We start from the raw sequence: 57,671 nt of genomic DNA on the forward strand, positions 1-57,671 counted from the left end.
GACACAGATCACACAAATAGGGAGTATAAGAGTGAAAACAATTAGGATGCCATTAGAGAAAAAAATTTTAGCCAACCACACGTGCCAACATTCAAAGTATGTGCAAAATGCACAATCAATGTGATTAGCACAAAGGCCGATAGCGGTCGTGGTAGAACTTTGATTTCTCTTGAAATTGTTTATGACTTAAAGATGAGCGTAAAAAGAGGGGGCAATTGATTGAAATGGCAATTAAGGAGTGCTTATGGCCATTTTGTGATGATTTTTGGACATAAAAAAAGCGCATCGCCTTAAACAGGAGATACGCTTTTTTTCGTGTTGGTCTATGCTATAGCGCGTTTAAATAAACGTAGCTCTTTGCATAGAAACAGAAGCATTGAAAGCTTGAAAAATAAGCTTTCTAAGACAATTAAGACTGCTTCTGAGCACCGAGCATACCGAAGCGCTTCTTGAATGCCTCAACACGGCCGCCAGTATCAACGATCTTCTGCTTGCCGGTGAAGAATGGGTGGCATAAAGAGCAGACTTCGATGTCGATGTCGTGACCAGCGGTTGAACGAACCTGGAACTTATTGCCGCATGAGCAACGTACGTTTACTAACTCGTACTGTGGGTGAATATTCTTTTGCATTTGGACCTCAGTGCATGTCGCCATTCAGCCGCCTACAAATCATTGCGCCGAACACCACATGCGGTATTAAAAAAGAGCGCCTTATCATACAGAACAATTTACCAAAACTCAAGATCTCTTTTTAGTTTCTTACAATGTCTGATCTTTACCAAAATAAAACCGCATATTTAAGCCATTTACCCACAACCTAGTGTAGGCGTGCACCTTAAAATCTTGCAACGATCTTTATAAAACAATTTCACAATTTGAAGATATGCCTTAGTTAGTTGCTAGCCATCTTGCTAAAACCGCTTATATATCGCATAGCAACTTTCACTTGCACCACTTTGTTATCTAGCTAGACTCGTGTGATAGCATGATGACCTGACATCGGCTCAATAATTAATGTTGTTGGCATAGCAGGCACAGATGATAGACTCGACAAACAAGCAGCTAGACTTACAAATTAACAGCGTTACAGACGCTGAGCATGAGCGTGTCTCATCATCAGGTAGTGACCATAAGCATGCTAAAGCATCGTATGCCTCATCTGGTAGTGACCATGTGCATGCTAAAGCCTCGCATGCCTCATCATCAGGTAGTGCCCATGAGCATGCTAAAGCGTCGTATGCCTCATCTGATGCCGATGACTTTATGAGTGAAGAAGGATGTACGCTGCATTTAAGAACCGACAAGGTTATATGTAGTTCTTGTGAAAGTGCTAAGCATAGCGCTCCGAACTTACAGATGAGTGAGGCTCATGGCTCTAAAGGCGCTAGTAAGCATCTTAGAGAGAGTAATACGAGCGATCTTATTAGTCCTGAGTCCTTTTGCGACATCCTCAAGCCGCAGCCTTTTAGTGATCTACTTAATTCAAATGATCTATCATTAGGAGCATCATTTGCACCTATTCAAGATAATAGTGGAGTTATCTCCACAAAAGGCACGGTTCCTGAAGCTCTCAGCGCCCCTGATGTGTATATTCCGCTGACAGGCTCTGACTTTACATCACATATCCATCAGAACCACTGTCAAGAAGAACTTCCTTTAAATCCTGCACTTGGATTGCTCTTTGAAGATGAAGATAGCGTTTTACAAAGCCCTGATAAGAGTTCCTTAAGTCAGCTAGGTAAGACCTGTGCATTGCAGCAAATTGATGAAGAGGCAGCAGCGCAAGGATTTACCGTCGTTCAAGTAGCCGTAAATCGCGCCTTATACCAAACCTATGACTATAAGGTTAAGGGCAAATGCGATCAAAGCTATATCGGCCGCCGCGTAAAGATTAGCTTTGGTGTACGTTCTACTAAGCTCAAAGAAGTCGCTATTATTACTGGCATTGGTGCTTCTTCTATCTACTCGATTAAAAAGATCAAAGAGGCTCAAGTCTTAGATGATCAGCCGTGGATAGACGAGGCCGTCTTTAAGACATTAAAGTTTGCCTCTTCGTACTATCACTATCCTATTGGACAGACACTGCAGCTAGGCTTGCCGAAGATGATGCGCGAGGGCTCTCCTGCTACGTATAAGGAGATCCCAGGTTTTATCAACATGGTAAAACCTGGCAAGCTTGATGAGGCACTAGGCAAGCTACGCTCTAAAGGTCAAAAAGAGCTGCTGCTAGCACTGCAGTCAGGCCCGCGTAAACGACGTGAGCTGCGCGAACAAGGCTTTTCTTTGCAGCAAGAAAACGTGTTGATTCGCTTGGGTTTAGCAAAGAAGGTTGATCTTGCACAAGATCTGCCTCCTTTTGATCTCACTGGCGCATCAGCATGTGATGAGATCCTTGCAAATAAACCTTTTGAACTTAATGACGAGCAAGCATCGGTTCTAAAAGCCATCAACGAAAAAGATGGCTATGGTGTCTTTTTACTTAGTGGCGTCACTGGTTCTGGTAAGACTGAAGTTTATCTGCAGGCAATCGAGCACACCTTAAAACAAGGCAAAAAGGCGATGGTGTTGGTACCAGAAATCGCGCTTACACCTCAAACTTTTAAGCGCTTCTATGCTCGCTTTAAAGTGCCTATTGCTACCATGCACTCGACCTTGTCTGATCGCGAGCGTATGGATGCTTTCTTAGATATGGCATGTAATCGCGCCGCTATTCTTATCGGTACTCGTTCAGCCCTCTTTTCATCGATACCAGATCTAGGACTTATCGTCATCGATGAAGAGCATGACAGTTCCTTTAAGCAAAATGACGGTCTACGCTACCATGCACGATCACTTGCGGTGTATCGTGCGCATCTGTCTAATTGCAAGGTCATACTTGGTTCTGCTACACCGTCTTTAGAATCGGTATTCAACACTCAAATCGGACGTTATCGCCGTCTTGATCTCTTTAACCGCGCCAGGAACTCAAAGGTTCCAGATATTGTGGTAGTAGATCTCAAAACCGAAGAGCTCAACGACTCAGTAAGATCGGGAATTGGTTCAGTCTTAGAAAATGCCATTGGCGTAACCACAGCCAAGCACAATCAAGCTTTACTCTTCTTAAATCGTCGCGGCTTTTCTAATGCTTTAATCTGCCATACCTGCTGTAAGGTCATCACCTGTCCGCATTGCGATAATCAGCTTACGGTACATCGTAATATCGGCTCAATGAGATGCCATATTTGCGATTACTCAGCTCCAATCTTAAAAGACTGTCCATACTGCGGCGGAAAAGACACCTTACTTGAGATCGGTATTGGTACTGAGCAAGTAGAGAGCTACCTCAAAGAGCGCTTCCCAGATGTTGGTATTGAGCGTATTGATCGTGATGTCATAACCAGTAAAGAGAAGCTCGATCAGAGCTTAAAGCGCATACTCAATCATGAAAGTGAAATCATGATCGGCACACAGATGCTCGCTAAAGGCCATGACTTCCCAGATGTAACTACTGTAGGCATCATTGATGTGGACTCTGGTCTATTCTGCGATGACTTTAGAGGCCTTGAGTACACTGCTCAGTTAATTACTCAAGTAGCAGGACGCGCAGGACGTGCCGATAAAAGGGGTATTGTCTATATACAAACTAGATTCCCAGAACACCAATTGCTCACTCGCTTAACTACTGGTGACTTTAAGTACATCGGTCTTGCCTGTGAGCTTTTGGATATACGTCGTGAGATGTGCCTACCACCATTTACCTTTCAGGCAACGGTGATGACAAATTCCACAGATCGTAATAAAGCCTTTGATAGGCTTAAGGGTATTTTCCAAATCATTGGCAATAATAACCCGCTGCTGCAAAAGGTCTCGATGAGTCCAATCTTGCCCGACAAGATTGAAAAGCGCTTTAACCGCTACCACTTCCACATCACCATCACCGCCTTTACCCGCGATGATTTAAGTAAGCTCTTAGATGCTATTACCGATGCTTACTCTACCTTTAAAAACAATGGTGATCTGCGCTTTGCTATCGATGTAGACCCAATCAACAACTACTAAAGATACGATGGCTCTTTATAAAGCTTACTTACTTTCGCAGGTCCTACTTGCTTTCATGACGCTTACTTACTTTCGCGAAACTTACTTGCTTCCATAACGCTTACTTGTAGCGTTCAAAGGAGCTTAGTTTCTTGGAGTGAAACTTTAGTTAAATGCGTTTTGCGCACCGCTAGAGGCGCAATATCAACTAGCGGCGCATAGTTTAGACAAGCTCTTGAGGGGGGTAAGCTTAGATGCTCTTGTCTTGAGAGTCTTTACCTAGTTCGTCTACCTGCTCTTGAGTGGCTGCATAGGCTGCCGAGGTATCGTTACTGTTGCTTGTTTTAGTCGCAGAGGCTGTGTCTGCCTTATAGTCTAGGCCTTTAGAGGCCTCCCATAAGAAGACGTACTTTAAGAATGTATAAATAAAGGCACTTTGTGCTGCAATGTAGCCAGCACGACCATCCATAAAGCCGAGCTTTACAAAGTAAAGCTTAATAAAGCTAAAGATTGGGCTGAAGATGATCTTCATTAATGATGGCTTCTTGCCTTTAACAATATAACTTTGAGCTGACATCTTGGCGTAACGTACGGTACGTAAGAAGTGATCATTCACATCACGATATGAATAATGAATGATGTAGCCAGGTAAACGCTTCACCTTTGAGTCAGTATTCAATGACTCATGGACTAACTCACCTTCCCAACGTGGATTAGAATCACGACGGACTAAACGGAGGCGATAGTTAGGCTGCCAAGCATGCTTAAGTAACTTGCCTAAGTAGAAGGTAAGACGATTCATCTCATAAGCGTCGTGGCTATCCTCTTTGATAACCTTAACAATGGCATCCTTAAGCTCATCATTGAGCACTTCGTCAGCATCTAAAAATAAGATCCAGTCTTGAGTGCATTTAGGAATCAAAGAGTTCTTTTGCTTTACAAAGCCTTTAAACTCTTCTGTGTAAACCTTAGCACCAAAAGACTTAGCCACATCAATAGTTTTATCTGTAGACACGGAATTGATCACGATGATCTCAGAGGCGATGTCTTGAATCTTAGCTAAGGTTGGAGGCAATCTATCGGCCTCATTATGGGCGATCAGTGCTACTGTAAGACTGAGCTTTTCGTAGTGCTTGTCACCACTTGACTGTTCAGAACTTGTCTTTATAACTTCATCTACACTCTTAGACATTTTTTCTTGCTTATGACTTGCTTGATAGAGCGCTACTTCTTTGGAGCTATAAAACTGCTCTAATGATGTATTAATGATCTCAAGAGCCATGCTCTCTTCAAGCTCCTGCAACTCCTTAGTCTCTGCATGGAGCTTATTGCGATCAAAGGTTACAGGATGCTCATTAGTATCGCCGTATAAAGCCCAACGAGTATGAGAATTAGAGATACGACTTGAGTAAAAACAGATAACAGGTTTTCTGTAGTTTCCTGCAAATTGTGTAATACCGGTAGAAGGACCAATAAAGCAAGCTGATAAGTCAGTAAGCGCTGCAGCTACCATGAGTGAGTGCTCATTGATGCAGACATGTAAGTGCTCACGCAGCTTTTCAGGCACAGCAGCAATGACGCGCTCAATACGTTCTTGCTGGCTTTTAATGCCCATCACCACGATCTCAGGCACCAGTACAGAGTCATTATGTTGAGCACAAGTGACACAAGAGTGCGCATTTAAATCTTGCTGAGAGTCAGCTTTAAGATCATTGCTTTTACTTGCTTTAGTAGCATATGAAGATAGGATGCCGGTGATTACTTGTGAGTAGTGAGCCTCAGAAAGATTAGAGCCTGAACCACCAGTAAATGGGTTAATCAGGATGAATGGCTTATCAGCGATATTTAAGGAAGCAATGAGCTCTTTAGCCTTAGCGCCATCCTCATCAGTGTAGGCAATACGATCAAAGTGAATACCAACCTTGTCAAAAAGCTCAGGATCAAGGTGCTTTATAAGATCAAGATTATATTCAGCCTCACTCTTGATGCACTCAGAGCGCTTTTGTCTAAAACCTCGATTGTAATGAATGAATGACCATAACTTTGAATGTGGGCCAATGCGTACCTTTGCACCTGACTTTGAGGCAATACTAGAGATATGGTTGTTAGAGACTAAGGCTATAAACACATCAGGGTTAAATGAGCGCAGCTTGCTAATTAAAGAGGCATCATCTTTGTAATCATCAATGCTAATAACCTCATCGATGCATTTGACGTGCATGGCTACAGCACGATTAGCATTACTAACAAGAGCAATGATTCTAGCTGATGGGTACATGGCTTTAGCTGTAGCGTATGACGGAATAGACACGACAAAATCGCCGATCTTATCGGTTCGAGAAATGATGATGTTATTGATACTTGCCATATCTACCTCAAAAGCTTACGTCTACACACTCTCATCTTTGGCTTTGCAAAACCATGCTTGAAGCCACGTAGGTCTCTAATATTTCTAGTTTAACATGCCTATTAGCCCCTTGTTTTAAGTAAGGGTCTTTGCACTTGTACTGACGCAAAACGCTAGTGGTTCGACGAGTGCGTCACTAATTGTATATGCTACTGAAAATAGACATGAGCACCATGCGATTAGCTGTTAGCCTTCATCTCTGAGGTTTTTGCTTGCGCTGCTGCAGCGACAGATACAACCGCTGCGGCGGCGACTGCTGCTGCAGCTGCAATTGCAATTGCAAAGCTCATTGTGCTCAATACATTATTGTTGGCAATTGCGCCCTCATGAGAGCATCTCAAGCGACTCAACAAGGGTCGAACTTAAAGGTCATAAGGCGTCAACTATAGAGCATCACCCGCATTCTTACGCGATCTGTCTTTTACAAATGACCTGTTGAGCCTAGCGTCTATGCTATAATAGAAAATTCTGTGGACGCACTTAGAACTGTCCCTTGCAAGGCGCTTTTTTCTAAGCACCTGTAACGAACTAGACGGCATATCTATGCGTTCCATATCGTTTTTTAGCAAGCTGCTACATAGAGCACTTAAGTAAATCTTAAGATGCCCACTTAGCGTTAGTAACTAGCGCTTTAAAGTGTTTAGTAGCTCAGAGCTTATCTTTAAGAGCAATTGGTCGGGTCAATTTCGAAAATATGAAGAATCTCGTTGCCTCATTCGTACTTGCAAGTCTTAACAAGTTAAAAGCTGACTTTGATATCCCAGATGATATTCAAAGCAAGATCCGCATTGATCGCACCAAGGATAAGGCTCATGGTGACTTTGCCACCAACATCGCCATGATGCTTGCTAAGCCACTTGGCAAGAATCCACGTGAATTAGCTCAGCTCATTGTTGACGCTCTGCCTAACGATGAGCGTATTGCTAAGACAGAGATCGCAGGTCCTGGCTTTATCAATTTCTTCATTAACGCCAACCACACCGCATCTGCACTGCAGGCCATGCTCTTAGATGAGCGCTCTGGTGTGCCTTTAACTACTGAGCCACAAAACATTGTGGTTGACTACTCAGCTCCTAACGTAGCTAAGGAAATGGCTGTACACCACATCCGTTCTACCGTAATTGGTGATGCTGTGGTACGTGTACTTGAGTACTTAGGCCATAACGTTACCCGTGCTAACCACGTTGGTGACTGGGGTACTCAGTTTGGTATGCTCATCGCCTATCTCGAAAAGTGTGAAAACGAAAATGGCGCTGGCATGGATCTGAGCGACTTTGAGGCTTTCTATCGTGAGGCTAAGCGTCTTTACGATGAGGACGAAGAATTTGCAGTTAAGGCTCGTTCTTATGTAGTTCGTCTGCAAGGTGGCGATGAGTACTGCTATAGCATGTGGCAGAAGCTCGTTAAGATGACCATGGATCAAAATCAGGCTATCTATGATCGTCTGAACGTCACTCTCTCAGAAAAAGACACCATGGGAGAGAGCCTGTATAACGACATGCTGCCTGTTGTAGTTGATGATCTGTTAAAGCGTGGTATCGCTGTTGAGGATCAGGGCGCGGTTGTAGTCTATTTAGACGAGTTTAAGAACAAGGATGGCGACGTACTTGGCAACATTATTCGTAAGAGCGATGGTGGATACCTGTACACCACCACTGATATTGCCTGCGTAAAGTACCGTGTAGAGAAGTTCAAGGCTAACCGCCTCATGTACTTTATTGACTCACGTCAGCATCAGCACTTAGAAGCTGCATGGCAAATCTGTCGTATTGCTGGCTACCTGCCTGAGAATGTCTCTATTGAGCACGATGCATTTGGCATGATGCTCGGTAAGGATGGCAAGCCATTTAAGACTCGTTCTGGCGGTACTGTAAAGCTTAAGGATTTATTAGACGAGGCTGAAAAGCGCGTTGATGCTATGCTCACTGAGCGTGGCAGTGAGTACGATCCACAAGAGCGTAAGCAGATTTTACATGACATCGCAATTGGTGCTGTAAAGTATGCCGATCTGTCTAAGAATCGTCTTACTGACTACATCTTTGACTGGGATCAGATGCTCGCTTTTGAAGGCAATACTGCTCCTTACTTACAGTATGCATACAGCCGTATTCAGTCCATCTTCCGTAAGACTGACAGCGTTCCAGGCACCATTGTGATTAATCACGAGGCTGAAGAGGCTTTAGCTAACAAGCTGCTCTCCTTTGCTGATGCTGTTAACTCAGTTGCAGCTAAAGCTATGCCGCACCTGTTATGTACTTATCTGTTTGAACTGTCTGGCACCTTCATGCGTTTCTATGAAGCATGCCCAGTATTAAAGCAGGGTACGGATGAAGAAACTAAGGTCTCCCGTTTAGCTCTGTGTGCTTTAACTGCCAAGGTGCTCAAGCAAGGTTTAAATCTGCTTGGCATCAATGTCATGGAAAAGATGTAAAGCTTTTTATAGCTTATAAAAGCCATAACTACTGTTTTTAACTAACTATGCTGCCATGAAATTGCATGGCAGTTTAGCCTTAACTAGCTTTTTGCTAAGTTTCAGCTACTAAGCTTTTAGTAGCCTTAACAACATGTTTTGACAGCCATTTAAAGGTAATCGTTGTGAAGTTTAATCTAGGTGAAAAGGGCGGTTTGTCCAATCTGCCTCCGCAAAAGAAGCGTGTTTTAGCTATTGGCGGCATCGCTTTTATAGTTTTACTCTTTGTAAGCTTCCTGTTGTCACTTACTGAGGATGATGGCTCAAATCAAACTCAAGAAGTAGTTAGCCAAGAGGCCAATCAGCCTTTAGAGCAAGGTAGTTCAGGCGACCTGCAATTACCAAGCTCACAGCGTTATGACTTTGAAAATAACGTCGCTACTAATGGCGGTGGTATTGAAGATCTGTTAAACGACGCCCCTCAGACCGATGATGGTCCTATCGGCGTTGATAAGAGCCCATTTGAAAATCAGCCAAATACTCAAAGTCCATCTCAAGGACTTGGTCCTCTACCAATGCCAACTGAAGAGGAAGAAGCATTAGGTGGGCAGCAAGCTCAAGAGCAAGCCCCTGAGGCTCCTCAAGCAGCTCCTGCTTCAACTAAAGCAGTACTCTATTGCGATAGTTACACCAATGCTGCTGATGCAGAAAGCCAAAAGGCTGTCCTCGCTTTCCAGGGCGTAGCCGCTCAGGTAGTTAAGAATCAAGATGGCACTTTAGGCTTGAAGCTTGGCCCATTCCCATCAGCAGAGCGTGCTCGTGAGGCATTCTCTTTCTTAGCTGATAAGGGTCTCTTACAACAATGCGGCCTCATTCAAGAATAAAGAGCGCTTAGAGCATTGAGCTGCTGTTAAGTGGCCATGCTTTGGGGGCTCAAAAACCCATTTTTGATACAGTTTTACAAACTCAAACTAGTTTTATTTGCCAAGGCTTACTTGAACAAAATAGCCATACAGGCAAGGGCACATAGATAGATTACGCTTATCTCAAGATGCCCACATGGTCGAGATCTGATAGCAATCATCTAATCGACTATGGGTAATGAACTAGAAAAACTAATATCGAGTGTAGGATAAGGTTTTACTATGACAACCATCGTTTCTGTTCGTCGCAATGGCACAGTTGCCGTAGGTGGTGACGGTCAGGTTACTATGGGCCAGTCTTCTATCTTAAAAGACAATGCCCGCAAGGTACGTCGCCTGTACAAAGGCCGTGTAATCACTGGTTTTGCAGGCTCAACTGCCGATGCATTTACTCTTTTAGATCTGTTTGAAAAGAAGCTTGAAGCCCACCAAGGTATTTTGGAGAGAGCTTGTGTTGCTTTAGTTAAAGACTGGCGTACTGATAAGATGCTCCGTAAGCTGGAGGCCATTATCATTGCTGCAGATAAGGATCACTCATTCTTAATCTCTGGCACTGGTGACGTAGTACGTATGGATGATGACATCCTCGCTACTGGCTCAGGTGGTAACTTTGCGCTCTCTGCTGCACGCGCCTTAGTCCGCAACACCGACTTAAGCGCTGAAGATATTGTTAAGAAGTCCTTAGAGATCGCCGGTGAGATTTGTGTATTCACCAATCAAAACCACATCATCGAGACTATTAGCTGCGATGAAAAGGATGAGTCCAACGCAACCAAAGATGCTCCAGAGACCAAGGAGCAGGGCAGCTGCCAGAGCTTTTAGGAGATAGCGCATGTCTGAATTAACCCCACGCGAGATTGTAAGTGAGTTAGATCGCCACATCGTTGGCCAAGCTGCTGCGAAGCGTTCTGTAGCCATTGCTCTGAGAAATCGTTGGCGTCGTATGCAGTTAGACCCAAAGATTCGTCAGGAAATCTATCCAAAGAATATTCTGATGATAGGCCCTACCGGTGTTGGTAAGACTGAAATCGCACGTCGCTTAGCCACTCTTGCTAAGGCTCCTTTCATTAAGGTTGAAGCCACCAAGTACACTGAGGTTGGCTATGTTGGTAAAGAAGTAGACTCCATTATCCGCGAGCTTGCTGAAGTATCCATGAAGCTCGTTAAAGAAGAGGCTGCTAAAAAGAATAATGCCCGTGCAGAAGAGGCCGCTGAGGAGCGCATCTTAGATGCACTGCTGCCATCCCCATCAGCAACTGAAGAGGAAAAGCGTAACAACGCTACACGTCAGAACTTCCGCAAAATGCTGCGTGAGGGCAAGCTTGATGATCGCGAGATCGAAATCCGCATTGCTGATAAGTCAGGCTCTCCTTTACAGATCTTAACTCCAGGCAATGGTGCCATGGAGGATATGAACAATCAGCTTCAGTCACTGTTTGATTCATTATCTCCAAACCGCACCATCAACCGTAAGATGAAGATCAAGGACGCTTTTAAAGAGCTGACTCAAGAAGAGGCCGAGAAGATGACCTCTACTGAAGATCTGCGTAATGAAGCAGTTAAGCAGTGTGAGAATCACGGCATTGTCTTCATCGACGAAATCGATAAGATCTGTGGTGGTGATGGCAGTAGCTCTCGCGGTGAGGTTTCTCGTCAGGGCGTACAGCGTGATCTGCTGCCTCTTATCGAAGGCTGCCAGGTCAACACCAAGTACGGCATGATTAAGACCGATCACATCCTCTTTATCGCCTCTGGTGCTTTCCAGATCGCCAAGCCATCTGATCTCATCCCAGAGCTGCAGGGTCGTCTACCAATCCGTGTTGAACTGCAGGCATTAACTGCTGATGATTTTGTACGCATCTTAACCGAGCCTCATGCTTCATTAACCAAGCAATACGAGTACTTAATGGCAACTGAAGGTGTAAAGATCACCTTTACCGATGATGCTATTAAGCGCATTGCTGAGGATGCCTACACTGTCAACGAAAAGACTGAGAATATCGGTGCCCGTCGTCTGCATACTCTGATGGAGAAGATCTTAGATCAGGTTTCATTTGAGGCCCCAGATAATCCTGGCACTACCGTGGTTATCGATGCAGCCTATGTAGATGAGCACTTAAGCGATATTGTTCAGGATGAGGATCTCTCACGCTATATTCTCTAAGCAACTGAGCTCTTATATTTACTTGGCACATGTGTAGTGAAAGTAGCGACAGATGCTGTCCTTAGCATCTAGGACTATATCTTTATGAAAAGAATCGCTTATACATGTGCCTTAAGATCAAGATCAGAGCACTCATAAAAGTTACTTTTTCTTAAGAAAAAGAGTGCTAAGATCTCGACAGGGCATCTATACGTACATATTTTCCAAGGTTCATTTATGGCAAATCGTGAACAGCTGAGTCTCAGAGAACTTGAGCTCTTACAGGAGCTCAATGAAATTGCCGCAAAGACTGATACTTTGAGCAGCAATATGGACGAGAAGTTCAGCTCCCTTGATAGAAAAGACGTTGAAATCGCTGCACTCAAGCGCAAACTTGAAGAGTACAAACGTGAAAACGAGCACTTGTGCGAACTCATTCAAACCTGGCGTTCAAGAATGGACAACGTGCTTAAGACTTTAGGTCAGATTAACAACTAAATCTGCACGATAAAAACGCGCCTTGGCGCGTTTTTTGTTTGCATAAGTCGATATTGCGAAAGAAACATTAAGACACAAAGTTAATGTCAAACTTTCGTACTACAGCTTCACGGCGTCCTTGCAAAGACGCCCCTTATATACAACCTGAATTACAAAGATTAAAAAGCTGCAGCTCTAATCAAGGTAGCGCATGCTTAAGCCTTATTTACCTTGCTTTCAAGTGCCGCTTGAAGCTCATCATCACACTAGCAATGTAGTTAAACTTGGCACCAAGCTCTTTGTATATACGGGTTTAGGATTAAAACATGGCCCACATTACAACAGTACATAAGATAGCTCAGGCACTTCCTAGATTTGAGGCATTGAAACTCAGCTTATGTACCATGGCGCTTGTTTTTAGCTGTAGTAGCTATGCTCAAGAAGAGACTAAACCTCAACAGGCAAGCTCAAGTATTAACTCTGTTGCCGATGTAGCAGAAGCAAAGAAAACCTCATCTTTGTCAAATACCAACACCACTGCTAGTGGTGCCGAAAACCTTCGTAATGCCATTGATAAAAAGACCACTGCTATTGATAAGTCTGGTGCCTACGTCAATGCATCTGCTCTTAAGACCAATGCAGACAAGGTAAGCCCAAGCTCTGAGCAAGTGGGCAGCAATGTCAAAGAGAAAGCTAAGGTCTACCGTGATCCATATGGTAATAGACTTAAGGCTCCTCCTCGTAAGCAAAGCTTTGAGCAAAGATCACAAGAAGAGGCGCGTACTGCTGAAAAGATCGCGCAGTCAAATCTCAATCGCCCAACTAGCTCCTTAAGTAAGGTTGCAACAAGTACTGCAGCTACTGTGGCAAGTACGCAGGCTCTAGCAAGTAACGATAGCAAGGTTGTAGCAATTAAAGAGACTCCTCTTAAAAGTGCGGTAGTTTTCTTTACTAAGCCAGAAAAGAGCTCAACCCATAATGTTGACGCTATGAGCGGTGCCTCTACAGTTAAAGTGGAGCAGAACATCCTTGGTATTACTGAGTATGAGGCAAGTCTCATTGCTAAGTACACTAAGGCAGATATGTATCGCATCGAGAGAGATCACCCATACTCATCTAAGCACTCAGAACTTATTATGCAAAGTTCTGACGAGATGGACTCTGGCCTCCCTCCTCAAAGCAAGATCACTCCAAATTTTGATCCATCTTCATATGATGTCATCTTTGTAGGCTTCCCACTGTGGTGGTCTGATATGCCTATGCCGCTGTACTCTTTCTTTGAAGACCATGATCTTTCAGGCAAGATTGTGATCCCATTTTGTACCTACGGCAACAAGTCAAGAAATAAGGTATTTACCAAGATCTCCAAGCTTGAGGCCAATGCCAATGTACCTATCAAGGCAGGTCTTAAGTCATATCGCGCTGACATTGCCAAAGACGGTGAGCGTATCGTCAAAGAGTGGTTAATTAAGCTCGACAATAACAGCTTTAAAGGTTTATTGCCAAAGGACTCTGAGGCAAAACAACAAAGTGCTCCTCAAGAGGGCCAAAATACTGATAGCACTACTTTAAGCAAAGATCCTCAAGATGCAGGCACAAACAATACTCAAGCTCGTGCCAATAGCTTTGCCCCTGGCAAAACTCCATCAGTTAAGCCAGCACCATAGCACCATCGTTATCTAAGCTTAGAGCGTATATAGCCTATACCCTAAAACGTCGTGCTCAAAATTACTCTTGTAATAGTGCGATCTATAAAGATAACGCACACATATCCTTATAGACCACAAGAGTAAAAAATGATCACCTTGCGCACCTTAAATTTGACGTAGTTGATCAAATTAATCGCATAGACATTGGGATGGCTAAGACGGCATTGTTTGTGCACTTTCATGATTTTGTAATATCTAGTATGCTTGCTAAACGTGCTTTTGACACTATGTCCCCATAGTCTCAAGCCCATTTAGTTACAGCACTAACAAGCGCCTAAACTGATTCATCACTGCTTAATCTTATGCCTAAGTCACCTTCAGCCAAAAAACTTCTAACAGCCACTGGTTTGCTGTGCGCCATCTTTGCCGTCAGCACTCCATTCTGGCTGTTTACTAGTGAGCAATCCGTGTCCGTCGTTAACAAGAACAAAGTCTCAACAAAAGACGCGGCTACAAAGGTCGACTCATCCACCCCATCTAAGGACAGTGGTAGCAACAACTCCTCAGACAAGGTCTCAAAATCTGATACTAAGGCCAAGAACAAAGACTCAGATTCAGATAAAGCCAACAAAGCAGATACTAAGGCCAACGCCAAAGATTCAGATAAGGCCAATACAGCAGATACCAAGGCACAAGACGTAGACTCAGATAAGGCCAACAAAGCAGATACTCAGGCCAAAGACCAAGATTCAGATAAGGCCAACACAGCAGATACCAAGGCACAAGGCAAAGACTCAGATAAGGCCAACACAGCTGATACTAAGACACAAGACAAAGACTCAGACTCAGATAAGGCCAACACAGTAGATACTAAGGCCAAAGATTCAGATAAGACCAACATAGCAGATACTAAGGCCAAGGCCAAAGACTCAAACAAGGCACAAGACAAAGCATCAGATAAGGTCAACGATTCAGATACTAATAACAAAGAGTCTGATAAGGTAAAGGCTGCTGAGTCTAAGACAGATGGCAAGGATGCTCAGGGCAAGACAAGCAATAAAGAATCTGCAGCGATTAATGAGGCTAAGAGCAAGTCCTCAGGTGAGGATAAGTTTGCCACTGCTGCTGTAGAAAAGGATGAGTTATCTGAAAGTGTGCTTTCAGAAGGTCAGAGCATTGCGCAAAAGCCACAGAGCCTTGCAGATAAAGTACGCGACATTACTAAGAGTCGTACTGCTGAGGATAAAGCAGCCTATGAAAGAGCAATAAAGGAAAGAGAGCAGCAAGTTGATGATGCCATTGCCTCCATCTCTGGCAACTATAAAATCTACTTGCCAAATATGTTTAGCGAAAAGGCTGTTGTTATCTACTTCTCAGCTCCGGTTAGCTCCACCAAGATCAATTTAAGAAAGGATGCTGATCTTAGCAAGCTTAAGATTGACTCGCTTAGTGGTGCTACACAAGTTAAGTACCAAGATCAGGATACTTTCCAAGATGTATCAGAGCCAGCGATGGATTACATTGCCAATACGCTCAGCAAAGAAAGTGGTGCCCAGCTCTTTAAGGTAGCTACTGTCACTACCTATCCAGACAACGTATCTAAGCTCTACTCTATGTCTTTTGATGAGCTCAGCAATAGCGAGTATCCAGAGCTTACTGACGATGTCCTTTTAAACATTGATGAGTACTCAGTTATATATCTTTGCTACCCTAATTGGTGGGGTAACATGCCAGGTGCAATTTACAGCTTCTTAGCCAAATACGACCTGTCAGATAAGATCATTGTTCCAGTGTGCTTATACGAAAAAGATAAGTTTTCAGGCACTACAGACACCATCGCAACCATCGAGCCTAATGCTAGTGTCTATAGCAAGGGCTTACTCATCTCTAAAGAAGAGTGCAAGAACGAAAGCAACATGCGCAGTAAGATACGCACCTTCTTAACCGAGCTTTCTAAAGAGTTTGAGTAGCAAAACTGCGTGCAAACAAGATAGTTGTACCGCATAGTAATTGATAAGCCTAGATAGTTGTACCGCATAGTAATTGATCAGCCTAGATAATTGCGCTGCAAAGCAAAAAGGCCGTTACTGTTTGATTGAGACAGACAGTAACGGCCTTTTTTCATAGGCTCAGAGCAACTCTGAGCTACTAATAGCTTGAATCTAACAGATTACTCTATGGTAAAACCTGGGCATTTTCAGGCTTTGTTGCGTCCACTTGAGTGACGTTTGAGCCCTTAGCTTTATCCTGTGAAGCAGCACCTTGGGATGGATCTGCTGCTTGGGATGGAGCTGCAACTTGATTAGATGACTCTGTAGCCTCATTTGTCAGGGCGCTGCCATTGTCTTGAGATGCTGTGCTCTTATCTACAGTGCTGTCATCTTCTGACACGATCTCTAAGGCGCTTTTTGCTTTACGCATGGTAAAGTTGCGCTCTTTACACTCCTCTTCAGTAAGACGAGGACGTAGCAACGCAAATAAAATAGCACCTACTAGGACACCGCTGAGAATCGATAGCATATAAAGCATGCTATTAACTGCGATTGGGAAGAGGAACACGCCACCATGAGGAGCGCAAATACCGCAGCGGAAGTACATGCTTAAGGCACCTGCAACGGCAGATCCGCAAATACAAGCAATACGTAATCTTTGAGATGAAGCTAAATAAGGGATTACACCTTCGGTAATAAAGAGCATACCCTTGAATATAGCTCGGTAAGCGCCATCGTACTCTTGTTTATTGAAGCTATGACGACCAATGAAGCGAGCAGCAACACCTGCAGCCATTGGTGGCACCATACCGCCTGCCATAACTGCACCCATCACTAATGAGCCAGGGCCGGTTTCTGGTAAACAATCAGCAAGTAAGAGCACACCACTAGCGTAGGCAATCTTATTGAATGGACCTCCCATATCTGCTGACATCATGGCCGCAAGGATTGCACCTATTGCAACCAACACTATCGTATCAGCCTCAAGGAGCAGATCATTTATAAGGTTGTCTATCAGTGCCGCTGGGATATTGGTTATAAACTGAGCAATTAAGGTCGTGAATACAGCGCCCGCTAATGGATAGACCAGCAAGGCGAACATAGCATCATGGCCTTTTAAGAAGCGTTGGGCTATTCGCGCCACCACAAAGGCCACGCCTCCACCCACAAAGCCATTTAACAGCGCTCCTATCACGCCAGCGCCGGCCATATCGGCCATAACACCACCAGTAAATCCTGCTACTAGAGCCATACGTCCTGCCATAGAGAAGGCAATAAAGGCACTAAGTACAGGAAAGAGCAAGGTACCGATACTGTAACTAATTGAGTCTAAAAATAGACCTAAGCTGCTGGTCTTAACCAACTCTAAGCGAGCCACAGCTGACAAGATACCTGCAGTAGCTGCCAGTGGCAGAATATAGGTTAAACCGCTCATCAGATGGCGGTAGAGCTTCATTGGCAGGTTATAAGACTCATGAGATGATGAGCCTGCCTTATACACCGGGCAATTTGGATCGAGCGCTTGTTTAAGTAGCATCTCAGGTCGATGCACGCCATCGATAACACCAGAACGCACCATGCGCTTGCCAAGGAAGCGATCAATATCCACAGCACGATCTGCTGCCACAATAACGGCCTTGGCTGAAGCGATATCCTCTGGCAAGAGGCTATTGCGATTACCTGCGGCGCCATCAGCTTCAACCTTGATGGAAATGCCCATCTCTTTAGCTTTATGCTCTAAAGATTCGGCCGCCATATAAGTATGTGACAAACCAGCAGGGCATGCAGTTACTGCAACAATATCGTACTTGACCTTGTTCTCTTGGTGCTCTGCTTGCTCTTCGTTTTGGCTTTGCTCTTCTTCTTTCTTATCCTCAACAGACTCTGCCTTATCGATGATATCTAAAAACTCATCAGGTGTTTTTGCCTCAAGCACATGATGACGAAAGCCCTCATCCATAAGCAGAGTAGATAATCTAGCTAAAACATCGATATGGGCATCTGATGCCTGATGAGGGGAGGCGATCATGAAGATGAGATGTACTGGCTCGCCATCTACAGAATCAAAGTCGACACCATCAGGGACGACCATGGCAGCTAGTCCAGTGCGAATTACGGCATCGCTCTTAGCATGAGGAATAGCAATGCCCTCACCAAGACCTGTTGAGCTGCTACGCTCGCGATCAAAAACTGCTTCACAAAAGCGGTTGATATCACTAATACAGCCAGTTTCGGCCATGATCTCAACTAGCTTAGAAATAGCAGCTTCCTTACTTACCGGATTGGCATCTAAACATACAGAATGCCTATCCAAAAGATCGCGAATCCGCATACATCTACCTTTCAATTACTTTCCAAAAAGCAAAGACGCAAACAACTCATTTAGAGACGGATAATGCGTCACCTACAGACTATATACCTGTTAGCTGCCAACGGTTGTAAGTATCTACAAGTACTAGCCTAAACGTCTTGATCCTAGGCTAATAACTTATTGATAGAGTCTATTCTATCATCATGTGTCAAGGCATTACTGATAAGAGATTAGTATGTAGTGCTACTAGATGGGCAAAATGCTCATCTAGAGGCTATCTGACATAACTAAGTCTCTAGTGAGCACATAAAGCAAAGGGGGCTGCCTCACATAACTAAGTCTCTAGTGAGCACATAAAGCAAAGGGGGCTGCCTCATATCTCTAAACTATGAAGAGATAATGGCAGCCCCCTGTGCTTATGAAGCTTGATTAACGCTTGTGCTTAATGCACAAGCGCTAATCAGAACTAAATAGCTATGCTTTAACAGCTGCTGAGGTGCTATCTGCATGCTGTTCATCAGTATCACTTTTAACAGATGCACTTTCTTTGTTCTTATCTGCATCTGAGTTGTAGTAGCCACGAGGCACCTGACAGAACTGGCTATCAATAAAGGTAATATCCTTAAATGTTGCTGCCTGATCAGGCTCCATATGCAGAGTTATGTCAGCATCCTCAAAGAAGCGGCGGATATTGTGCTCAGCCTCATCAGCAATATCATGAGCTCTCTGGAAGCTCATAGTTCTGTCGAGCACGATATGGCACTGAATATAGATCTGAGGACCTGCCTTACGGGTACGCAAATCATGGAATGAATCAATACCCTCAACGGATAAAATCGCACGGATGATCTTGGAGTGATCTTCTACACTTAAAGACTTATCGAGAAGAGTACCAATTGCAGTATGTCCAATGTGGTAGGAGCTGTGCATGATGTATAAGCCTAAAAGAATAGTGACTACACCATCAGCCCAGTCATAACCCATCTTAGATAAGACTAAGGATAAGATAACACTGAGGTTTAAACCCACATCGGATAAATAGTGGAAGCGATCGGCCTCAATTGCCTCACTCTTAGTCACCTTGCAAACATAGCCTTGGAACATAGTCAGCATAATCGTGACGACAATGGAGGCTATCGACACGTAGATAGCAATATCGATATAACCAATCTTCACAGGATTAATGGTTCTATCAAAGCCATTGAAGATCAGCAATAGCGCCGAACCACCGATGAAGGCAGCTTGTGACAAGGATGCTAAAGCCTCTGCCTTATAGTGACCAAAGCGGTGCTTGTCATCAGCTGGTGAGAGTGCATAACGCAGAGCCAACAGATTGATAAAGGAGGCACTCAAATCGATAAGCGAGTCAGTGAGAGAAGCTAAGATGGAGCTTGAACCTGAGACTAACCATACGCCAAACTTCATCACAATAAGGATGATAGCTGTAGCTACGGATGCGACACCGGCTAAAATCACTAAGCGCTTGTATGTACCCTTGATCTCTTTAGGCTCTTCTTTTTCTTTCTCAGCGCCACAGCATGAGCCTGATACTTGATTTTCATTATCAGACAAATGAATAGGACAGTCAGGACTATCAGTACCTGGGCAGCCTACTGGACGCTCAAAATCCTGATGATTCATGCACAGCTTCATTTGCTCTGGAGTACAGCAGCACTCATGAGTATGTGTACCATCTGGAGACGCTGTTCTTAGAATAACGACGCGGTTTTTATCTCGCTGTAATGAATCGCTACTAGTATTAGTATCCTTAACACTTGCATCGGCTGCATTGTTCGAGACCGCCTCTGGTGCTGAGGCTTTACTAGCATCTGCAGGAGCTACACTTTGTATAGCGCCTACAGTCTCTTTAGTATCATTGAGCATAGTTTAAGTTGTCTCTGAGTATTTGGTTTAGTTCTTATTGGTAAACCACATTTGGTCTAATACCATATTCACAAGACAGCATAACAACAACTAACATCTTGCTGCCTTATCCCATGTCTAACTAGGCATGAGCACATCCCATGCTCTTTAACAAAGCTACTCCCTTAAAAGCATGAACGCTCATCTTCTAGGATTAGCCACATATACCGATAAGCATATGATGTGTTAACAAAAAAAGCGCCGTAGCGCTCTTAAAGTTCTATCTCCTTATTATAAGCCGATTTTGCACTCTCATCATGCTATGAGACAAACTAAACAAGCTACCTTGCTCGCTATAGACTCATGGCTTATTAAAGCGCAACCATAACACTATCCTTTACGTATATTCTTGAATTTTAAGCCCCACAAAAATTCAGCTTCTAGACTCTGTTAAGGGATTGTCCAATTGCGTTGCCTTTGCGCACTTGCTGTTAATTGCCCATGACAGGTCGGATTTGCACAAACTAGCTTTGGATTAGATGAAATCTTATTGGGCAAGGGCATGAAAAAAGTGTGAGGCGTGACTAAAAAGCAGCTGAAAGTTACTATAGCTAAATGTTTAGGGCTAACTTTTGCCACCATACATAGTAGAGTAGTTAATATGCCACTGCTGTCTATTGCCTTTAAGGCTACGTACTGACAGTCATGGGCCTTTATAACACTTGTTGGTTTTAACCATCAGTGTCTAGCTGTGAGCATAAGGATGATGAAAGAAAAGGTTTTTGGTACAAATCACGCTAAGAACTATCATCAATTGCACACAATATATGGTTAGTTTGGCGTGATGATATATCACGACTTAGCAATTATCTTTAAAGTAACCAACGAGTTACGGGGGCTGTTATGGTCAATCGCTTTTTGCGTGCACTGTTTTACTGGCCGATTCGTATCACTGCTACATGTGAACCAATCCCTTTTGAGCCGTTAAAGCACATTAAAATCGATCCTAACAAGCAAATTGTCTACATCATGGTGTCATCCTCTGTAGGCAACATGCTGACCGTGGAGCGCCTGACTAAGCAATTAGGCTGGCCATCCCCATTTGAAGATATTGTGATTGGTCAAAAGAAACTGCCTCGCACTGCCTATTTGCGTGACCCTACTTTCTTTGGCTCCACAGGACGAGCCCGAGACATTAGCGGCACTATCTTTCAATGGTTTGCAGCCTCGCGTGAGATTAATGAAGACTTGCAGATCATTCCTATTTCTGTGCTTTGGTCACGAGACCCTAGTATTGAAGGTGAGGCTATTCGAGGCATTGACTTAGCTACCCCTGTGTGGCGTAAGTTTTTAACTCTTACCTTTGCAGGTCGCGATAACTGCACCATCATCTCTGAGCCTTGTTCAGCTTTTTATTTAGAAGAACGCCTCAAGAGTGTGGGCGACTATATCCTGCGCAAGATTATTCTAAACCGTCTTGTAGCTCTACACTTTTTACGTAAAGCCCGTACCATCGTAGGCAGACCATTTCCAAATCGCTCGCGACTTTTGCATGAACTTGTCCAAAGACAAGGCACGCAAAGTGCGATTGCTGAGGCGATGGAGAAAGATGGCAAGAGCAAAGAGGAGCTTGAAAAGAAAGCTTACGAGATCTTCGATATCATGGTCGCAGACACTCGTTATCCGCTGCTGCGCTTTTTCAACACCATCATTTCCCTCATATGGAAGCGCATTTACCATGGTCAGAGCATTGTAGGCGCGAATAAAGTTCGTAACCTTGTGCAAAACGGCTATGAGATCATCTACATTCCATGTCACCGCTCGCACATGGACTACATCTTATTGCTCTTTGCTATTTTCCATGAGGGCCTGCCTATCCCTCAGGTAGCATCTGGCGATAACTTAAACTTCTTCCCAGTAGGACAAATCATCCGTCGTTGTGGCTCATACTTCATTCGCCGCAAAATGAAGGGTGATACTTTCTACACTGCCTTATTCCGTGAGTACTTATCAGTACTCTTTGAGCGCGGCTATGCTACCGAGTTCTTTATCGAGGGCGGTCGTTCTCGTACGGGACGCACCCTGCCACCAAGAACTGGCATGGTGTCCATGACCGTACAAGCTCAGCTACGTGGTATTGAACGTCCTATTGCCTTCATCCCAACTTATCTTGGTTATGAGCACGTAATGGAGGTCGGCTCATACATGCATGAGCTTGAGGGTGCGGCCAAGAAGAAAGAGAGCATCAAAGGCCTGTTCGGCATCTTTAAGCGTTTACGCTATTACGGCCGTGGCTATGTAACCTTTGGCGAGCCTGTGATTGTGCCTCGTTTCCTCAATAAGCATGTACCAAACTGGCATGACTATATTGATCCTACTGGCAATTCACGTCCTGAGTGGCTTTACGACACCGTAAATCAGCTCTCACACGAGATCATTATCAAGCTCAATGACTCAGCTTCAGTAAATGCTATTAACCTGTGCGCCTTAGCTATCATTGGTGATGCAGACCATACTCTCAGTATAAATATGCTAAAACGCTGTCTGAAGCTTTACTTGCTAGTTCTCTCTTGCGATGAGCGTCGTAAGGGTCTCATGCCTTCAGGCAGTCTCGACACTATCATTGCTCAGGCTTTAGAGCTTAAGAAATTCCGCGTCTATGACGTCGGTGAGGATATGAAGTTTGTACGCCCAAGTCGTGGTCAGACTCTGCAGCTTACTTACTTCCAGAACAATATTCTGCACTTAGTAGCACTACCTGCTCTCATTGCAAGCGTCATTATTCGTAACGGTCATATCAGCCGTGCCAATGTAATCTCACACACCCGCTCATTGTTCTACTTCTTAAAGCACGAGCTGTTTACTCCAATTACTGAAGACGAACTCGACAGCTTCATTAACAAATACATCAATGTCTTTGTTAAGGGTGGTTACATCCTTGATCTTGACCATAACATGCTCGCACTGTCTGGTGATGGCTATGAGGAGCTCTTAATTCTTTCTAACTCCATTCGCTTAAACCTCGTACGCTATCTAATCGCTGTAACCTTGCTACGCCAAATCAACGACGGCACTTTAACTAAGAATGACTTTGTTACTGCTTGTGTCGATCTGTGTAAGGAAGTGCCATCGGAGGTCACTAATAACTCTCCTGAGTTTGCTGACCCCATCATGTTTAACATCATGTGTGATACCTTTGTGCGTCACAGTTACTTTAGCTACTGTGAAAATGGCACCATCATCCCAGAGCATAATAAGATCGTAAAACTAGCCCAGGCTGCTGAGCCGCTGCTCGCTGCCAAGTTAGTACGCCATCTTAAAACTGAGATTGAGAACATCAAGTCACACAATGTGCTAGGCCGCGAAGCTGCCAAAGCTGCGCAAGCTGAGGCTGATGCTAAACGCACCCCTGATACAGAGGCTGTATCTGCTACAGCTGATGAGAGACCTATCATAAGTAACGATTCAGCAAAGACAGAAAATAAGACTCATGGTGCAGCTATCTCTGAGGACAAAATTGAGAGCAGTGCGGCTGCTTGTGAGGATAAGATGCAGTCAGTATCTGAGTTTCTTGATGATAATGACGCCAAATCCTAGGATTTAACGCCATTATTTTCTTTCCTAAGATGGTGCAGTTTTAGTTCTTATCTTAGTTGTGTGAAATGCATAGATGCGCATTGCCTTATGATCTGATAGCATTACAGTGCGTTATTATATTGATGAGGTCTGTTTGTATTAGGCCCATTTTATCTTGCACTATTTAACCTTAGCTTAGGCAAATTCATCATCTGCCCAAACTAAGAACGGATCTTGCAAGAGAATTGATAATTGGCGTAAATATCACAATATTTTGACGCCATATACTCTTCTTTTAAGTTAGAAGAAGACAAGTTTTCTGCTGAAACTGCGCTTTCAGCCACTTCAGATGATCAAGGCATAAATGCCTTGGTATCATTAGAGAAGTTAATCCTGCTTCATGCAGGGCAAGCCTGCCTTTAGTTGGGCAGCTGCCGCTCAGTATCACACGGCAGCTGAACGCTGCCTGCTTGATGCTGTTGTAATTCAGGAACAATTTGCAATGAACCACAAGTTTTTGCTCGCTGCCGCTACTGGCATGCTGCTGTTAGGCTCATCAGTTACAGCTATCGCCGCAGACGATCCACGCTCACATCAACCAATCGATATCAATGCTGAGGCTCAAGACCCTGCTCAGGCTTTAGCTGATGCGATTGCCCCAGAGATTGGTTACTACGACATTACTCCTGACTTTACTACTAACTTAGCTAGCAATGGCTCTGGCCGTATGCACTACTTACGTGTACACGTAAACGTCATGGTTAAGGACGCTAACGATCTTCCTCTGCTCACCGAGCACGATGCTTTAATCCGTGACGCAATCTTAACTATCATCGGTGCTAAAGAGTACAACGCTATTGCTACTGCAGCTGGTCGTGAGGCATTAAGAGCTGAGTGCCGTGCCCGCGTTGCTGATATTTTAGCTAACAAGAAGGGTGGCCCTGTTATTCAGGATCTGCTCTTTACTAACTACATCTATCAGTAGTTTTAATTAAGATCTTGTACCTTGATACAAGATCTTTTCATATCAACACGATATGGACTTTATATGCCGACAGGCATAAAAAAAGCGCCTGCTCTATGAGCATTGGCGCTTTTTTAATGACTGCCACATACTGCATGCATGCGGCAGCTAAAAGGCTTTGGCAAGCTTTAGCCTTGACCTTAAGCTCTAAGCTTCTTTCAAGCGAAGCTTGCCTTTGAGATCAATCAGACCTGCAAGCAGACCTACCACTAAGCCGCCTACATGAGCAAAGTTGGCCATACCGCTTAAGAAGAAGCCAAAGCCAATAAAGATAACGCTCACGAGCAGCAGACCGTTTGGAATACGTAAGCCCTCTGGGATGTCCTCTCGTCTTGAGAGAATACCCATATAGCCAATCACGCCGTAAACCACACCTGACATACCGCCGTAGACATGCATGCCGTCTTGGAAGAGCAGCTGCACCGCATTAGAAAATACGGCCATGGCAAGCACTAAGCCTAAAAGCTTAAATGTGCCTAAAAAACGCTCGATATTGCGGGCAAAAGCCTCAAACATCACGAGGTTAAAGGCGATATGCAAGATACCAAAGTGGAGGAAAATTGGGCTGATAACTCTCCATACCTCGCCACCTTCAGTAATCTGAGCTAATGAAGTCCAGCTTAGAGTGCCTAACAGATAAGGCTCTAAATTAGACAGCAGCATCACAAGATAAATGGCAATACAGATGATCTCAATTACAGAAGTGAGAGTAAAAGGATTCCAGGCATAATTGCCCATCATAAAGCCAAGGGTACCTTGTCCTTGTGTACGCTCACGCTTAACGGTACGACCACTAGCCCATGCAGCCTTATTGTATTCTTTGGCAAAGGGGCTATTCATGAAGTGCAAGAGCTCAATTTTTACTTTGGAGACATCTGACTCATCACGCACATAGATAGCGTAACTTGAACCAAAGCCAGGCTTAGCCACAGCTTTGATACCCTTGGAGTTCAGATAGTCAGCAAAAGTTAAAGCCTGAGCTCTGTCTTTAATTAAGCCAGCCTCGTATGGGAAATTAATGTCGTCTATCTCTTTGAATTCAGCCATTTCATGTACTCTGCTACGCCTTCAGCTACAGTCTTGAACTGCACATCACAACCTGAAGCACGTAAGTTAGTCAGGTCAGCCTGAGTAAAGCTCTGATAGTGGCCCTTTAAGTGCTCTGGGAATGGAATAAACTCCACCTCACCGTGGCCATGATGCTCAATTACTGCTTTAGCTATGTTTAAGAAAGGCTCGGCACGACCAGTACCACAGTTATAGATGCCTGATGGACCTTGGTGCTCAAAGAACCATAAGTTAACCTTAGCCACATCCTCAACATAGACGAAGTCACGGGTATGACCACCATTTTCATAGCCATCAGTACCCTCAAAGAGCTTAGGATTTTCGCCACGTAACATCTGATTGTTCAGATGGAATGCAACAGAGGCCATAGCGCCCTTATGACCCTCACGTGGACCATAAACATTGAAGTATCTAAAGCCAACTACCTGAGACTTTAATGAGGACATTCTCTCTCTTAAGTACTCATCAAATAAGAACTTAGAGTAGCCATATACGTTCAGTGGGCCCTCGTACTCACGACCCTCTTTAAAATCGGTCTTGTCGCCGTAAGTAGCTGCAGAAGAGGCATATAAGAATGGAATACGATGGGCAGTGGCAAACTCAAAGAGCTCGACAGTGTATTCGTAGTTATTCTTCATTACATACTTGCCGTCCCACTCAGTAGTAGCAGAGCATGCACCCTCATGGAAGATGGCATCGATATTGGCACAACCGTACTTCTTGTCAAAAGCCTCTTCATTAGTAAAGAGCTTAAAGAAGTCTTCCTTGTCCATGTAGTCAGCAATATTCAGATCAACGAGGTTCACAAACTTGTGACCATCCTTGAGGTTATCTACTACCAGAATGTCACGACGACCGCGATCATTTAGCAATTTGACAATATTGCTACCGATAAAGCCGGCACCACCAGTTACGATGATCATATCAAGCTCCTGTTAAGCCTTGCTGATAAGCCTTGCGGTCAACCAATGAGTTGCTACTTACGCTAAGACTATTTGATCGAAAAAATCTACTAAAAAGCCACACACCATATAAGATTATGAAATTAGGCATAAGCTTCACTAGCATCATACTATTGTCGTTGATCTAAAAAGCACTATGCAAGCCATTTGTATCTCATATTGGATCAATGTTCTCACAAATGGACAAACTTATGAAAAATAAACGGCGTTTGTCATAAGCGCCCGCACCTGATTTACATCAGTAAAGCACAACAGCAAAGGCCTAGCTGCACTGAAAGTTATGGCTATGACCATCAAGGCCATCTATACAGTGAACTTTCTCAAAACTACATTGTCCTGATAGGACACCTTGAACAAATGCTGCTAAACTAAGTGGATTGCTGTTATATATTGTGATGTGCAATTTGTTAGTAGTAAGTCTCTTCATTGTAATTGCTAAAACTTAGGCAAATCATTGAAGATCTTATCTGTTGTGGCATTGTGGTTTTGACTTTAGATTGGATTACTCATGGCTAAGAGCATTTTAGTCGTATCTCCTGCTTGGCTTGGTGACATCATCATGTCGCAAAGTCTTCTTAAAACATTAAAAAGACAGGATCCAGACTGTCAGATCACTATGTATGCTCCTGCCTATGCGCATGTGATTATTGAGCGCATGAAAGAGGTCGACAGCATTATCACTAATCCTTTTGCTCACGGTAGTCTTGATCTTGCAGGACGCTATAGCGAGGGCAAAAAGCTTAAAGCTATGGGCTTTGATAAGGCCTATGTGTTACCCAACTCGCTAAAATCAGCACTAGTACCATTCTTTGCAGGTATTAAAGAGCGTATTGGCCTAAAAGGAGAGTCCCGCTATCTCTTATTAAATAAGATGATTAAGGACAAAACTTCATATCAGCGTATGAGTGCACGTTATGTAGCTCTTACTTATATTGATGATAAGAATGTGGTCGATGATAAGAGCCTACCTGCGTTTGACTACCCATCCCTTGAGGTTAAAAAGCCAAGTGATGAGCTTCTTGAGCGCCTAAACTTAAGTTTAGACAGACCATTATTGGTCTTAGGCTGCGGTGCTAACTATGGACCTGCTAAGCTCTGGCCAGCGGAGTACTTTGCCAAAGTTAGTGCTCACTTTATCGGCAAAGGCTATTGTGTTGTCGCCCCTGGGTCACAAAAAGATAAGCCAACTACCGAGCTCATTGCTAAGCACCTTAAAGAGATTAACGAAACTTACCTTGATAATTACAAAGACATCTGTGGCATGACCTCCCTTACTGAGGTCTTAGATGTAATTGGCGCATCATCTGCAGCAGTATGTAATGACTCTGGTCTGATGCATACTGTAGCAGCGGCCAATGTGCCACAAGTATGTATCTTTGGCTCCACGTCCACAGGCTATACCCCGCCGCTCTCTGAAATAGCAGCGTGTGTAGAGTCAACTCAGCCATGTCATCCATGTTTTAAGCGTACTTGTAAGTTCGATACCTACGCGTGCCTTAAAGAACTCACACCTGACATGGTCATAACTAAACTTGAAGAAGTTATTGCCAAGAGCAATACCATAGCTTGCAAAAGCACAAGCTAAGAAATTAAACCAAACAAACAGCAACCAACTGCCCCTTCTAAACACTTGAAGGTGTAAGTCAACGTAGTTTGCCCTATGTCTATTAGATCTCGACTTTTCTTATTCTTTTACTATGTGGCAACCACCTTAGTGGTGCTACCAGGTCTGCTGTTTCTTGTGTGGAAGAAACGTAAAGATCCTGGCTATGGCTCACGTGTATTTGAGCTTTTAGGCTTGTATAAGACCGGGCTACGTAACTGTATTTGGTTTCATACAGTGAGTGTGGGCGAGGCTATCGCTGCTCGACCTTTAATCACCGCTTTTGTTAAACGCCACCCTAAGCTGCCTATCTTAGTTACCACCACCACAACCACAGGTGCTAAAGAGATTTTAAAGATTGATGGCATTACTCACGTGTACGCGCCGCTTGATTGTCCTTTATGTGTGTGGTTGTTTTATAAGAACTTTAGGCCAAAGAATCTCTTTATTATGGAGACTGAGCTGTGGCCAAGCATGCTCAGCTTTTCAAAGCTATTCAAAACTAAAGTCAGTGTCTTTAATGCCCGTATGCCAGAAAAGACCTGCCGTAAGTATGAAAAGCACAAGGTGATCACTCGCGATATCATCGCCAATCGCCTAAGCAAAGTGATTTGCCAAACCAAGGACGATGCTGAGCGCTTTAGACGTATTGGAGTAAGCGACGATAGGATTATTACCGCAGGCTCGCTTAAGTATGATTTAACGCCTAATGAGCCTCTCTTTAGACGTGCACGAGCCATTCATAATCTTAAGCCTGATCTGCAGTATGTAGGCGCGATCTCGACTCACGAGGGTGAAGAGTCCATGATTATTGAGACCTTCTACTCTCTACAGTCAAAATTCCCTAATCTGCGCTTAGTGCTTGTACCACGCCATCAGTCTGGCGTATCACGCGCTGAGAACTTTTTAGATGATATCAGTGGTTCCTATGCTTTAAGAACTCACCTTAACTCTGATCTAAGCGATTTTAGCCATGACATTCTCATCGGCAATACCATGGGTGAGATTGAGTTTTATTTAGGCATGTGCGATATCGTTGTAATGGGCGGTAGCTTTATTGATATTGGTGGCCATAACCCACTAGAGCCAGCCTATTTCTCCTTGCCAATTATTACTGGCCCATACTATTACAACTTCACCGAGCAGTTTGAAAATCTCATTGAGCATGGCGCTGCCTTTGTAGCTAACGACCATCGTCGTCTATATAACATCTGCAAGATGTTCTTAAATGACCCTGATCTAATGTTAAAGAGCGGTATGACCGCCTTTGATATTCAGCAGCAAGGTCGCGGTGCCGTGAACAAGACCCTCGATGCCATCGAAGAGTGCCTACGCTCATAAGCGCCTAGTTTACTTAGGCCATTAATGGATCTATAGTTTGCGCCCAACAAAAAGCCCAGCATTAAGCTGGGCTTTTTGTTAGCGGTGTACGCAAAATCTTGTTACTGCTTAGCTCTGACTTATTTGTCAGCCTTTACAGTACGCAGGAACTCTACGTAGTTACGTGCGCTCTCTGCTACCTCAGTCATATCGAGGTTACCATTAACTGGCTTTGCATTGTAGAACACATAAGTGCCGGCATACTCAGCACCACAGTACTTAAATGAGTTGATGTAGGAGTTTAAGTACTCTTCTACGCTCACACCAGGAACACCACCCTGCTCGTATACGTCAGCACTAGCACCTGCAGTTACAGCAAATGCAAACTTACGACCCTGCAGATGACGACCGCCAGCAAATGCCCAACCAGGGGTTAATACTGAGTCGACCCACTGCTTTAACATTGGAGGGCTGTTAAACCAGAACATTGGGAACTGAAAAACAATGCTGCCATTGTTATCAATAATTGAATGCTCTAAAACATGATCGATGGAGCTTCTAGGGTAGGAGCTTTGCAGGTTGTGAAGTACAAACTCTTCAGGGTACTTACGTACTTCGTCAACCCAACGACGGTTAACCACTGACTGATCGTAAAATGGGTGATCAACAATAATTAAAGTTTTCATTGGTAATACGCCGTGAAAATGACTTAAGTCATAGGCAACGGCTTACTCCTTTCTAGGTTCGGGAACAGCGCCTCTAAAACCAGAGGTGCTAAAGTTTTCGGTGGCTGCCGTTTAATGCACAGCAGTAGTAAAACTGCCAGAACATCTTGCTTAGAGCAAAGCTTAATGCGCACACTGCAACTTAATTAGCAACTTACTCAGCACAGAGCCAATTTCATGACCAATTTAAGCTGTGGCCAAATCTGTCTTCCAACGGTCACCACAAGTACATCAACATGATGCACTGCTAATCACTTTGCTACTCATAAGCATTAGTCTTATCTATGGATAGTGTAAAAGTATCTTTACTCTTAGCTACACAAGAGTCACTAACACCTTACGATTAGCTATCTGTACTAAAAAATGTACTGTGACAATGATATTGATGATTGTAGCGTTTTTTGGTTTTCCGATCAAAGAAAACCGCACTAAAAGGCCCTAGATTACGCCTTAATTGGGCATTTTAATCAATTAATGGCACTAAAAGTAACAATCTTATAGAAGATAAGCGCTCACAAAGACACAAACCATTGGCCCCAATAGCATCACAGATGCATCTAAACGTATGCTCTTGATAGCGAAAAACACGTTTAACTTAGACTTAGGCATGCCCCAACATACAAACTGCTTACCTTTGCCTTAGTCAACCGACATGGGCGCATGATGGCTTTGCCTTAGTCAATCGCATGGGCGCATGATGGCTTTTACTTAGTCAACACGTGACTCGTCATCGCTACTTAAAGACTCATTTGCCTGAGCATCTTCATCGGTGCGCTCAGCACATTTGCGAATCAAAGTCATGATGAGATCGACATCTAATGACTCGAGGTTTTTGTGCTCTTTTTCCTTATTAAAGGAGCGCTCTAATCTTGAGAGCATACTCCGTTCATCTGACTTAGACAGATTTGCACGAATCTCGCACTTATCAAAGTCGATTAAGAAGCACTGATCCTCATTATCAATGAGAATATTGCGAATATTCAGATCAGTGTGCATCAAGCCTGCATCAAAGAAGCGGCGTAACATCATACCGATCTTACGCATCTGACCTTGAGTAAGTTCACCTTGCTCTAAGATCTCAGCAATATTCTTGGTATTAGGAATCTGCTCAACGACAATGTCGTTCTTAATCCAAATTGACCCCACCTGTTCACGGGCAATTAAAGGACGAGGCACTGGCAGTCCTAAGCGGTAGAGCTTGGCGGTAAGTTCAAACTCTAAGCGTGCACGCATGGCGTTTTTATCCATACGGAAAAAGCCATCGGTCATAAACTTGCCAATAAAACCGCCACGGAAGTAATGACGCATGCACAATGAGAAGCTTTGCTCAGCATCATCAATTGTGACATCTGGTACAGCCATATAAGACTCAAGACCACGCTCTTTACGAGCCTTGTCACGAGCTCGCTCCATCTCAATTTCAAAATCACGTGCTGGGCCAAAGAGTTTTGCCGCCTTCACATAATCTAAGGTGTACAAAATGGTCTGGCCTCTACCACCCTTGCTTGAGATGTTATAGCCATTAGTATCGATAAACTCTTGGCTAAAGTAGCGATTTAATGCTTCAAATGTAGTGCTCGCGTTATAGCCACTCTTTGGATCAACTAAGAAATTGATCTCGCCTTCATCACGTCGATTGAAGCTTAAAGTGCGTGATAAATGACTCTCATCATAAAGATATCTATCCATGATTTGCTGCTCCAAAATCTAGTTGATGATTAGCTCGCCAGAGTCACCGCTTCCGGCATCAATAATTACCCCCGTCTTAGCATCTTGATCTTGCTTAGATGCTGGTGCATAAGACGAATTTACAATAGGCTCATCGGCCCTCACCACACTAACAGTTCCTCTAGATGAATCATTGTTCTTTGGACTTTGTGTGGCAACAACATTTGTTGTAGAAGTTACTATCTTCTCATTTGCTGCAGATTCTTTGCCATCTGAGTTAATTTGAGATGAAGATTGTCTCTTATCAGCTATCTCTAGCTTGCTCTCAGATGCACTCTTTTTTAGATTAGCTTTGCTTCGAATATCATCAGCTAAAGTAGGCAGCGCTTTAATAAGAGCGCTCTCACTTAGCTTAAGCTGCTTAACTAAAGGCTTGTCACTTTCAACAGCCTTAGAGCTTTCATCTTTAGCCTCACCACCTGCTGCAGCTTCAGTTGCGGTCTTGCTATTAGCAGCAGTCTTCTCCTCAGTTTCAGCCTTACTATCAGTATCCTTGGTGGCCTTATCGCGGCCTTCTGCCTGGGCCTTAGCCTCTGACTCCTTGGCTGCGGCTATGGCTTTTGCTGCTGACTCCTTAGCAGCGGCTGTCTTGGCATCAGCGGCTGTGGCTTTTGCTTCTGCTGGGGTAGCTTGCTTGTCAGTAGCTTGCTTATCGGTAGTGGCAGCTACATCCTTAGATGAGGCATCTTGCTTAGCGTCATTAGCTTTTGCATCAGCTGCAGTTGCCTTAGCTTGGTCACTTTCAGACTGCGCATCGCTTGTGCTAGTACCTGACTCTGATGTAGCTGCTGCAGTTGCGCTTTCATCAGCATTATTCGATGACGCTTCAGCGTAAGAAGGATCAGCGCTTGTTGATGCCTTATCTACGCTTGATGCTGTGTCTGAACTAGACTCCTCATCGCCTAAAAATGGGATGGAGAAGTTTTCCACAGGCTTTAATGAACCATCAGGGAGCGGAATTAAGCCCTTGATGATGCGATCATAGATTGCTGCATCGAACTTATAGTTAGCTTGCAGCTCTAACTTTGTAGCTGCGCTCAGAGAGCCTGAAAGGAGCTCGCACTGCTCTTTAGTAAACGCTGTCAAACAGTCTGTATACAAGCCCTCGTCAAAGCTATTGAAGTAATCAAACTTATCTGACTTTAAAGATGCCACTGCATTAGCACAGATAAAGAATACTAATGATGCAATGAAGTACACCTTGAGATACTTATGATTAGCTGACAACCACGCAAGCAGCGGGATCAGAGCAAAAGGAAGTACTAGTGCAATGTGTGAGGAGTTTACAACCTCTGAGCTTGCTGCAGATGCAATGATCACTGCAAGCATGAAGCTGATGGTAAGACCACGAATAAATTGGGACTTAGCAACATCAGTTCCGGCCTTAGCTCCGCTTAGCGCAAAGAGATTACCATAGGCAGCGATGATCGCTGAGATCACGCCAAAGGCCTGAGAGAGGATAATCCACGCCCAGCACAAAATGACTATAGCTAAAGAGTAATCATCTGCGATCTTAGGAATAATTGCCTGTTCACTAACAGAAAAAGAGGCAAATCTAAGCCAGTAAAGCAGACCCTTAAAGAGCGGATATACATGCAATAAGCCATAACCAAAATAACCATCTTGAGCTGAGGCATCTGCATGGTTAAGAAGATTTGGATTGCTTATTACTTCTTGAATGTATGGCAATAAAGAAAGAGCTACTACCAATAATCCCAGACCAAGACCAAGGTAGCTCACTTTGATATCTCGACGCAGCCATAATATGAGAGCACCAACTACTAAAACCGGCCAGGAAAAGTGCAGCTGCACTATCATGCCAAAAGCAATGATCAAGAAGAAAGAAGGAAACACGCGATGGCGTGAGTTCTTATCATGGTAATGATCATGATAGTCATAGCGTAGACGCAACAGACAGTTTAAAACCAGCGGTGCACAGAAGGTTAGATAGGCTGGGCTATAAAGCATGGACTGGTATAAAGTCCATGGGCTGAGTGCAAATAAGAAAGTACCTAAAAGCACCACGCGTCTAGTAAACAGTAAAGAGAGTGCATTAGCAAAGATCACAATGCCTATAGCACGAATCAGAGTCTGAAAAACCGCCGGTGCATAAGGATGCATGTACACCTGAAGAGGGAGACCCATTAACCAAGAGCTAAGCATACCTGGCACGTTACCCATGATGCCTGACTCATTACCAAAAGGTAAATAAGTGCTGTTAAATGCTGCATAGTATCCTTTAAGCAGCATTTGCAATTGATCGTGGTTAAAGCTCTGATTGATCTGATAGAACCAAGATACAGCTGCAAAAACCAAGATAATCAATAGCAAGAACAGATAATCTACGGCATTTAGCCTTTCTACATGCTTCATAAAAAGTAAGCCACCCCTACGAGAATATTCACAAGGACGGCGGTATCTCCATTAATTGCAAACTGATCACTAAAAGCTAGTTCATCTATCACATCAAAGATGATGACTGAGGCCTTGTACTATGAACTCATAACCTGTATGGACACTTTGTAGCTCTTTAGCATGCAAAGTACTTTGCAAGATCATGAATGCATATGTGATGCTCTTTTGGGCATCCTATTTTGTCTATGGGCACTAGTGCTACATAAATGGCTTAAGCTCAAGTAGTTTTATCTAAACAAAAAGTATTTGAAAGCCATTGAGCAACGTACGATAAGCACCTCACTACTATGGCTATAAAGTAAATTACTCTCGTTTAAAGTAGTCCGACATTTGTCCTATAGCATCAAACAAGAAAGTATCACGCGTCTGATCTTTAGCTGTCTTGTACTGTTTATCTTTGAAATCGAGCATACCGAGCTTATTAATGAGCACGATACGATCATCTTCAATGATGGCATTTTCAAGTTGTGAGCCAACTAAAACGTACTTTGTAGAGCGTTCTGAGAATAAATCTTCACCAATCGAGAAGTCAGAGATGTTGTTGCGTACACCAAAGACACGTGGCAGCAAGGTAGCAGTTATATCGTAAGCTGAGGTGAGCTTATCTACCTCAGCTCCGCCTAAACCTGGCCACTTAATGATAAGAGGGATCTTAGTCTGTACGTCGGTAAAATTACTATTGTGGCCCCAGAAGTTTTGCTTGTTATCGTTAAACTCTTCACCATGATCTGAGGTAATGATAACAATAGTGTTATCGGCATAACCATGCTCTTCTAACATCTTTAAGATCTTAGCGATATTCTTGTCAGCATAGTAGACAGAGTTACGATACATATTAAAGATCGGCTGTGGATCGGTATCGTCATTAAGATCCATGTGATTGACGCTTTCAACAGTTGGCGTGAATGGTCTCTCCTCGCCTAATGGAGTTTGATAATGGTGAACATTATCAAGGTAGACAAAAGAGAAGAACTTCTGATCATTCTTTAAAGAACCAAGGAAAGTATTAAAGTCATCCATAGCAGCAAGATCTCGCTCCACGGCATTGTTGCCGCGCGAGTCAGTGCGTAAGTTTGGCACTTGGGCAAACACTGTAGTGTTAAACTCTGGTCTATAGAGATTAGCTGAGGTAAAAATACCGTAGGCGTAATTACGATCTAAAACTACCTTGGTAATAATCGATGGAGTAGCACTTCTTAAGGCAGCTGTCCAGTATGAAGGCGGCAGACCATAAAACAGACCAAAGATACCGCCGCGTGTAGCGTTTGACGCTGAGTAGTGATTATTAAACTTATAAGCGTTGTTAGCGTAGGCATAAGTGTTAGGCATGTTCTCTTGCGTGAACACATCCTTACGTAAGCTATCTACAGTAATAAGCAGCACATTGTACGGCGATCTCGCATTCTTAAGATACATAAGATCATGCTTAGGATAATCAAGTACGCCGTTCTCGCTAATTTCAAGGGGGCTGCGATCAAAGTCTTCTTTGCTAATGAGTCCTACCTTGAGCATAAAGGAGTTCATCGTTAAAGGCTTGTAAAAAGGCAGACGATTTTGTATCTCGGCAACAGGCAAGAGTTGCTTAGCATTGCCATATGCATGAGCTAGATTAGCTAGTGCATACATTATCAAAAAAGGGATAACAAAATAGCGGGTTTTTACGATCTTAAAGCCAAGTAAGATGGCCGCAGCTGTAGATGCTAGAGAATAAAGAATGCATACGAGAGCTTGAAGCGCAATTGAAGCCCAGGTTTGATTAGATAAGGAAATCACTTCACCATTGGTATTCAAGAATATATCGAGTATGGACCAATTGAGATGGAAGCGATACAGCTCAAAAACTTTGGCATCAGTTGCAAGTATGATGTGCAGCAATGAGACTATAGTGACTGCATAGGCATAACGATACTTACTGAGGGTCTTTTTAACTACTAGTGCCGGTGTAATGAGTACTAATGAATATATAAAAAAGCATAAGAAGAAGTGCCCGATAGAGGCAAAGTAGAATGTTCCTATAGCAAACCATGGTGAAGAAGAATTATCTGGTGCATAAGCGTTTCCGATATATAAGGCTAAAGGCAGATTAAGAATCGCAATCCACACCACGCTTAAAAAACTTTTCTTCACAAGGCACCTACCTGCATAGGATCTAAGTGCTTGCACAAAACTTTATTGCAAGCAAAGAATAAGACATGCCAAAAGCACAAGAATAAGCTAAAACCACTGCTTAAAATGGTCATAAATGTACCATTCTAGCACACGATACCTATTCAATAATGAGAAAAAAGCATGTGCCTTATAATGGGAAAAGCTGACTAAAACACGCTTTTGCTCCTTTAGTTAAACACCTGCAAGAAATCTTATATTGATATACAACGGGGCAGTAAGCTTGAGGAAAATTTGGTATTCTAAGCAATGGCAAAAATGTTTTGGCCATCAGCAAAAGTCAGCATACTCTTAATCAAAAGGAACTTGCACCACAAACGGAGGTCTAATGTCAAAGCCACAGTCAGTGTGCATACTGCGTTTATCCGCTCTTGGAGACTGTATCAATGCCTTTGGCATGGCCGGCGCAATTAAGCATCAATATCCAGATGTCGATGTCACCATGGTTATTGATAAGCGCTTTGCTCCTTTGTTTACTGATGAGCAAAACAAAGATCTCATCCCCATGCTACAAGTTAACTTCAAAGAACGCGGCTTAAAAGCTGCCTTGGATCTTAAACAAGATCTCAAAAAGCAAGCTCAAGCTGGGCAAGACTCATTTGATGTGCTGCTGAATATGCAGACTTCTATTAAGGCTTCTTTGTGCTCTTTAATGATTAAGGCCCCAGATAAGTACGGCTACGATAAAGAGCGCTCTCGCGAGATGCACTCTTGGTTTATCAATCATGAGGTCAAATCACCAACTAATCCTCATGTATTAGCTGGATTCATCGCTTTTGCTAAAGAATGCGGCTTACCTATCGACAAGCCTATATGGGACTTCAAATTAGATCCGTTCTTAATTGATAAGGTTAGCTGCATGGTTAATCACGAGCGTATCTTCGCCATCTGCCCATGTTCTGCTAAAGCACAAAAGAACTGGACGGTTGATGGCTATGCTCAAATGGCTCGCTATGCCCAAGAAAAGGGGCTGCAGGTAGTGCTGCTTGGTGGTGGCAACGACTTTGAAAAACAAGTTTGCGCAGACATTGCTCAAAAGTGCGACAACGTCATTAATATGTGTGGTCGTACTAACTTAAGAGAACTTGCTGCCATGCTCAAGATCTCTAAATTAGTTCTATCTCCAGACTCTGGCAGCATGCATCTTGCTCAAGCTGTTGGCACTCCTGTGATTGGACTATTCGCCGTTCACAATGATGAGCGTGTTGGTCCTTGGAATTTTAGTGAGCTCAACGTCTCTGTATATAAAGATCTTGCGCTCAAAGAACTCAAGGGTGATACCATTCCATGGCGTTATCGCGTGCGTGATGAGCATGCTATGCAGCATATCAGCGTGGATATGGTCAAGGCATCTTTTGATAAAGCGCTACAAATTCATCACATTTAGCCATGCAAGCAGTGCTTGCGACAGCGCTTAGCTTGCACATGCGATTAGCATACATATACGCTTAGCTTGCATCAATTGCACTCCTGCATAGTTTGCATAACAGCGCTCATGCACGGCCTGCAGGCAAGATTTCACTAGCTTTAGCTAGAAAATAGCTTAATACTCATCAAGATGAGTTAAAGCCTGTTGTATAACATCAGGTATGTAATAAATACCTAAATTTTAAACGAGGATAGCACTGTGAATATTGCTGTTTTTCCAGGAACCTTTGACCCTACCACCTTGGGACACTTTGATATCATTCAGCGCTCCTCAAAGCTGTTTGACAAGCTCATTGTAGGCGTTGCTGACAGCCCAAATAAGAAGCCACTGTTTGATCTTAATAAGCGTGTTGAGCTTATGAAGGGCTGCACTGAGAAACTCGACAATGTTGAGGTATTAGGCTTTAGCGGTATGTTCTCTGACTTCATCTTAGAGAACAAGGCTAATGTCTTAGTACGCGGTATTCGTACTGTTGCCGACTATGACTATGAAATGCAGCTTACTGGCATGTATCGTATCGCTATGCCTCAGATCGAGATCGTCATGATGCCAACTAATGGCAACTTAGCCTTTATCTCTTCAACCTTAGTTCGTGAGATCATCACTCATGGCGGCGATATTTCTCACTTCGTACCACACAATGTTGCTAAGGCCATTCAAGAGCAGATTTACACCAAGTAAGTGTTGATCTGTCATCCAAACCAAAAGAGCATCCTTATCGGATGCTCTTTTGGTTTGAGGCTCAAATGATCTGTTATCAAGCACTTACTTTTGGCAGTGAGGACAGAAGAAGGTTGAACGCTGTCCTTGTACTATGCGCTTGATCTCATGGCCGCATACTTTGCACTTTTCTCCCTCATGACCATAGACCATCAGGTTTTGCACAAAGTAACCTAGCTTTCCGTCAGCACCTTCAAAGTCACGAATGGTAGTGCCACCACTCTTAATAGACTCAGCTAAGATGGTCTTAATATTTTCCACTAAGAGCTTAGCCTCTTTCTTGGTAATGCTGTTAGCAGGACGCTCAGGATCAATACGGCTTAAGAATAAAGACTCACAAGCGTAAATATTACCTACTCCCACCACCACAGCAGAATTCATCAGGCATTGCTTAATTGCTAGCTTGCGCTTTTTAAGACTCTCAAGTAACACCTCAGGAGTGAAGCTATCTTCTAAAGGCTCTGGGCCTAAAATCTTAATACCCTTGTACTCGTATGGATCAGAGTCTTTATCTACATATACAGCTAGACCAAAACGACGAGCATCATTTAGACGTATAGATGTGCCACTATCTAACATCAGCTCTAAATGGTCATGCAGCTTACGCTCAGTATTGGTATCCACAATACTCAAATGACCAGTCATACCTAAGTGGATGATCAAAGAGCCATTGGTAGTAAAGATGATGATGTACTTAGCACGACGGCGGATATCTGTTACCTTAGCGCCAGAAAGCTTCATTAAATCTGGGCTGAGCGGCTCACGCATCTTGAGTTTGCCGTAATACACATCCTTAATGGTATGACCAAGCAGTACTTTCTCAATACCTCGCTTAGTAACCTCAACCTCTGGTAACTCTGGCATCTTAAAGCTCCGTCAAAATCGATAATAGACAGGTATACGTCTGATAGCGCGAACATGATAAACCTCTATGGCTTATCTTAACTACAATCACTCTAGTTTTGAGAAATTTTCACCCACTTGTACTAAAAAGCCAAAGGGTGATGAGCTCTCTTAGAACTTAAAATCTATAAACGCCTTTTGCCTGCCATGTTAAGTAGCAACATGGGGAGCCTCTAGACCATATTAAACGCCAACCTAGGCCTTTCATGCCAGGTTAAGTGGCCCATGGGTAGCCTCCATGCTGCGCTCTACCTTACAAAATTGATGATTTGGTGGAAAACAGGCATAAAAAAAGCCCGATGCGAACATCGAGCTTCTTGTAACAGAAAGTAAAAGACCAATTACTTGATCTTGCCTTCCTTGTACAGAACGTGCTTACGTACTACTGGATCGTACTTCATGATCTCCATCTTACCTGGAGTAGTACGACGATTCTTAGTAGTAGTATAGAAATGACCGGTACCTGCTGAAGAATTTAAACGGATCTTCTCGCGACCACCTTTCTTAGCCATGATACTCTCCCTTAGATCTTAACGCCGTTAGCGCGCATATCAGCAAGAACGGCATCAATACCTAACTTGTCAATAGTACGCATACCTTTAGTGGTAACACGCAGTCTTACAAAGCGGCTCTCACTCTCAACCCAGAAGCGGTGATACTTGAGGTTTGGAAGGAAGCGGCGCTTAGCAGCATTCTTAGCGTGGGAACGATGGTTGCCCACTGCCGGGCGCTTGCCCGTAACTTGGCAAACTCTGGACATGTCTAGTCACACTCCAAATATACTTATACGGGTCACAGCACCGTAAAAAAGAGCTGTAACCATGTCAAAGGTACAACAAAATGGCCGCCATTCTATCATAAAAACAGCACATTGATCGCTTAAAACACAATCTGTGCGTCTTTAAAGGCTCGTAACGGTGCTGATGGCTTTTAAGTCAAACGCACGCGTACTTGGCTCTTGTACCTTGTAATTGAAAAAGAGCTTCCCTGACTCTTTGATGTGGTGGCTGACGAATCTTGTGGATCCATAACGCTTAATCGCGTTACAAAACGCTTCGTATATGGCCTGCTAGAGCAGTTTGCCATTACGCACGCTTTCCCAAGCTTGCGTTATAAGCTCTATTATCAAGCTTTACCAACCTTGTTCAAGGCAGCTTGGTAAGTAAGATGCTGTGTTTACCTACTCATAAATAGTGACTATAAGCTGATGAGGCGTACAGTCTTGTGAGTAGTTACAGATAACATTTGACAAACACATCTGCGGCTAAACACGATGAGGTATATGGTCAAATGCTGAGCCTTATCTGTAGAAACCTGCAATGCAGGTCTATAGAAATCCTGTCATAGGCAAACGCATAATAGCTTGGCTTTAATCAAGCACCTTGCTAGTACTGCTGCCTAGACCTCTGCCTTTAAGTTAAACCCGTTATAAGTTACAGGAGACTTAAAAACAGTGAGAACAACACTCGACTTACGTCGGATGTTTCCATGCGGTTGTTCTATACAAGCTGCAAAAGCAGCTTAAGGCCCTAAACACCTAACTCTCATGAGCGGCATCTATACGTACCTAAAATTAGCCTCGAGATTATAGACGATCAGATCTCAAAGATCAAAGGGAAATCACATTTTTTCCATTTTTCTTTGTTAAGTTAGGCTCTCTGAACACACAAAGCCCGATACAAGCAAGATCACGGCACAAGCAACGCAAACTTATAGCCCATAGATCATCGCTTCAATTGCCAAACTATCAGGCAACTTTTGTCTATATGCAGAGATCGTACAGATCTAAATAGGATCAGATGCAGGATCTTATAGTTGGTGAATGCCCAAACATATGAGATTAGATCACATAGCCAAGATGAAAAAAATCTCTAGCAAAATTGCACTAAACTCAAGGCCGAACGCTAAAAACAACCAGGCGACAAAGCCTTATACAATCAGGCGTTTACATACATGGGCAGTAAAATTATACGTAAATTTGTAGCTCGTGAATTTTTTGTGTGACTATGATCAAGATTGGGTTTGGAAAGTTTTTTCACGTTTTGAGCATATTGCTAGTATGCAAAAGGCCGTAGTTACTAGTTAACGACTTAGTTGCCCACCTGGAGCAATGAGGTTCAATATGCAAAAACCAAACAAACAATCCACCCAATCCGTGCATGCTAAGACCACCTTAAAATGGTTTGCCGCTGCTTTAACCGGAACTCTTATCGCCTCTAGCATTTCATATGCAAATGCAGCTAATGATAAACAACTCTCTGACGCCTCCTACAAGAACGTAGTATTAAGCGATTCTCCAAATACTACTAAGCTAGGCGCTAAAGAGACCTATGATCAAGCTTTAGAGCTTTTTGAGTCTTACTATCGCTACACTGTTCGCTATGATGGCGATAGCGCCGATGCCGTTATTTCTGGCAAGGAATGGTATGACGATGTCGAGACCGTTGGTATCAACCGTGAGCGTGCAAAGAGCCAGTTCATTCCTTATGAGAGCGCTGCTAAGGCATTTGCTGCACAAAAGACCGTTTTAGACGATGTCGACGCTAGCTCCTCAGCGTTTTACAAGAAGCTCTCTGGTGCTAAATGGGATTTTGCATTAGTACATACCCCTCAAGAAGCTGAAAAGAAAGACAAAGAGTGGTTAGCAAAAGACTACAAGGGCAATGAGTTTTCTAAAGAAATGGTCCCTGCTGCTTGGCAGACCTACAGAAACTCCGATGGTACTTTCAAGTACGACGAGCCTATGTACACCAACCATGGCTTCCCATGGCAGACTAACTTCCAGGACGAAGACTACACCACCCCTCGCGCACCAACTGTCTACAATCCAGTTGGCTACTATCGTACTAACTTCACTCTCGATAAGAACTGGGATGGCCGTGAGGTTTTCATCTCCTTACAATCTATTGAGTCAGCCTATTACATTTACGTTAATGGCAAGGTTGTAGGCTACTCAACCGATAGCTATACCGCTCACGACTTCAATATCACTCCATACTTAACTGAAGGTGAGAACACCGTAGCGATCAAGGTCTTCCGCTGGTCAATCGGCTCCTGGCTTGAGAATCAAGACTTCATCCGTCAGTCAGGTATTTATCGTGATGTCTACCTCTACTCCAAAGGTGAGGCTGAAATCCGCGATTTCTTTGTTAAGACTGAATTTACCAATCAAAAAGATCTGCTCAACTCTGACGTTAAGCTCTCTGTAGAGACCAACTTACGCGGTCTCAAGAATACACAGGACAAAGACTACATCGTATCTGCCCGTCTTTTAGACAAGGATGGTAATGAAGTAGCTAAGGCTGAAGATAGCGTAGTTGCAGTAAAGGCTGCAGGCACTTCACCAAAGGCTAAGCTCTTAGATCGCGGTGTAACTAACACCGTCTCAATGAACGTAGTAAACCCAGATAAGTGGTTTGCTGACACTCCTAATCTGTACTACTTAGAGTTAGTACTTAAGGATCTAGACGGCAAGGAAATTGAATCTACTGTTGAGCGCGTAGGCTTTAGAGACTTAAGAAAGGTTGCCCTGTCTGAAAAGAACAAGGATCACAAGGCTTTAGAGCAGCTGCAGATCAACGGCAAGCAATTAGTCTTCCGTGGTGTAAACCGCCATGATACTGATGTTATCAAGGGCAGAGCTGTAGGCTTTGAGGACTACTTAGTAGATCTTCAGACCATGAAGCAGCACAACCTCAACGCCATCCGTACCTCACACTATCCAAATGATGCCATTATGTATGATCTGGCTGATGAGTTAGGCCTCTATATCTGTATGGATGCCAATATCGAAAGCCACCGCGCTGCCTTTACTGGTGCTCGCGTTCCAACCGGTCCAATCGATAAAGGTGAGTACAAAGAGTTTGTAGCCCCACTGCTTGATCGTAATGCTAATATGATCGAGCACTATAAGAACAACCCATCTGTGGTTATTTGGTCTTCAAACAACGAGGCTCAATACCAAAAGGTTAAGTACAACAGCCACTCAGGCTTCTGGGTTGCATCCATGTACGCCTTAAAGCGTGACCCTTCACGTTTTAGAAAGTCAGAGCGTGCTTCAGCCTACCAAGATCAGATTCAGCTTGGCGATCCATGGTCACTTAAGTCACGTTTAGCCAATATCGTAGATCTACACTCCACTCAATATGCACTCCCAGATAGCGTTAATGCCTATCGCAACGTACAGCCATATGTACACTCTGAGTATAACCACGCCATGGGTCAGGCATACGGTAATGCTAAAGAGCACTGGGATGTTATCCGCAGTCGTGACAACGTCAATGGCGGCTTTATTTGGGACTATATTGATCAGTCTGTTTTAACTGTAGACAAGAACAATACTTCAAAGAAGTTCTGGGGCTATGGCGGTGACTGGATCGACCCTAAATACAATGACAATGCCTTCTGTGGCAATGGTTTAGCTTATGCTGATCACACCCCAAGCCCTAAGCTTAAGGATGCTAAGAAAGTTCATCAGCAGGTTAATTTCTACTTAGCTAACGACACTGTTTCCTTAAACGATATCCTCAAGATCAAGATGGTCAACGAGTATGAAAATACTCCACTGACCAACTTTGACATCACCTGGTCTATTTACAAGAACGCCGATCGCTCCAAGCCTATGGCAAACGGCACTTTCATCAGCAATTTAGAGGGTATTCAGGGTCAATCTATCAACACTAATGCCCAATACATCACCATCAATCTAGCCAAGGTGTTAGCAGGTCAAACTATCGAACAAGGCAGTGAGTACTTCTTAGACTTCTCTGTTAAGTTCAAGCACGATACTAACTTTGGTGCCAAGGCTGGCTATGAAATTGCCCACGAGCAATTTAAGCTTGCTTTCGACGACAAGAGCACTGTTGCCATCCGTGATGACAAGCCTATCCCAGACTTCACTGACGTTGTAGAGTCTGATACCAGCGTTACTTTAAAGGGCAAAACTGAAGCTAATCAGTCATTCAAGATCGTCCTCAACAAGACCACTGGTACTATTGATAGCTATGAGCTCGATGGCGATCAAGTCATTATGAAGGGCCCAGAGCAAAGCATCTTCCGCGCACAAACCTACAACGACACCACCGCTTACTGGTCAAAGGAAAGCCAGAATGCAGGCGCGTTTGAAAACTTAAAGGACGTCCAAGTAGTCTTTGACAAGGCCTCTAACCGCGTTGTTATGCACATGGGAGCTAATATGGCAGTTGATGCTGCTATTTCCATGGACTACGAGGTTTTAGGCAACGGTGAGATCATCGTCTTAAACAACTTCTCTCCAAAGAGCAACTTTGCCAAGGTAGGTGGTTTAGCTAAGTTTGGCTCCCGTCTCATCATTGCAGATGAGTTCCAGAACTTTGCTTACTTCGGTCGTGGACCTTTCGACACTTATGTCGATAGAGAAAACGGCGCCCGCATCGGCAAGTATGCAAATAAAGTTTCTGAGAGCTACGACTATAAGATGATTCGTCCTCAAGAGAACGGCAACCACACTGATGTACGTTGGACTAGCTTAACCGACGCATCAGGCAATGGTCTGTTAATCTCATCTAAGGGCAACTTTGAGGTTTCAGCTCTTCCTTACACCGCAGAGGAGTTAAATAATCAGGTTTACGATGACCCAATCAACCGTCATCCAATCGATGTTCCAATGCGTAAGGATAGCGTAGTTTGGTCTATTGACTACAAGCAGCGTGGCGTTTCTGATACTGCATTCATGGATCACGTACCACTTGATGGCTACCAGGTTCCTACAACTGAGGACTACAGCTACTCATATCGCATCAGCCCAATCAGCGCTAAGAGCGATGTAGATAGCAAGGCTTTCTCTCACTACGATGTACAAGCAGCCAAGCACACTGTTAAGTCAATTGCTATTAACGGTGAGTCTTTAGCTAACTTCGATGAGAATGTCCACAGCTACAACGTTACTCTCCCATCAAGCGCAAATGGCTTAGATATCAGTGCCACTGGTACTAACATTCGTGTTATCGATAACCGCGATGGCTCCTATGTAGTTAAAGGCTTTGCAGATGGTATTTACCAAGAGTACACATTAAATGTTGTCCGTGAAGGCCACAAGGTCAAACTACAAAATGGCGACGTTAAGGTAGTTATCGGCGAGGATACTAACTTAGTTGATGGTGCCTCTAAGCCAGTACCAACTGTTACCACCAAAGAGGGTAAGACTTTAGTTGATGGCGTTGACTTCACTGTTAAGTACCACAACAACACCGTAGCCTATAAGCAAGGCAGTGCAACTATTGTCTTCAAGGGCATCTACTCAGGTAAGAACATCACCAAGACTTTTAATGTCAAGGATTACGTCGGCGCAGTGAAAACCATCACCTTCAATGTTGATGGCGGCAGCGCTGTACCAAACATGACCATTGGTAGTGGTACTCTCTTAGATCAGAGCAAGATTGTTCTGCCAACTAAGGAAGGCTATAGCTTTGGCGGCTGGTTTAATTACAACTTCACTCAGGCTTTTGACTTCAATCAGCCTATCGTGCAAGACACCACCTTATACGCTAAGTGGAACAAACTATAACCATAGCTAACTTAATCACTTCATAGCCTCTTAATGAGGCTAGACTAAAGCCCCTTAAACGGGGCTTTTTTCTTTTCTGAGCACAACGATGTGATTTTTAATGTGGGTCCTAAAAGCTCACGTTAGCTACGCCATTAAACTCACGCCATAATCGTAAGATTTGGAAGGAGTAATTCACGACCCCATCTAAAGTTAAAATCAGTGCACACCTATCTTCCAGGACATTACATAAGACTAACGCTAAAAATATGCACCTTTTAGATGCGATTAAGTTAAGGCACAGGGCTTATGTCGTTATAATAACTGCTCTGTTAGTCATGCCTTTTTGCACATAGTCCTCATGAGCACAATTGATCATAAGATCAGCGCTTGTTTAAACTTGATCACGCCATTTATTACTTACTCTTATGCTAGATCATAGAACACAAGAATAAGACTCTCTAGTGGCTCTAGATCATCGACAAGCAGATTGAACTGAGACTTATTACAAGGCGATTATGAGATCAGAAACCTTGGTGCACTACTTACTTACAGATTATAAGATCGATGACATCATTGCCTTGATGAGTAGATTTGATCGTAACTAAGGCTCAACTTTTGGCTCGACTACATCAGATAGCTGCATTTTCTACAAGCGGAGATTGCTTTTAATGTCCTGGGAAGTTCTTGTTACCGTCTTTACCTTCGGTGGTATCGGCGCGGTAGTACGTGGAGCCGTGATCTTTATTTTGGCTCTGCCGTCAGTATTCTTCTTTCCTTTTGCCGTTTTGTTGGTGAACATCATCGCGGCATTCTTAGGTGGATTTATCATCTCCATCACTCTGCCAACTGATATCAACTCAGCTTTATCTATAGGCATGGTCGGTGGCCTTGGCACGCTAGCAGCCTTTACTGGCGACATCATCAATCACTTCTTTGATCGTCGCCATCGCAACAAGTCTATAATCCTGGCAGTGGTCTACTTTGTCGCCACTTCCATTAGTGGTGTTCTTTCTGCTCAAGGCGGTATGAGCGTTGGTCAGATGGTTATGGACTACAACAATACTGCAAGAGCTGAGGCTACAGAGAACATTGTTAAAGGTACTGAGGAGCTGCAGCAATCGATCTTAGATAACAATCATATGCACGATGCTGAAGAGTTCTTGAAAAACAAGGACATCAACATCGATGAGTACATCTCCCACTCCCACAATATGGAAAGTGACGTAACCCATGCTGATGACAAGAGCTCTGAGACAAAGGGTAGTGACACTGAAAATGCTAAAGACAAGAGCACTACTACAGATGCTGAGCAAAGCTCTTTAGAGTCTAAAGCAACTGACAAAGCAACCTCTGCTAAGTAAGGAGAAGATCAAATGGATAAAGCATTTAGTTTCATGCTGATATTCTTCGGCGGCGGTTTAGGCTGTTTAGCCCGTTTTCTAATTGATGGCACTGAGCTTCACGCATTTTCGATTGCTAATTTAGCCTCTTGTGCACTCATGGGCGTGTGCTATGCCATGTTCAACTATAGTGTGCTCGCTGACCACAAGTTCTTTCATACTTTTGTGAATGTTGGCTTCTTAGGTGGCCTTTCTACTTTCACTCCACTTGCCGTCTACTCACTAGTTAGCACTGAGCATAATGTCTTCATCGCTAGCGCCATGCTGTGCGGCATTTTAGTTGTCTATAGCATCCTTGCTATTGCAACCTACTTTGCTACCGCCTTTGTATTAAAGAAGTACATGCACAAACATCGCCGCATGTCTTTATTATGCCGCTATCGTTTCTTAGTGCAGTACAAGATGATCATCCCTCGCTTTGCTGAGATTAAGGCTCTAGCTGATGAGCTGTATGCCTCTGGTCTTAACCTCAATGATAAGAAGCCTCTGCCAGGTGTCTTTGAAGAAAAGCGCAATGTACTGCGTCAAAAAGCCTATGACTACGTCCGTATGCTGCTAGCTTTTACTGAAATGTACAAAGAAGCTATGCTCAAAGACAAATGTCATCCGCACTCACTTGAAGACATGTTAGTAGATGCAGTAGCTAAAGGCGATCTTGGCTCTCCTGAGCATAGAATTGAGACTATCAAGCCACAGCTTGATTACATCAACAAGCTCATGGAAGAAATCACCCCTAAAGCCCTACGCAAAGGCAAGTAACCGCCTAATTTGATACTTGCGGCCCCATGCACCATCTTGCCTTCCTTTAGCATGGGGCCTGCGCATCTTTCCTTTCCTTTTGCATAAGCATGTATATATTGCATTTTCGTTTGCATGAGGATCATAAGATCTGTGCAGCGCCCGCCCATCAATACAATACGCACCATCTCATACACGTTAAGCTACTAATCTGTCGTCTAAACCTTGCAAGAAACTATCTGTTAATGGCTCTAAGTTGCCGCAAATTCATGCCTTGCCTCACGTTCTAAGATTTATCTTTGTCTTTACTCACTACAAAGAGCTGTACTAATCTAGAATTAAGAGAAGTCATGTTTGTCGTGCATAGCTCTACAAGCTTGATGCAAACTTGCTAAGATGTAACAAGAAGTCTAAAGAGCTGATCTATTTTTAGCCCTTTGTGCTTGAATTTTAAGATTTCGCCACCATCTATAAGATTAAGGATCACCACCTAAGATCTTAGAAAGTGCAACTCTATGTCAGATTGCCAATTATGTATAGATCATTTTAAAGGCCGATCCGACTGCATCTAGCTAAACCGATTAGTGCCGGGCAAAGCACACAATACCAGAGGTTTAGGACAATAGAACAACTGATCCTATGCTTTAATAGCGCGGCGCACACGCCTGAGTGCATAACAAAAGTAGATCACTGCAAACAGAGATCAAACAGGCCTGCTCGGTAATGCTGGATCGCTTTTAAGGAGATTTTCATGAGCCAATTACTTCTTCAAAATCGCAAGATAGTGCTCGGAATTACTGGCGGCATTGCAGCCTACAAAGCCTGCGAGCTATGCCGCTTACTTGTAAAGAACGGCGCTGACGTTCGCGTAGTGATGACCGAAGCAGCCGCTAAGATGGTAGGACCTGCAACCTTATCAGCTCTAACCCATCATGAGGTAATGACCGATGTTTTCCAAGACGCTGAGGGCATCGATCATATTGCCATTACCAATGACGCAGACCTTTATGTAGTAGCACCTGCCACTGCCAACTCTATTGCTAAGTTTGCCTGTGGCCTAGCTGATAATGCACTTACTACCTCAGTATTAGCCTCAGCATGCCCAATCGTCATTGCCCCTGCAATGAATACTCGTATGCTGCTCAACCCTGCCACCAAGCAAAACCTCAAGACGCTGCAAGATCGCGGTGTATATATCATCGCTCCAGAGGATGGTGAGCTTGCCTGTGGCGATAAGGGCATGGGTAGAATGCGCAATCCAGAGGATATCTTCTCTTACATTTGCGCACTGTTAAATGACCACATTGCTCTTCCATATAAGGGCTTTGAGCCAGAGGCTCTGCCAAGCCCAGAAGAGCCTGCAGCTTTAACTCAGACCAAGCTGCTGCCAAAATCTCACGGCGCAGGTATTAAGATCGTTATTACCGCTGGTCCTACTGAAGAGAACATCGATCCTGCACGAGTTATCACTAACAAGAGCTCTGGTAAGATGGGCTATGCCTTAGCACAGATGGCCGCCACCATGGGTGCAGATGTAACTTTAATTTCAGGACCTACACATCTTGCAACTCCAAACAACGTTAAGCGTGTAGATGTAACCTCTGCAAGTCAGATGCTTGATGCTGTTAAGTCACAAGTTGGACAAGCAAACATCTTTATTGGCTGTGCTGCTGTTTCAGACTACCGTCTCATTGAGCCAATGCACACCAAGCTAAAGAAAGAAGATCATGGCGAGTTCTTAACCTTAGAGTTAGTTAAGAACGAAGACATCATCGCCTATGTAGGCCATTTAGATGAGGATCGTCCTTTCACTGTAGGCTTTGCGGCAGAGACTGATAACTTTGAGGACAATGCACGTGAAAAGCTCTTACGTAAAAAGCTTGATCTCATTGTGCTCAACGATGTTTCTGATCCAGAAATTGGCTTTAACTCCAACGACAATGCCGCTAGCGTCTTTAATGAGAAAGGCATCGTTACTAGCTTTGGCAAGATGAGCAAGGTTAAGCTTGCTGATTTACTCATGGAGTTAATCCTTGCTGAGTACAAGAGCTCACGTGAAAGCGAGAAGAAGTCTAAAAAATAACTAAGTTATAAGAGCTAAGGCTTATAGAGGCTTATGCTCAAGACTAACTACATAAAAGCCCGGCCTAGGTCGGGCTTTTTCATATGCATTAAAAGGCAATCTTAAGCCTGTGCTTTGCTACAATACTTAGCCTTGCTAAGCACTTAGGTGAAACAGCATCTGTGTGCTGCTATATAGCATTAATACGGACAACAGCTACGTTGAGGAGACGTGCATCATGGCTAACGACACTCAGAGATACACCATGCCTGATGAGGGCTTTAAGCGAAATGTTCAAGTTGAACTAAAGATCTTAGACGAGCGCCTTAAATATGGCACATTCCCTCTACCTCAATATGAAAGCTCCATGGCTGCAGGTGTAGATCTTCGTGCCATGATTAGCGAGGATAAGATCCTCAATCCTCAAGAGACATTCTTGATGCCAACTGGTATCGCCGTCTATATGAAAGATCCTAATTTATGCGCCACTGTTCTCCCTCGCTCTGGTCTTGGCTTTAAGCACGGTATCGTACTAGGCAATCTAACAGGCCTGATTGACGCTGACTATCAGGGCCCATTAATGGTTCCTCTGTGGAATCGTTCTAGCGAGCCATTTACCATTAAACCAGGCGATCGTATTGCCCAAATGGTATTCGTTCCGATCGTACGTGCTAGTTTCACTGTTGTTGATGAGTTTGAGGCCTCTGAACGTGGCACCGGCGGCTTTGGTTCTACTGGCCACAAGTAGACACTGGCGGCTTTGGTTCTACTGGCCACAAGTAGGCACCGGCGGCTTTGGTTCTACTGGCCACAAGTAAGCACCATCAACATGTGAAAGGCAAACTTTCACTATAAGACCATTAAAACAAAAGCCCCGCAACCGCATTGGTTGTGGGGCTTTTGCTATCAATACTCTTATAGAGCGTGCTAATCATGCATGCGCAAGTAGTTTGGCAGCGTGATTGCTCTAGATACGAGGTGATTATGCATTCAGATGCTGCTTGAGCGCGGCGATCTCAGCTTTAGTTTGCTCCAGGGCAACACCGCCTAAGACATTACGCTTAGCTAAGATGCTCTGTAAAGAAAGAATTGGGTAAACATCATCTGCAATCACAGCTGAGAACTTCTTGAACTCGTCAACACTTAAGTCCTCTAAAGGCTTGGCTACAGAAATAGCATAGAGCACTACCTGACCTACGATATCGTGAGCCTCACGGAATGGTACACCCTTAGAAACTAAGTAGTCAGCAAGCTCAGTGGCGTTAGAGTAGCCACCCTTAGCAGCTGCCTCAATCTTATCTTTATTAAGCTTAATGCCTTCAAAGACTAAGGACATCATATCTAAGCACTCATGCCAGGTATCTAAAGCGTCAAACAGACCCTCTTTATCCTCCTGCAGATCTTTGTCGTAAGCTAAAGGCAGTGCCTTAACGGTGGTTAAGATACCCATGAGAGCACCAACTACACGACCAGCCTTACCTCTAATGAGCTCACAAGCATCTGGATTCTTCTTTTGTGGCATTAAAGAAGAACCTGAGGTTACCTTATCGGATAACTCAATAAAGTTGGCCTCACCTGAGTTGTAAATAATAAGATCTTCAGAAAGACGTGACAGGTGCACTAAGCTTATTGAAGCTGCAGATAACAGCTCCATAACGTGGTCACGGTCAGATACTGCATCTAAGCTGTTGTGGGTTGCGCCCTTGAAGCCTAAGTTCTTGGCTAACTCTTCACGATCCATTGGGTAGGCAGTACCAGCTAAAGCTGCAGAGCCTAATGGGCATACATTTAACAGATCACGGGCATTAGACAGACGTACAAAGTCACGATCAAACATCTGCAGATAAGCTAAGCAAAAGTGAGAGAAAGTAACTGGTTGGGCACGCTGCAGGTGGGTATAGCCTGGGAAGATTACGCCCTGGTTCTCATCAGCAACCTTTAACAGCTGACGCTGCAGACCACGGATGGACTTTAAAATCTCATCGCATGCGCGACGGCAGAATAACTTAAGATCAACAGCTACTTGATCGTTACGTGAACGACCAGTATGCAGCTTCTTACCTAAAGCACCAACCTTCTCGATTAAACGGCGCTCTACATAAGAGTGAATGTCCTCATCACCAGCTAAGGCGATCTCGTTTTCACGGCCAGTCATTTCCTGCTCAAGCTCATTTAAAGCCTGGATCAAAGAAGCGCACTCATCTTGAGTTAAGACATTAACAGTAACTAAAGATTTGGCCCAAGCACGTGAGCCCTCAACGTCCTCATGAAATAAACGGTAATCGAATACTAAAGAGTCGTTGAAGTGCTTAAAGCGGACATCGCTGTCCTGGGTGAATCTACCGCCCCATAATGCCATGGTCGTTATTCCTCTAACTGAAGATGTTTAGTCAATATTAGTTGTGCCACTACAAATAAGCCTAAGTTTAGTTCGGCCTAATGTAAGTAAATTGCCTGATGCACTTACTGCTACACAGTCATCATTGCTCTTACTTACAAAGCACTGATGAGTGTGTACCCATAAATTTAGCTAGGCTATAAGACAAAGCCCGCACACCAGGCGCGGGCCTTTTTAAGACAGGTGCATAAGATAGCCTCACTATGAGGCTACCTAGCTAAAAGCTCTGTCTAGGACAATACTACTTGCCCTGCTGCTTTCTGTGCTCTGCGTTTAATGCGCGGATACGTGCAGGTAAGGAGTAGAGCTGGATGAAGCCCTTACCATCAGCCTGATCGTAAACGTTGTCAGCACCGAAAGTTACGAAGTCGAAGTTGAAGAGGCTGTTAGGGCTTTCCTTACGGATAATGTCGCAGTGACCCTTGTAAAGACGCACAACAACCTTACCGTTAACATCCTTGGCGAGCTCATCAGCACCAGCCTGGATGATCTCACGCAGACGGGTAAACCAACGACCATCGTAAACTAACTGAGCAAACTCAATTGCCATGTGGTCACGGTGGATGCGGGTGGTCTTATCGAGAACTAACTGCTCAATTGCACGCAGAGCATTGTAGATGATGGTGCCGCCTGGGGTCTCATAGCAGCCACGGGACTTCATGCCAACTAAACGGTTCTCAACGATGTCGATACGGCCAACACCATTACGTGCACCACGAGTATTAAGCTCGTCTAAGCACTCAAAAGGAGTAACCTTCTTACCATCGATCTCAGTTACAACACCCTGCTCAATGGTGAGCTCAAAAGTCTCTGGAGTATCTGGAGCCTTCATTGGGTCAACAGTCCAGGTCCAAACTGCCTCAGATGCCTCGTTCCAAGTAGCCTCAAGCTCGCCACCCTCAGTTGAGATGTGCAGAGCGTTAGCGTCACGAGAGTAAATCTTCTTTAAGGTAGCCTTACATGGAATGTTACGCTCAGCTAAGTAAGCTAAGCAGTCTTCACGGGAACGTAAGTCCCACTCACGCCATGGAACGATCACATCAAGGTGTGGAGCTAAAGCAGCAACTGCAGACTCGAAACGAACCTGATCGTTGCCCTTACCGGTAGCGCCGTGAGAAATAGCGTCGCAACCTTCAGCTAAAGCTGCCTCTACCATTGCCTTGCCGATTACAGGACGAGCAATAGCGGTACCTAAAAGATAGGTCTCTTCGTATAAAGCGCCAGTCTTGAAGGTCTCGAATACATAATCACGAACGAACTCTTCACGTAAGTCCTTGACGATGCACTTGATAGCACCAGAGTTCTTTGCCTTCTCCTCGATGCCTTCTAAGTCATCTCTCTCCTGACCAATGTCAGCGACAAAACATACAACCTCGCAACCATAGTTCTCCTTTAACCAAGGAACGATAGTTGAAGTATCAAGACCGCCTGAATAGGCTAACAGAACCTTCTTGTACTGCTTTTTATCTTGCTTAGACATCAGATTAACCTCTGTTTGGATTTAGCAAAGTAGCTAAAAGAGCCATGTGAATATGTAAACGGTTTTCAGCTTCATCGAAGACTACGGACTTCTCTCCATCCATCACTGCATCAGTGATCTCGTAGCCACGATGGGCAGGTAAACAGTGCATTACCAGACTTGCATTGGAGCTCTTAACGAGTTCTTCATTGATCTGATAAGGCATGAACACCTTCTTTACAGCCTCAAGTGGGGTGTCATCACCCATTGAAACCCAAGTATCAGTGTACAGAACGTCATAGTCCTTAAGTAACGACAGATCGTCTGTTACGTCGAGCTTTGCGCCATACTTAGCAGCTTGCTCTTTGGCCTTATTGAAGACCTGTACATCAGGACCGCAATTGAGCGGGCAGAAACAAGTTACATGTGCGCCTAAAAAGGCACCAGCAACTAATAAAGAGTTAGCAACATTATTGCCATCACCAAGGTAGGCGAGCTTTACGCCCTCAACCTTACCTAAATGCTCCTTTACGGTCATGTAATCAGCCATGGCCTGAGCTGGGTGGTAGATATCAGAAAGAGCATTAATTACTGGTACTGAACCAGTTGCGGCAAGCTCTTCTAAAGTTGTCTGCTTAAATACACGACCAACTAAGCAATCAACCCATCTTGAAAGATTGCGTGCATAATCAGCAACTGACTCACGCACACCTAAGTCACCCTTACCTAAATCTAAGTAAACGCCGTGACCGCCAAGGTTGAACATAGCCAACTCGAAAGTAGTACGGGTACGTAAGGAAGGCTTTTCAAACATTAAAGCAGCGCTCATACCATCAAGTAATCGTCGGTACTCTTTAGGCTGAGCTTTCATGCTTTGAGCTAAAGATATGATCTGATGGTATCCGTCTTGATCAAGTTCAAAACCGGTAAGTAGGTGCTGCATCGAGCCTCCAAAGATTCCATGCTACGCACAACTTCAGGCAGCGATCATTGTCTGTTACCTGAAATGCATACGTTGAGTATTCGTAAAACAAAAAACAGCGCTGAAAGTCTCTTCTACACTCTAGATGTATCGATGATGCCAAGTTAACTTGGTCGGCTACTAGACTATGCTATGGTCTAGAGTTGACACACAGGTGCGAAAACTTAACAGGACGCTGCATTAAAAGATTCTAAAGAACGGGAGATATTGTTACTTAGGCGGGTAAAAGAACTTAAACCACTACTTCACAAGATCAGTGCCTGACAGAGCTTAATTTAAACTTGGATCTCTTAAAGAAAGCTTAAGGTGCGCTCAGCCTCTCAACCTTATGAATACGTTTGATAACTCAACAAGACGCGGATTAACCATGCTTGTTTTGTTCAAGCTAAGTACTCTTGGCACAATGCTTAACATTATCTACCAATGTGCTTTTAAGTTAGCCTTAATAAGTCAGATATGAGCATTGCTCGACTTTGGTTTATATGACTTGGCTTTGATTTTTAGTTAGGCAGTTCATCTAAGCATGCCTAGCTAAGCACAGATACATGATAGTGCCGAGATTACTTGTTAGGTTCTTACAGTAGAAGCCTGCAAATATCTGTGCTGTATTATCGCTATTTTTATTCAAAGGATCGCAAACACCCCAATAAAGGGCGCGTTTTAATTTAATGCACCAATTTTGCGCAATGCAAGGGTTAAAGCGGCAATAGTACGGCCTTCAGTCAGGACACTATCAGGATCAAAGATCAGATCCTTGACCTCCTCAGGGGTCAGTTTAACCACATCAATAGGCTCTGGCTCGTCCCCATCTAGTGCACACTCATATAAGTCTTCACACAAATAGCAATACATCTTTAAAGACAACATGCCAGGGGCTACGGTCATTTCATGTTTTAAAAGAGTTGTTTTATTCGCGCCGAAACCTATCTCTTCTTTAAGCTCTCTTACAACGGCTTCTTCGGCGCTCTCGCCTGCATCTATCTTACCTTTTACCAAACCCAACATGTACTCCATAACACCACCAGAGTACTCCACAGTTAGGTAAAAATGCTTGCCGTCATATGGCACTGCCATAACAGCACCATGACCACCTGCTATACGTTCATAAGTAGCTTTAGTTCCATTTGAGAAAGTAAGATCCATAGTCTCAATACGGAAAATACGAGAAGCCTTATGTGACTGCTGATTGCTAACCTTTGGCAGCGGTTTGTTTAGCAGTGCTTTTAAATCCATAGCAGGATGTCTCCAATTACTTAATATGCCTTAGATCATACTCTCAAAGCATCAATATCTGATCACTTGATTGTCACTGCTCGATTTTTGATCATGATCACAGACATGCATAAACCCACAGAGAATGAGGAAAACACATTCATTAGCGTTGATACAAGCATGTCGAGATTTGTTATCAGACAACTTAACACCATCAGCATGTATGGAAAACTTTCAAACAGAATGCGCAAAACTACAAGTTCTGTATAACTCGTAATCGAGGCACAATCTTCAGCTTATTTTTACTCAGGCTCACTTTATAAAGTGCAACTATTACTCTTCTTTACAATCTAGTCTTTAAAGTTAGATGGGAGATGATAGGCATATAAGATCAAGTACATATCAAGCTTTGTTTAAAGTTTTGCATAATCTTACTTTGCACTTGCTCTTAAGGGCCATCTTAGCGGCCACACACCTAATCGTAAGCAAGATAAGCTATCGAGTCAGGGTGTTTGCTTAGCGGTTGATAAGCTGAAAGATGCTATAATCATGCAGTTTTTTAATGAGCAAAGACACATGGCTGACAAAAACAAAACATCACAAGATGCACCTGCTGCAGTGCGCATTGATAAGTGGCTATGGGCTGCTCGCTTCTACAAGACTCGCTCAATTGCCCGTCAAATGGTTGATGGTGGTAAAGTAGACTACAACGGTAGTAAAGCCAAGCCATCACGAGCCGTGGAAGTTGGCGCGACCATTAAGCTCTTACAAGGCTTCTCTCGTAAAGAGGTCATAGTTAAGGCCATCTCTGATGTCAGAGGCCCTGCATCTGTTGCAGCAACCCTCTATGAAGAGACAGCAGAGAGTATAGCAAGACGAGAAGAAGAGGCCAGACTCAATAAGGCTGCCGCCTTGTTAAACCCTCGTCCTGACACTAAGCCAAATAAAAAAGAGCGCCGTGAACTTGAGTCACTCAAGCACAGCATGTGATTTTAGGTGCACAAGATTAACTAAACTCATCAGCAATGCAAAAGCATTATCTTTAAAGTGCTTTTAACCGTAC

37 protein-coding genes are annotated in these 57,671 nt (G+C 43.8%); 20 read left to right on the forward strand and 17 right to left on the reverse strand.

Annotated elements, in window-relative coordinates:
- Positions 1–409 precede the first annotated feature (409 nt).
- Complete coding sequence (gene rpmE, locus RDO37_RS04190; protein ID WP_027940088.1) at positions 410–631, reverse strand: 50S ribosomal protein L31; 222 nt, start codon at positions 629–631, stop codon at positions 410–412.
- A 408-nt stretch (positions 632–1,039) separates the two neighbouring features.
- On the opposite strand from rpmE, the gene priA reads away from it, so the two are divergent.
- Positions 1,040–4,039, forward strand: coding sequence for a primosomal protein N' (gene priA, locus RDO37_RS04195; RefSeq protein ID WP_308498218.1), 3,000 nt, complete (start codon positions 1,040–1,042; stop codon positions 4,037–4,039).
- A 229-nt stretch (positions 4,040–4,268) separates the two neighbouring features.
- On the opposite strand, the gene RDO37_RS04200 is transcribed toward priA, so the two are convergent.
- Positions 4,269–6,386, reverse strand: coding sequence for a glycosyltransferase (locus RDO37_RS04200; protein WP_308498219.1), 2,118 nt, complete (start codon positions 6,384–6,386; stop codon positions 4,269–4,271).
- A gap of 733 nt (positions 6,387–7,119) precedes the next feature.
- On the opposite strand from RDO37_RS04200, the gene argS reads away from it, so the two are divergent.
- The 7 genes from argS (at position 7,120) to RDO37_RS04235 (ending at position 15,997) form a co-directional block, all read left to right on the forward strand.
- Positions 7,120–8,856, forward strand: a complete 1,737-nt coding sequence (gene argS, locus RDO37_RS04205) for an arginine--tRNA ligase (protein WP_308498220.1) — start codon at positions 7,120–7,122, stop codon at positions 8,854–8,856.
- A 164-nt stretch (positions 8,857–9,020) separates the two neighbouring features.
- On the forward strand, positions 9,021–9,719 hold the full coding sequence (locus RDO37_RS04210; RefSeq protein WP_308498221.1) for an SPOR domain-containing protein: 699 nt from the start codon (positions 9,021–9,023) through the stop codon (positions 9,717–9,719).
- Between the two features lie 261 nt (positions 9,720–9,980).
- Positions 9,981–10,580, forward strand: coding sequence for an ATP-dependent protease subunit HslV (gene hslV, locus RDO37_RS04215; RefSeq protein ID WP_044121980.1), 600 nt, complete (start codon positions 9,981–9,983; stop codon positions 10,578–10,580).
- Between the two features lie 10 nt (positions 10,581–10,590).
- Positions 10,591–11,922, forward strand: a complete 1,332-nt coding sequence (gene hslU, locus RDO37_RS04220) for an ATP-dependent protease ATPase subunit HslU (RefSeq protein WP_027940084.1) — start codon at positions 10,591–10,593, stop codon at positions 11,920–11,922.
- Between the two features lie 216 nt (positions 11,923–12,138).
- Entirely contained in the window at positions 12,139–12,399 is a 261-nt protein-coding gene (locus RDO37_RS04225) for a hypothetical protein (RefSeq protein ID WP_027940083.1), read from the forward strand.
- Positions 12,400–12,782: 383 nt separating this feature from the next.
- Complete coding sequence (locus tag RDO37_RS04230; protein ID WP_308498222.1) at positions 12,783–14,045, forward strand: flavodoxin; 1,263 nt, start codon at positions 12,783–12,785, stop codon at positions 14,043–14,045.
- Positions 14,046–14,389: 344 nt separating this feature from the next.
- Positions 14,390–15,997, forward strand: coding sequence for a flavodoxin (locus RDO37_RS04235; protein WP_308498223.1), 1,608 nt, complete (start codon positions 14,390–14,392; stop codon positions 15,995–15,997).
- Positions 15,998–16,202: 205 nt separating this feature from the next.
- On the opposite strand, the gene RDO37_RS04240 is transcribed toward RDO37_RS04235, so the two are convergent.
- Both RDO37_RS04240 and RDO37_RS04245 read right to left on the reverse strand, forming a co-directional pair.
- Positions 16,203–18,350, reverse strand: a complete 2,148-nt coding sequence (locus RDO37_RS04240; protein ID WP_308498224.1) for a fructose-specific PTS transporter subunit EIIC — start codon at positions 18,348–18,350, stop codon at positions 16,203–16,205.
- A 453-nt stretch (positions 18,351–18,803) separates the two neighbouring features.
- Entirely contained in the window at positions 18,804–20,213 is a 1,410-nt protein-coding gene (locus RDO37_RS04245) for a cation diffusion facilitator family transporter (protein ID WP_308498225.1), read from the reverse strand.
- Between the two features lie 882 nt (positions 20,214–21,095).
- On the opposite strand from RDO37_RS04245, the gene plsB reads away from it, so the two are divergent.
- Both plsB and RDO37_RS04255 read left to right on the forward strand, forming a co-directional pair.
- On the forward strand, positions 21,096–23,789 hold the full coding sequence (gene plsB / locus RDO37_RS04250) for a glycerol-3-phosphate 1-O-acyltransferase PlsB (protein WP_308498226.1): 2,694 nt from the start codon (positions 21,096–21,098) through the stop codon (positions 23,787–23,789).
- Between the two features lie 379 nt (positions 23,790–24,168).
- A complete protein-coding gene (locus RDO37_RS04255) occupies positions 24,169–24,753 on the forward strand; it encodes a flagellar basal body-associated FliL family protein (RefSeq protein ID WP_052338961.1) in 585 nt (194 codons plus the stop codon).
- 186 nt (positions 24,754–24,939) lie between these two features.
- Here the strand turns inward: RDO37_RS04255 and RDO37_RS04260 are convergent, their stop codons facing one another.
- On the reverse strand, positions 24,940–25,839 hold the full coding sequence (locus RDO37_RS04260; RefSeq protein WP_303074819.1) for a rhomboid family intramembrane serine protease: 900 nt from the start codon (positions 25,837–25,839) through the stop codon (positions 24,940–24,942).
- Complete coding sequence (rfaD, locus tag RDO37_RS04265) at positions 25,818–26,783, reverse strand: ADP-glyceromanno-heptose 6-epimerase (protein WP_308498227.1); 966 nt, start codon at positions 26,781–26,783, stop codon at positions 25,818–25,820. Before rfaD ends, RDO37_RS04260 begins: the two co-directional genes overlap by 22 nt.
- Positions 26,784–27,330: 547 nt before the next feature.
- Between rfaD and waaF the strand changes: the two genes are divergently transcribed.
- Positions 27,331–28,407: a lipopolysaccharide heptosyltransferase II gene (gene waaF / locus RDO37_RS04270; protein WP_308498228.1), complete on the forward strand. Its 1,077-nt coding sequence runs from the start codon at positions 27,331–27,333 to the stop codon at positions 28,405–28,407.
- Between the two features lie 75 nt (positions 28,408–28,482).
- Entirely contained in the window at positions 28,483–29,766 is a 1,284-nt protein-coding gene (locus RDO37_RS04275) for a 3-deoxy-D-manno-octulosonic acid transferase (RefSeq protein ID WP_308498229.1), read from the forward strand.
- 119 nt (positions 29,767–29,885) lie between these two features.
- Here RDO37_RS04275 and RDO37_RS04280 read toward each other — a convergent pair whose 3' ends face one another.
- The 4 genes from RDO37_RS04280 to RDO37_RS04295 all read right to left on the reverse strand — a co-directional run bounded on the left by RDO37_RS04280 (position 29,886) and on the right by RDO37_RS04295 (position 36,740).
- Positions 29,886–30,431, reverse strand: a complete 546-nt coding sequence (locus RDO37_RS04280; protein ID WP_027939693.1) for an NAD(P)H-dependent oxidoreductase — start codon at positions 30,429–30,431, stop codon at positions 29,886–29,888.
- Positions 30,432–31,178: 747 nt separating this feature from the next.
- Positions 31,179–32,159 carry a 3-deoxy-D-manno-octulosonic acid kinase gene (locus RDO37_RS04285; protein ID WP_308498230.1) on the reverse strand — a complete coding sequence of 327 codons (981 nt, stop codon included), beginning with the start codon at positions 32,157–32,159 and terminating at the stop codon, positions 31,179–31,181.
- Positions 32,160–32,177: 18 nt separating this feature from the next.
- A complete protein-coding gene (locus RDO37_RS04290) occupies positions 32,178–34,571 on the reverse strand; it encodes a hypothetical protein (RefSeq protein ID WP_308498231.1) in 2,394 nt (797 codons plus the stop codon).
- Positions 34,572–34,916: 345 nt separating this feature from the next.
- Positions 34,917–36,740 carry a sulfatase-like hydrolase/transferase gene (locus RDO37_RS04295; protein ID WP_308498232.1) on the reverse strand — a complete coding sequence of 608 codons (1,824 nt, stop codon included), beginning with the start codon at positions 36,738–36,740 and terminating at the stop codon, positions 34,917–34,919.
- A gap of 367 nt (positions 36,741–37,107) precedes the next feature.
- On the opposite strand from RDO37_RS04295, the gene RDO37_RS04300 reads away from it, so the two are divergent.
- Positions 37,108–38,166, forward strand: a complete 1,059-nt coding sequence (locus RDO37_RS04300; RefSeq protein ID WP_308498233.1) for a glycosyltransferase family 9 protein — start codon at positions 37,108–37,110, stop codon at positions 38,164–38,166.
- A gap of 240 nt (positions 38,167–38,406) precedes the next feature.
- The gene (gene coaD / locus RDO37_RS04305; RefSeq protein WP_027939689.1) at positions 38,407–38,889 is read left to right on the forward strand and encodes a pantetheine-phosphate adenylyltransferase; all 483 of its coding nucleotides are present in this window, start codon (positions 38,407–38,409) and stop codon (positions 38,887–38,889) included.
- An 84-nt stretch (positions 38,890–38,973) separates the two neighbouring features.
- On the opposite strand, the gene mutM is transcribed toward coaD, so the two are convergent.
- The 3 genes from mutM to rpmB all read right to left on the reverse strand — a co-directional run bounded on the left by mutM (position 38,974) and on the right by rpmB (position 40,591).
- On the reverse strand, positions 38,974–39,792 hold the full coding sequence (mutM, locus tag RDO37_RS04310) for a bifunctional DNA-formamidopyrimidine glycosylase/DNA-(apurinic or apyrimidinic site) lyase (RefSeq protein ID WP_027939688.1): 819 nt from the start codon (positions 39,790–39,792) through the stop codon (positions 38,974–38,976).
- 380 nt (positions 39,793–40,172) lie between these two features.
- On the reverse strand, positions 40,173–40,343 hold the full coding sequence (gene rpmG, locus RDO37_RS04315; protein ID WP_027939687.1) for a 50S ribosomal protein L33: 171 nt from the start codon (positions 40,341–40,343) through the stop codon (positions 40,173–40,175).
- Between the two features lie 11 nt (positions 40,344–40,354).
- Positions 40,355–40,591, reverse strand: a complete 237-nt coding sequence (gene rpmB / locus RDO37_RS04320; protein WP_027939686.1) for a 50S ribosomal protein L28 — start codon at positions 40,589–40,591, stop codon at positions 40,355–40,357.
- Between the two features lie 1,362 nt (positions 40,592–41,953).
- Between rpmB and RDO37_RS04325 the strand changes: the two genes are divergently transcribed.
- The 5 genes from RDO37_RS04325 to dut all read left to right on the forward strand — a co-directional run bounded on the left by RDO37_RS04325 (position 41,954) and on the right by dut (position 51,305).
- Positions 41,954–46,375: a glycoside hydrolase family 2 TIM barrel-domain containing protein gene (locus RDO37_RS04325; protein ID WP_308498234.1), complete on the forward strand. Its 4,422-nt coding sequence runs from the start codon at positions 41,954–41,956 to the stop codon at positions 46,373–46,375.
- A gap of 650 nt (positions 46,376–47,025) precedes the next feature.
- On the forward strand, positions 47,026–47,718 hold the full coding sequence (locus RDO37_RS04330; RefSeq protein ID WP_308498235.1) for a CrcB family protein: 693 nt from the start codon (positions 47,026–47,028) through the stop codon (positions 47,716–47,718).
- Positions 47,719–47,730: 12 nt separating this feature from the next.
- Entirely contained in the window at positions 47,731–48,516 is a 786-nt protein-coding gene (locus tag RDO37_RS04335; RefSeq protein WP_308498236.1) for a CrcB family protein, read from the forward strand.
- Positions 48,517–49,246: 730 nt separating this feature from the next.
- Positions 49,247–50,578 (forward strand): bifunctional phosphopantothenoylcysteine decarboxylase/phosphopantothenate--cysteine ligase CoaBC, encoded by a 1,332-nt coding sequence (gene coaBC, locus RDO37_RS04340; protein ID WP_308498237.1) that lies wholly within the window; start codon positions 49,247–49,249, stop codon positions 50,576–50,578.
- A 244-nt stretch (positions 50,579–50,822) separates the two neighbouring features.
- Positions 50,823–51,305, forward strand: coding sequence for a dUTP diphosphatase (gene dut, locus RDO37_RS04345; protein WP_308498247.1), 483 nt, complete (start codon positions 50,823–50,825; stop codon positions 51,303–51,305).
- A 234-nt stretch (positions 51,306–51,539) separates the two neighbouring features.
- Here the strand turns inward: dut and argH are convergent, their stop codons facing one another.
- The 4 genes from argH to nudE all read right to left on the reverse strand — a co-directional run bounded on the left by argH (position 51,540) and on the right by nudE (position 56,629).
- Positions 51,540–52,916: an argininosuccinate lyase gene (gene argH / locus RDO37_RS04350; RefSeq protein WP_027939354.1), complete on the reverse strand. Its 1,377-nt coding sequence runs from the start codon at positions 52,914–52,916 to the stop codon at positions 51,540–51,542.
- Between the two features lie 280 nt (positions 52,917–53,196).
- Positions 53,197–54,435: an argininosuccinate synthase gene (locus RDO37_RS04355; protein WP_308498238.1), complete on the reverse strand. Its 1,239-nt coding sequence runs from the start codon at positions 54,433–54,435 to the stop codon at positions 53,197–53,199.
- A gap of 4 nt (positions 54,436–54,439) precedes the next feature.
- Complete coding sequence (locus RDO37_RS04360) at positions 54,440–55,357, reverse strand: ornithine carbamoyltransferase (RefSeq protein WP_027939352.1); 918 nt, start codon at positions 55,355–55,357, stop codon at positions 54,440–54,442.
- A 699-nt stretch (positions 55,358–56,056) separates the two neighbouring features.
- Complete coding sequence (gene nudE / locus RDO37_RS04365) at positions 56,057–56,629, reverse strand: ADP compounds hydrolase NudE (RefSeq protein ID WP_308498239.1); 573 nt, start codon at positions 56,627–56,629, stop codon at positions 56,057–56,059.
- A gap of 555 nt (positions 56,630–57,184) precedes the next feature.
- Here nudE and hslR point away from each other — a divergent pair.
- Positions 57,185–57,598 (forward strand): ribosome-associated heat shock protein Hsp15, encoded by a 414-nt coding sequence (gene hslR / locus RDO37_RS04370; protein ID WP_027939350.1) that lies wholly within the window; start codon positions 57,185–57,187, stop codon positions 57,596–57,598.
- The last annotated feature ends 73 nt before the right edge of the window (positions 57,599–57,671 follow it).

This window comes from uncultured Anaerobiospirillum sp. (assembly GCF_902485895.1).
GTDB classification, from domain to species: domain Bacteria; phylum Pseudomonadota; class Gammaproteobacteria; order Enterobacterales; family Succinivibrionaceae; genus Anaerobiospirillum; species Anaerobiospirillum succiniciproducens.

Bases quoted from the DNA above. Each gene is read 5' to 3' on its own strand.
- rpmE (WP_027940088.1), bottom strand. From the start codon at position 631: ATGCAAAAGAATATTCACCCACAGTACGAGTTAGTAAACGTACGTTGC.
- priA (WP_308498218.1), top strand. From the start codon at position 1,040: ATGATAGACTCGACAAACAAGCAGCTAGACTTACAAATTAACAGCGTT.
- RDO37_RS04200 (WP_308498219.1), bottom strand. From the start codon at position 6,386: ATGGCAAGTATCAATAACATCATCATTTCTCGAACCGATAAGATCGGC.
- argS (WP_308498220.1), top strand. From the start codon at position 7,120: ATGAAGAATCTCGTTGCCTCATTCGTACTTGCAAGTCTTAACAAGTTA.
- hslV (WP_044121980.1), top strand. From the start codon at position 9,981: ATGACAACCATCGTTTCTGTTCGTCGCAATGGCACAGTTGCCGTAGGT.
- hslU (WP_027940084.1), top strand. From the start codon at position 10,591: ATGTCTGAATTAACCCCACGCGAGATTGTAAGTGAGTTAGATCGCCAC.
- RDO37_RS04225 (WP_027940083.1), top strand. From the start codon at position 12,139: ATGGCAAATCGTGAACAGCTGAGTCTCAGAGAACTTGAGCTCTTACAG.
- RDO37_RS04230 (WP_308498222.1), top strand. From the start codon at position 12,783: ATGGCGCTTGTTTTTAGCTGTAGTAGCTATGCTCAAGAAGAGACTAAA.
- RDO37_RS04235 (WP_308498223.1), top strand. From the start codon at position 14,390: ATGCCTAAGTCACCTTCAGCCAAAAAACTTCTAACAGCCACTGGTTTG.
- RDO37_RS04240 (WP_308498224.1), bottom strand. From the start codon at position 18,350: ATGCGGATTCGCGATCTTTTGGATAGGCATTCTGTATGTTTAGATGCC.
- RDO37_RS04245 (WP_308498225.1), bottom strand. From the start codon at position 20,213: ATGCTCAATGATACTAAAGAGACTGTAGGCGCTATACAAAGTGTAGCT.
- plsB (WP_308498226.1), top strand. From the start codon at position 21,096: ATGGTCAATCGCTTTTTGCGTGCACTGTTTTACTGGCCGATTCGTATC.
- RDO37_RS04255 (WP_052338961.1), top strand. From the start codon at position 24,169: ATGCAGGGCAAGCCTGCCTTTAGTTGGGCAGCTGCCGCTCAGTATCAC.
- RDO37_RS04260 (WP_303074819.1), bottom strand. From the start codon at position 25,839: ATGGCTGAATTCAAAGAGATAGACGACATTAATTTCCCATACGAGGCT.
- rfaD (WP_308498227.1), bottom strand. From the start codon at position 26,783: ATGATCATCGTAACTGGTGGTGCCGGCTTTATCGGTAGCAATATTGTC.
- waaF (WP_308498228.1), top strand. From the start codon at position 27,331: ATGGCTAAGAGCATTTTAGTCGTATCTCCTGCTTGGCTTGGTGACATC.
- RDO37_RS04275 (WP_308498229.1), top strand. From the start codon at position 28,483: ATGTCTATTAGATCTCGACTTTTCTTATTCTTTTACTATGTGGCAACC.
- RDO37_RS04280 (WP_027939693.1), bottom strand. From the start codon at position 30,431: ATGAAAACTTTAATTATTGTTGATCACCCATTTTACGATCAGTCAGTG.
- RDO37_RS04285 (WP_308498230.1), bottom strand. From the start codon at position 32,159: ATGGATAGATATCTTTATGATGAGAGTCATTTATCACGCACTTTAAGC.
- RDO37_RS04290 (WP_308498231.1), bottom strand. From the start codon at position 34,571: ATGAAGCATGTAGAAAGGCTAAATGCCGTAGATTATCTGTTCTTGCTA.
- RDO37_RS04300 (WP_308498233.1), top strand. From the start codon at position 37,108: ATGTCAAAGCCACAGTCAGTGTGCATACTGCGTTTATCCGCTCTTGGA.
- mutM (WP_027939688.1), bottom strand. From the start codon at position 39,792: ATGCCAGAGTTACCAGAGGTTGAGGTTACTAAGCGAGGTATTGAGAAA.
- rpmG (WP_027939687.1), bottom strand. From the start codon at position 40,343: ATGGCTAAGAAAGGTGGTCGCGAGAAGATCCGTTTAAATTCTTCAGCA.
- rpmB (WP_027939686.1), bottom strand. From the start codon at position 40,591: ATGTCCAGAGTTTGCCAAGTTACGGGCAAGCGCCCGGCAGTGGGCAAC.
- RDO37_RS04325 (WP_308498234.1), top strand. From the start codon at position 41,954: ATGCAAAAACCAAACAAACAATCCACCCAATCCGTGCATGCTAAGACC.
- RDO37_RS04330 (WP_308498235.1), top strand. From the start codon at position 47,026: ATGTCCTGGGAAGTTCTTGTTACCGTCTTTACCTTCGGTGGTATCGGC.
- RDO37_RS04335 (WP_308498236.1), top strand. From the start codon at position 47,731: ATGGATAAAGCATTTAGTTTCATGCTGATATTCTTCGGCGGCGGTTTA.
- coaBC (WP_308498237.1), top strand. From the start codon at position 49,247: ATGAGCCAATTACTTCTTCAAAATCGCAAGATAGTGCTCGGAATTACT.
- dut (WP_308498247.1), top strand. From the start codon at position 50,823: ATGCCTGATGAGGGCTTTAAGCGAAATGTTCAAGTTGAACTAAAGATC.
- argH (WP_027939354.1), bottom strand. From the start codon at position 52,916: ATGGCATTATGGGGCGGTAGATTCACCCAGGACAGCGATGTCCGCTTT.
- RDO37_RS04355 (WP_308498238.1), bottom strand. From the start codon at position 54,435: ATGTCTAAGCAAGATAAAAAGCAGTACAAGAAGGTTCTGTTAGCCTAT.
- RDO37_RS04360 (WP_027939352.1), bottom strand. From the start codon at position 55,357: ATGCAGCACCTACTTACCGGTTTTGAACTTGATCAAGACGGATACCAT.
- nudE (WP_308498239.1), bottom strand. From the start codon at position 56,629: ATGGATTTAAAAGCACTGCTAAACAAACCGCTGCCAAAGGTTAGCAAT.
- hslR (WP_027939350.1), top strand. From the start codon at position 57,185: ATGGCTGACAAAAACAAAACATCACAAGATGCACCTGCTGCAGTGCGC.